This is a genomic window from Actinomadura sp. GTD37 (genome assembly GCF_041951365.1).
GTDB lineage: Bacteria > Actinomycetota > Actinomycetes > Streptosporangiales > Streptosporangiaceae > Spirillospora.
The window spans coordinates 399,583-454,930 of the sequence record NZ_JBGNUS010000005.1 but is presented as its reverse complement, the minus strand read 5'-3'; the positions used below and the strand labels follow the sequence as shown (position 1 = coordinate 454,930).

Sequence of the window (55,348 nt, the reverse complement as noted above, 5' to 3'; positions counted from 1 at the left end):
GCCGCCGACCCGGAACGGCCGCTGGAGTTCGCCGTCACGCCGGTGCGGGCGGGGCGCTTGTTCGCCAGTGCCACGGTCGCCGTACGGCAGGGCGGGCGGACCCGCGCCGCCGCGAGCGTGCTGCTGGACCACCCGCAGCCCGACGTCATCCGGCACGACCGGTGGACGGGCCCGCCCGCGGCCGGGCCGGGCGCCGCGCACCCCGTCCGCATGCCGCTGCGGGGCAGGGAGGTGCGCCTCGAAGACGTCCGCGATCACAACAGCCCCGACGAGGTCGGGCCGCCGACCCTGGACGCCTGGCTCCGCTACGAGACCGTGCCGGAGCGCGACGACCTGCGCCGCGCGCTGCTGGCGCACTTCACCGGCCACCTGTCCGTCTCCGCGGCGATGCGCCCGCATCCCGGGGTCGGCACGTCCCAGGCGCACCGCACGCTCTCCACGGCGCCGCTCGCCATCGCGGTGAGCTTCCACGACCCGGTGGAGTGGGGCGGCTGGATCCGCTACCACCACGAGAGCGCCTACGCGGGTGCGGGCATGGCCCACGTCCGCGGCCAGGTGCTGACCGAGGACGGGCGGCTGCTCGCCTCGTTCACGCAGGACGCCATGATCCGCGCGTTCGGGGACGCCGGGGCGCGGGCGGCGGCGCTGCCCGCCGAGGCCCGCCTGTGAGCGGACGGGCCCCGGCCGGCGGCGACCGTCAGCCCCGCACCGGGGGCTCCAGGCCGTAGAGCCGGGTCGCGGTGTGCTGGAGCACGTTGCCGACGATCTCGTCCGGGATGCCGGCGAGCGACTCCTCGATGACGTCGCGCGGGCTCGGCGACTCCGAGGCGGGGCCGGGGGACAGGCTCGTGGCGTGCGGGAAGTCGGTCTCGAACATGAGGTTGCCGGCGAGTTCGTCGATCACGGCCCGCACCGACTTGCGCTCGAACCAGTACATCCCGAAGATCTGCCGGCGCATGTACTCGCTCGGGAGCATCCGGTCGGTGTAGTCCTTGTGCGCGCCGACGTTCAGCCATTGCCAGTCCATCGTCTCGCCGAGGAAGGGCAGCCAGCCGGCGCCGTTCTCGACCGAGACGAACTTCAGGTCCGGGTAGCGGTGGCAGACGCCGCTCAGCACGACCTCGGCGATGTTCTGGGCGTTGCCCAGCAGCACCAGCGAGCTCTCCCGGGTGAAGTCGAGCTTCTTGGACTGGTCGACCGCGCCCTTGAGGTCCTCCGGGGCCGCGAGGAACCCGACGTGGAAGTTCATGCTGAGGCCCATCTCCTGGGCCTGGCCGAGGAGGGGCTCCCAGTGGTCGTCCATCAGCCGGGGGAGGCCGACCTTGTCGTAGCGCGCGGCGAACAGGACGCCCTTGTGGCCCATCTCGTGGGCGCGCCTCATCTCGGCGACCGACTCGCCGATGTCCCAGAACGGCAGCATCATCATCGGGATCAGCCGCCGGGGGTCGGCCGAGCAGAACTCCACGAGCCAGTCGTTGTAGGCCCGGACGCACTCGGTCGCCAGTTCGCGCGGCATCCGGTTGAGGAACATGTGGCTGTGGAACCCGAGGATGTTCGGATACAGCAGCTGGTAGTAGACGCCCACCTCGTCCAGGTAGGCGAGGCGCTCCTTCGGGTCGAGCGCCGCCGGGAGCGCGTCCGAGAGCCGCTTCGGGTGCGAGGGCGGGAACTCGGGCCAGCCGGCCTGGGCGAAGGCCCCGGCGCCGTACAGCTTCTGGTCGCCGATGTACCAGTAGTCCTCCTGCCGCCGCTCGTGGAACCGCACGTGCGGGACGAGGTCGCCCCATTTCGGCGAGACGCGCGACGTCCAGAGGTCGGGCGGTTCGATGATGTGGGAGTCGACGTCGGCGACCGCGTACCGCTCGCAGAGGGCGACTCCCGCCGCGTCCTGGTCGGCCATTCGCGTGGCTCCTTCCGCCCGGCTGTTAGGAAGCGTTCACTCACTTACTCTAGGGTCGCCGCCTGCGCCGCGCAATGGGCGCGCCCGGTCACGCGTCCGGGCACGCGTCCGGTCACGCATCCGGGCACGCGTCACGCGTCCGGTTCGGGGACGGCGCGCAGGTGCGGCGCCATCATCAGCGGCGTCACGCCGAGCACCCCGGACTCGACCGGCAGGACGGTGCCCGTGATCCACCGCGCCTCGTCGCTCGCCAGGAACGCCGCCGCCCAGCCGACGTCCCAGCCGTCGCCCGGCGTCCCGAGCAGGCCCGCCTCCGCGCGCATCGCGTTCATGAACTCCGCGCGCGGCCCCGGCGCGGACACCGACAGCACCATCGGCGTGGTGATGTGGCCGGGCGCGATCGCGTTGACCCGGACGCCCTGCCGGCCGTGCGAGTACGCCATGTCGATCGTCATGGCGATCAGGCCGCCCTTGGCCGCCGAGTACGCCACGGTCCCGTCGCCCCGCAGGGCCGAGATCGACGCGATGTTGACGACCGAGCCCGAGCCCTGCGCCGCCATCACGGGCACCGCGTACTTGGACGCGAGGAAGGCCGTCCGCAGGTTGACGGCGAACGCCCGGTCCCAGTCCGCCTCGCTCGTGTCGACGACCGTCCCGAGCGAGGCGAGGCCGATGTTGTTCACCAGGACGTCGACCGTCCCGAACGCGTCGACGGCCGCGCGGACCATCGCCTCGCAGTCGGCGGCGCGGGTGACGTCGGCGGCGAACACCTCGGCCCGGCCGCCCTCGTCCTCGATCATCCGGCGCGTCTCCTCGGCGCGCTCGGGACGCAGGTCCACCAGCAGGACGCCCGCCCCCTCGCGGGCCAGCGCGACCGCGGTCGCCTTCCCCGTGCCGATCCCCGGGCCGGGCGTCGACCCGGCTCCCGTGACGATCGCGGCCTTGCCCTCGACCCGTCCCGCCCGCTCCGCCATCTCGCGCTCCCTCTCGTCCGCTACCAGCCGGTCAGCAGTGCCGCGCCCGCCTCGATGCCGCCGACGCTGGTCACCGCCGCGACCCGCGCGCCGGCGACCTGCCGGCCGCCGGCCTCGCCGCGCAGCTGCCGCACCGCCTCGGCCGTGTGGCCGAAGGCGGCGTGCAGGCGGCCGCCGGACAGCTGGCCGCCCCACGTGTTGAGCGGCAGCTCGCCGTCCAGGGCGATGCGCTCGCCGCCGTCGACGAACGCGCCCGCCTCGCCCGTCGCGCAGAAGCCCATGGCCTCCAGCCACCACACGGCCTCGATGGTGAAGCCGTCGTAGAGTTGCGCCACGTCCACGTCGCCGGGGCGGAGGTCGGTGCGCGCCCACATGGCGCGGGCGGCGCCGTGCCCCACGCGGCCCATGTCCTCCCACTGCTCCCACGCCGGCCGGCCCTCGACGACCCCGGCCATCGCCTCGACGCGGACCGGCGCCCGCAGGTCCGGCGCGGTCTCGGCCGCCGAGACCACGATGGCGGTGGCGCCGTCCACCGGGACGTCGCAGTCGTAGAGGCACATCGGCGTCGAGATCATCCGCGCGCCGAGGTAGTCGTCGAGCGTGAGCGGCGAGCGGTACACGGCGTCCGGGTTGAGCGCCGCGTGCGCCCGCTGGGTCAGCGGGATCCAGGCCAGCTGCTCGCGGGTGACGCCGTACTCGTGCATGTAGCGGGTCGCGTACGGGGCCAGCTGGACGACCGGCGACAGCATCCCGACGGGCAGCAGCCAGGCCAGCGGCCCCTCGGCGGCGGGCTTGGTCGAGCCGTAGGCCGGCCGCCCTCCGGCGGCGCGCGCCGCGCTGCCCTCCTTCACGGTGCGCCAGACGACGGCGTGCCGGGCCTGGCCGGTCGCGACGGCCTGGGCGGCGCCGTAGAACGGCAGCGCCATGCCCTCGACCAGCCCCTGCCGCCAGGTCGTCGTGATCCGCAGCGCGTCCTGGACCTCGTAGAGGTCGCCGGCCGCGTAGCCGGGCAGGTTGGCCGCGCCGCCGCCCGGGAACATGGCGAGGCCGTCGATGTCGTCGACGGTCAGCCCGGCGTCCCCGATGGCCGCGAGGACGGCGTCGAGCGTGAGCTGGAGGCCCGACCGGTCGAGCCGGCGGCCGATGGCGGACTGGCCGACCCCGGAGATCACGGCCCGCCGTTCGAGCAGGTCGGCGGCCCTCACGGCCCGGCGCCTTCGGCGACGGCCAGGAAGCTGGGGATGGCGCAGCCGCCGGGGCCCGGCTCGAAGCCGATGGCGACCGGCATGCCGATGGCCGTCTCCTCCGGCGCGCAGCCGCGGATCCGGCCCGCCACCCGCACGCCGGGACGCCCGGGGAACTCCACCAGGACGACCGCGTACGGCACCTCCAGGCCCGGCAGCCAGCGCTGGTGGTTGACGGTGAAGCTGTACACCCGGCCGCGTCCGGTGATCTCGGCGGGCTCCGTCGTCCGGGCCCGGCAGGCGCGGCAGACGCCGCGCGGCGGGAAGGACTCGGCGCCGCAGGACGAGCAGCGCTCGACGACCAGGCGCCCCTCGCCGGCCGCCGCCCAGAAGGGCCCGGTCTCCTCGGTGACGGCCGGAGGTATCCCCGTCGTCGCGTCCATGCGTGGCCTCCGGTGGGCGCTGGGCTCGGCCATGAAGAGAGTGTTCGCTCACTATACGGTGCTTACGTAAGAAAGTGAGCCTTTGCTATCTTCGGGCGGTCGGCGCCGTCCGGCGCCGGCCCGAGCACCACTCGCGAAGGAGCCCGGGTTGTCGGACGATCGCATCATCCTCGGCGCGGCGGCGATCCCGGAGCCGGACCGGCGCTGGCTGGCCGCCGCCGAACGCCTTCCGCTCGCGTCGGTCTGGCAGGGCGGCCACGTCCTGCCGCCGAGCGCGACCGGCGAGGCGATCACCCGCCTCGCCCTGCTGGCCGCCTGGACGGAGCGGGTGCGCGTCGGCGCCGCCGTCCTCGTCCTGCCGCTCTACCATCCGGTGGTCGCGGCCAAGCAGCTGGCCGACCTCGACTCCCGCTCCGGCGGCCGGGTCACGGTCGGCGTGGGCGTCGGGGGCGAGTTCCGCGCCGAGTTCGACGCCGTCGGCGTGCCGGTCGCCGAGCGCGGTCCCCGGGCCGACGAGGCCATGGAGGTCCTCCGGGCGCTCTGGGCGGGCGGCCCGGTCAGCCACCGCGGGACGTTCTTCTCCTTCGACGACGCGGAGCTGCGGCCGGTGCGCCCGCCGGGCGCCGCCGCGCCGGCGATGCGGGCGGGCGGCCCGCCGCTGCTCGTGTCCGGCCGCGGGGAGCCGGCGATGCGCCGGGCCGCCCGGCTCGGCGACGGCTGGATGCCCTACCTCGTGTCACCGGACGCCTACCGCCGCTCGGCGCGCACCATCCGGGACGAGGCGGCGGCCGCCGGCCGCGACCTGACCGGTTTCGAATGGGCCGCGTACGTGTACTGCTCCGTCCGCCGCGACGGCGACCGCGCCCGCGACGAGGCCGCCTCGTTCCTCGGCCGCGCCTACGGCGGCAAGCCGCGCGCCATGCTCGACCGCATCGCCCCGGCCGGGACCCCGGAGGAGGTCGCGGCCCGCCTCCAGGAGTTCGTCGACGCCGGAGCCCGGCACATCGTCGTCTCCCCGGCCGCGCAGGAGGACACCCTCGGCATCGTCGCGCTCGCCGCCGCAGAGGTGCTCCCGCGCCTCGTCCTCCCGGAGGCGGCGCCGTGAACGCCTCCGCCGGACGGCCGTGCGCCGGGCTCACGGTCGTCGAACTCGCCGCCGGCGCCAGCGACCTCGGCCTCGGACCCGCCGGCGGGGTCCCGGGCATGCTGCTCGCCGACCTCGGCGCCGCCGTCGTCCGGGTGGTCGGCACGGAGCCGGTCCCCATCGACCGCGGCCTGACGTGGAGCCGGGCCTGGCACCGCGACAAGGAGATCGTCGCCACCGACGACCGGGACGAGGTGCTCGCGCTGCTCCGGGACGCGGACGTCGTCCTGGCCTACGGGCCCGAGGCGCTCGTGGAGGGGCGCGGGTTCGGCCACCGCGACCTCCGGGCGGCGAACCCGTCGCTCGTGCACGCCCGGTGCGGGCCGAGCCGGACCGCCAAGGGCGCCGCCGAGGACTTCGGCCTGCTGGTGGAGGCGAGCGCCGGATTCTGCACCCAGCTCGCCGGCCACCGGGCCGGTCCGATCTTCGTCGACGTCCGGGCGTCCGGCATGGGGACGGCGTCGCTGCTCCTCGGCTCGGTGCTCGCCCTGCTGCGCCACCGCGCGCGGACGGGCGCCGGCGGCTGGGCCGAGACGTCCCTCTACGACGGGATGCTCGCCACGCTCGGCTGCATGATCGGCCGGTCCGAGCGCGCCGCGCCCGAGATCGAGGGCTACTGGGAGAAGGGCTCGACGTTCCCGAACTTCCTCTACCGCTGCGCCGACGGCGAGCTGATCCAGGTGTGGTTCGGCGGCAAGGGGATGTACGCCACGCTGATCGGCGTCCTCGGCGACGAGCCGAGCGCCGAGGGCTACTACACCGACCAGATGACCGGGCGGCTCGGCGAGCGGGCCGCGCGCTGGACGTCGTTCTTCGCGACCCGGCCGCGGGACGAGTGGATCGCCCGCCTCCGGGCGGCGGGCGTCGCGTGCGAGCCCGTCCTCGGCCCCGGCGAAGCGCTGGCCGACCCCCATCTGGCCGGGATCGGGCTGGCCGTCGAGCGGCGGGACGGCGGCCACCGCGACGTCCTCGTCGGCTCGCCGATCTCGGTGCGCCCGCTCGGCGCGGCGGCCCCCGCCGGCGGCCGTCCGGACCGGCGCGGCGGCCCGGCGGCGGGCCTGCTCGGCGGCCTGCGCGTCGCGGACTTCTCCGCCTTCGTGGCCGGTCCGCTCGCCGCCGAGGTCCTCGCCGACCTCGGCGCGGACGTCGTCAAGGTCGAGCCGCCCGGCGGCGAGGCCATGCGCGCCGCGGCCTACGCCGTCGCGGCGTGCCAGCGGGGCAAGCGCAGCCTCGCGCTCGACATCGGCGCGCCCGAGGCGCGTCCCGCTGTCGAGCGCCTGCTGACGTGGGCCGACGTCGTCCTGCACAACTTCCGCGTCGGGGTCTCCGAGCGGCTCGGCATCGACGAGGAGACCGTCGCGCGGCTGAACCCGGACGCGGTCTACTGCCACGCCAGCGCCTTCGGCACGTCCGGATCCCGGGCCGCCCTCCCGGGCAACGACGCGCTCATGCAGGCGGTGACCGGTTTCGAGCGGGCCGTGGGCGGCGCGGGGAACGCCCCGCTGGCGGCGACCTGGATCCCGATCGACATGGCGGGCGGGTGGGTCGCCGCCGCCGGCGTGCTGGCCGGCCTGTACGCCCGCGCGGTGGACGGCGGGGGGCGCCGCGTGGCGACGAGCCTGCTCGGCGCCGGGATGCTGCTGCAGAGCGGCGTGTTCCTGCGGGACGGGGAACTGGTGCGCGGCCCCGGACTCGACGCGCGGCAGACGGGCTACGGACCCGGCTACCGCATCTACGAGGGAGGCGACGGCCGCTGGTTCGCGCTCGTCGTCCCGGGCCCCGGGGGATGGCGGCGGCTGTCGGCCCTTCCGGAGGCCGGGGCGCTGCCCGAGACGTACGCGCCGCTGCGCGGCGGTCCCGCCGACGCCGCCGCGCGGGAGGCGGAGGCGGTGCTCGAGGCGGCGTTCGCGACGGCGCCCGCCGCCGTGTGGGCGGACCGGCTGCGCGGCCTGGGGCTGCCCGCCGAGCCGATCGAGCCGCTGGACCGGGACGGCTTCCGGCGCGCCGTCCTCGACGACCCGGTGAACCGGGGGCTCGGCCGGGTGGCGGCCTACGAGACGCCGGACTGGGGGCGTTTCGAGCAGATCGGCCCGCTGCTGCGGTGCGGTCCCGTGACCGGCGGCCCGCGGCTGATGCTCCCCGGGGTCGGCGACCACACGGTGGAGGTGCTCACCGAGCTGGGGCTGGGCCGCGCGGAGATCGACGGGCTGCTCGCGGCGAAGATCGCCCGGCGGCCGGAGGGCGAGCCGGCATGAGCGCCGTCGAACTGGTCGGGGAGATGGCGCGGCGGTTCCGGGCCGGCGACGCCGACGGGGCGTTCGCGCTGCTCCATCCGCGGTTCAGCATCGAGCAGCCGGCGTCGCTGCCGCACGGCGGCCGGCACCACGGCCGCGCCGGCATGGCCGCGATGGGCGCGGAGTTCGCGCGCCACTGGGAGCGCGCCATCGTGCGTCCGCGGATCCTCGAGTGCGGCGACGGGGCCGTGCAGATCACGACGCAGACCTGGACGGCCAGGAGGACGGGCCGCGCCGCCACCGTCGACGTCGTCGAGCTGTTCTCCGTCGCGGACGGGCTCGTCGCGGAGATCAGGGTCTTCCAGCAGGACACGCACCTGCTGCTCGCGACCCTGGACCCGGCCCCCGGCGGGCCCGTTCTTGACACCCCGAAGCCCGCGGTGGAACAGTAGTAACTGGGTACTCACTTACTAACGGACCTCGACGCCGGTCGACGGCCGTCCGGAGGTGCACCGTGCCGGAGTATCGGCTGATCGACGCGGATGGGCACTACTACGAGCCCGACGACTGCTTCTCCCGCCACATCGAGGCGCGGTTCAAGGACGACACCGTCCGCGTCGTGCGGGGCGCCGACGGCCTCGGGCGCGTCTTCCTGCGCGGCGGCCGGACGTTCATGAGCGTCATGCCCGGCGACCACGCCTCGGCGCCCGGCGCGCTCCAGGGGCTGTTCGCCGGCGGGGTCGCGGACGGCTTCACGCACCGCGAGGTGATCAGCGCCAGGGACCACCCCGAGTTCACCGAGCGGCCGGCCCGCCTCGCGCGGATGGACGACCAGGGCCTCGAAGCGACGATCATGCTGCCCACCCTCGGCGTCGCGGTCGAGTACGACATGAGGGACGACGTCGAGCTGACCTACGCGAGCCTGCGCGCGTTCAACCGCTGGCTGGAGGAGGACTGGGGCTACGGGGCCGACGGCCGCATCTTCGGCGTGCCGATGCTGTCGCTGCTCGACATCGACCGGGCGATGGCCGAGCTGCGCCGCGTCATGGACGCCGGGGCGCGCCTCGTCCACCTCTGCCCGGGCCCCCAGGGCGGCCGCTCGCCCGCCGACCCGGTCTTCGACCCGTTCTGGGCGACCGTGGCCGAGGCCGGCGTCCCCGTCGTGTTCCACGTGGCCAACAGCGGCTACCAGCACTTCTACGGCACGCACTGGTCCGAGAACCCGGCCAACCCCTCGCACCTGCAGTCCCCGCTGCAATGGGCGCTGTGCAACACCGAGCGGCCGGTCGTCGACACCCTCATCGCGCTCGCGCTGCACAACCTCTTCGGCCGGCATCCCGACGTGCGGATCGTCTCGATCGAGAACGGCTCCGGCTGGCTCAGGCCGCTCCTCAAGACGGTCGACAAGGCGGCGGCGCTGGGCCGCCGCGGCCCCATGATCGGCGGCGAGCTGCCGCCGCGCCCCGGCGAGGCCCTCTCGGCGCACCTGTGGGTCTGCCCGTTCCCCGAGGACGACGTGGACGACCTCATCGGCGCCGTCGGCGCGGGCCACGTCCTCTTCGGCTCGGACTACCCGCATCCCGAAGGGCTCCGCGAGCCCCGCGACTACGTCCCCCGGCTCGCCGGCTGCGACGCCGACACCACCCGCAAGGTGCTGCGCGGGAACACCGCCGGACTGCTCGGCCTGCCCGACCCCGCCGTCGGCCGGTGAAGGTCGCCGTCGCCCACGAGGCCGGCCGGCCCGTCGTGGTGGAGGACCTTCCCGTCCCGGACGTCGGGCCCCGGGACGTCCTCGTGCGCGTGACCGCCAGCGGCATCTGCCACACCGACCTCAACGTGATCGGGGGACGGTCCGCGCTCCCGCTGCCGATCGTCCCCGGCCACGAGGGCTGCGGCATCGTCGAGGAGACCGGCCCGGAGGTGCGCAGGGTCCGCGCCGGAGACCGGGTGCTCGCGTCGGTCTCGCCCGCCTGCGGGCACTGCGGGCGGTGCGTCGGCGGGATGTCCAACCACTGCGAGCTGAACCCCGTGGTGAAGGCCGCGCCCCGGTTCGAGCTGGACGGCGGCCGGTGGGCCGCCGCGCTCTGCGGCTGCGGGACGTTCGCCGAGGCCATGGTCGTGCATGAGGCGTCCGTCGTCCCCGTGGAGACCGACCTCGCGGACGAGGAGCTCGCCCTCCTCGGCTGCGGCGTCACGACCGGGGTGGGCGCCGTCCTCAACACCGCCGGCGTCGTCCCCGGCTCCAGCGTCGCGGTGATCGGCTGCGGGGGCGTCGGCCAGTCGGTGGTCCAAGGGGCGCGCATCGCGGGCGCCGCCCTCATCATCGCCGTCGACCCGGTGCCCGGCCGCCGCGAGTCGAGCGTCCGCGCCGGCGCCACGCACACCGTCGACCCGGCGGCGGGCGACCCGGTCGGGCAGGTCCGGGAGCTGACCGGCGGGCAGGGGGCCGACTACACGTTCGAGGTCGTCGGGAGGCCCGAGCTGATGGTCCAGGCGTTCGACATGGCGCGGGTCCAGGGCGCGGTGACGCTCGTCGGCATGCCGGAGGCGGGCGCCAACCTGACGCTTCCGGCGGTCCAGGCGGTCTTCTCCGGCAAGCGCCTCGCCGGTTCCGTCGTCGGCGGGGCCCAGATCCTGCGCGACTTCCCGCGCTTCATCCGGCTCGCCGAGGCCGGCCGGCTCGACCTGGGCTCGATGGTCTCCCGGCGGATCGGGCTCGACCAGGTCAACGACGGGCTCGACCTGACGGCCCGCGCCGAGGGCGTGCGGACCGTGATCGTCTAGCCCGACCGTCCGGCGCCGGAGGAGAGGACCGGATGGTGCCCGAGGCGTCGCGACCCCCTGGTGTGCGGGCGGGGCGCTGTCTACTATGTAGTGAGCGTTCGCTTTCATACGGCGGGGCAGTTGGGAGCTCTCCATGTCGTTCAACTGGTTCATCTCGGTCGATGACCACCTCATCGAGCCGTCCGGGCTGTGGCGGGACCGGTTGCCGCGGCGGTGGCGGGACACCGGGCCGCGGATCGTCCGGGAGGGCGACTCGGAGTTCTGGGCCTACGAGGACCGCCAGATCGCCACCATCGGCCTGAACGCCGTGGCCGGCAAGAAGCGGGAGGAGTTCTCGCCCGAGCCGATCACCTACGACGAGATGCGCGCGGGCTGCTACGACCCCGCCGCCCGCATCGCCGACATGAACCAGGGCTTCGTCCTGTCGTCGATGCTGTTCCCGTCGTTCCCCCGCTACTGCGGGCAGGTCTTCCACGAGGCGAAGGACAAGGAGCTCGGGCTCCTCTGCGTGCGGGCGTGGAACGACTTCATCCTGGAGGAGTTCGCCGCGGCCCACCCGGGCCGCTTCATCCCGATGATGATCATCCCGCTGTGGGACCCGGCGGCCGCCGCCGCCGAGATCGAGCGGACCGCCGCGCGCGGCGCCAAGTCGATCGCCTTCTCGGAGAACCCGACGAAGCTCGGGCTGCCGTCGATCCACACCGACCACTGGGACCCGGTGTTCCGCGCCTGCGACGAGACCGGCTTCGTCATCTCGATGCACGTCGGGTCGTCGTCGAACCTCATCCGCACGTCCGAGGACATGCCGACGCTCGCGTTCATGGCCTACTCCGCGGCGGCCAACCAGGCGGGCACGCTGCTGGACTGGCTGTTCAGCGGCAACTTCACCCGGTTCCCGAACCTGAAGATCGCGCTGTCGGAGGGCTCGATCGGCTGGATGCCGTACTTCCTGGAGCGCGCCGAGCAGGTCATCGACAAGCAGCGGTTCTGGGCGTCCCGCTTCGACATCGGCATGAACGCCGCGCACGACCGCGGCGAGCGGAAGGGCGAGTCCCGGTTCGACCTGGACACCGACATCCGCCGGCTGTTCAAGGACCACGTCTTCGGGACGTTCATCGAGGACAACGCCGGCCTGCGGCTGCTCGACGTCATCGGCGAGGACAACGTGATGCTGGAGTGCGACTACCCGCACTCGGACTCGACGTGGCCCGACACGGTGCAGATGGCCAACAAGTGGCTCGGCGACCTGCCCGAGGACGTCCAGTACAAGATCACCATGGGCAACGCCGCCCGGGTCTACGACTTCACCCCGGCCGACCCCGCCACCATCAAGGTCTGAGACCCCGCCCCGCCCAGCCGCCGCGGCCGCTCCGCTCAGGGGGCGGTCGCGGCGCGCTCAGCTCACGGTGATGGCGCGTTCGGGGCAGTTGCGCGCCGCGTCGCGGGCCTTGTCCTGGAGTTCGGGCGGCACCTCGCCGACCGGCGCCGCCCCGTGCCCCTGCTCGTCCAGTTCGAAGACCTCGGGGCAGATCTCCCAGCAGCGGGCGTGTCCCTGGCACCGGTCCGGATCCACACTGACCTGCATCTGGCGATCTCCTTCTTGAGTAGGCGGCGGACTTCAGTAGGTAGAGGACAGGGCCCACGGCCCGTCGGGGAACGGGCGGCCGAGGTACTCCATGCTGTAGGCGATCCGGCCGGTCACGGCGCCGGGCGGCGCACCGCACAGCGCGAGCGCGGCCTCGGCCATCACGCCGTCCTCCTCGACGGGGACGTCGTCGGGCGTGTGCGGCGAGACCACGGCCACGCCGGGCGTCATCACGAGGCCGGACGTCCCGAGGGAGTTGACGCTCACCCCCGAGCCGTGCACCTCCGCGGCGAGGCCGGTCGTGAGCCGGTCGAGGGCCGCCTTGCACATCCCGTAGGGGACGCAGCCGTCGCTCGCCCAGTCGGGGTACGGCGGCCCGAGCGGATGGCGGCCCTGCTTGGAGGTGATGTTGAGGATCCAGCCGCGGCGCCGCTCCATCATTCCCGGGACGGCCAGCTGGCACAGCCGGAACGGGGCGTGCACCATCATCTGGAACATCAGCGCGTAGCGGCGCGCCGGGACGTCGAGGGCCGGGCCGTAGAAGTTCACGCCCGCGTTGTTCACCAGGGTGTCGACCGGGCCGAGCGCCCCCTCGGCCCGCGCCACGATCGACTCGACGTCGCCGGGCGCGGTGAGGTCGGCGCGCACGGCTGCCGCCCGGCCGCCCTTCGCCCGGATCCGCTCCATGACCTCGTCGAGCGACCCGGGCAGCACCGAGGCGCCCGCCGCCGCCGTCCGCGCCACCAGGGCGACGGCGGCGCCCTCGGCCGCGAACCGCTCGGCGATGTGCTGCCCGATGCCGCGGCTCGCGCCGGTGACGATCACTACGCGCCCGTCCATCGATCCCACGTGCACTCCCGAATCGAGCCGATCGGGCCGGGCGGCGCCCGTGCCCGCCGCCACTCTAGCAAAGTGAACACATACTCTGTTAGCGTCGCCGTGACCCGTGGTGCAGACCAGCGGTGGCAGAACCGTGCTGCCCGGCCGGAGGGACGCAGCCATGCACGACATCGTGATCCGCAACGGCGACGTGGTGGACGGCACGGGCGCCGCGCCCAGGCGGGCCGACGTCGCCGTCGACGGCGACCGCGTCACCGAGGTCGGCGGGGCCGTCGGCCGGGGCCGCCGCGAGATCGACGCGGCCGGCCGGTACGTGACCCCCGGGTTCATCGACGTCCACACCCACCTCGACGCCCAGCTCTTCTGGGACCCGGCGGCCACGCCCTCGTGCCACCACGGCGTCACCACCGTCGTGATGGGCAACTGCGGCGTGACCTTCGCGCCCGTCCGCCCCGGGCGGGAGGGCTACCTGGCCGCGATGATGGAGTCGGTCGAGGACATCCCGGCCGACTCGATCATGGACGGGCTCGACTGGGGGTGGGAGTCCTACGGCGACTACCTCCGGGCGCTCGGGCGGCGCGCGCTCGGCGTGAACGCGGGCGGCCTGGTCGGCCACTGCGCCCTGCGGACCTACGTCATGGGGGAGCGCGCCCTCGGCGAGGCGCCCGCCACCGGCGACGACATCGCCGCGATGGCGGCCCTCGTCGGCGAGGCCGTCGACGCCGGCGCCCTCGGCTTCTCGACGTCGCGCACCTTCATGCACACCGTGCCGGACGGCCGTCCGGTGCCGGGCACCCACGCGCTGCCCGCCGAGCTGGCCGCCATCGCCGGCGCCATGGCCGAACGCGGCCGCGGCGCCTTCCAGGTCGTGCCCCGCATCGGCGAGCGGGACGGCGCGGAGCGGCGCAACTCCGCCGCCGAGATGGCGTGGATGGAGGAGGTGAGCCGCGCGTCCGGCCGTCCGCTGGCGTTCTCCATCATGCAGAGCGACCGCCGGCCGGGCCTCTGGTCCTGGGTGCTGGACCGGGTGGCCGAGGCCCGGGGCCGCGGCGCCGACCTGCGCCCGATGACCGCGGTGCGGGGGAGCGCCATCGTCTACTGCCTGGCCGGCCGGATGCCCTACGACACGCTGCCGGGCTGGGCCGGCTTCACGGCCATGGCGTTCGGCGAGCGGCTCGCGGCGCTGTCGGACGCGTCCGTCCGGCGCCGCCTGGCCGAGGAGGCCGAGCGGCCGGTCGAGGGGTCGGGCCCGCTGGCGCCCAAGGACCCGGCCAAGCTCTACCTCATGCCCCCGGGGCCGGCCGACTACGACGTGAGCCCCGGCCGCAGCCTGGCCGCCGAGGCCGCCCGGCGCGGCACCGGCCCCGCCGCCGCGCTCCTCGACTACCTGGCCGAGACCCGCGGCCTCGGGCTGCTCTACTACCCGGTGCTCAACCAGGACCTCGGCGCGGTGGCCCAGATGATCGCCAACCCCGACGTCGTGGTGGGGGTGGCCGACGCCGGCGCGCACGTCGCCCTGACGATGGACGCGGGCAACACCACCTACCTCCTGAAGCACTGGGTGCGCGACGAGGGGCTGCTCGACATCGGCCGGGCGGTCAGGAAGCTGACCCTGGAGGGCGCCGACCTGTTCGGGATCGCCGATCGGGGCGTCCTCAGGCCGGGCGCCTTCGCCGACCTGAACGTCCTCGACCTGGACGGCCTCTACCTGCACACGCCCGAGATGGCGGCCGACTTCCCGCTCGGCGCGAACCGCTTCGTGCAGCGGGCCCGCGGCTACGACTGCACGATCGTCAACGGCAGGGTCCTGGTCGACCACGACGAGCTGACCGGGGAGCTGCCCGGACGGGTGGTGACGTCCGCCTGAGCGGGCGGGTCAGCCGCCGCGCGCCTCGACGAGCGCGCCGCGGTTGACCTTCGTGGCCGCGCTGCGCGGGACCGCGTCCACGATCTCGGTCGTCTTCGGGACCTTGTAGGGCGCCAGCCGGGCCTTGGCGTAGGCGACGACCTCGTGGTGCGCGGGTGGCGCGGCGGGGTCGGCGGGCTCGATGACGGCGTGCACCCGGCGGCCCCACTCCGCGTCGCGCAGCCCGATGACGACGACGTCGGCGATCGCGGGATGGTCGATGAGCGCCGCCTCGACCTCGGCCGGGAAGACGTTCGCGCCGCCCGTGACGATCATGTCGACCCGGCGGTCGATGAGGTAGAGGTAGCCCTCGCCGTCGAGGTACCCCATGTCCCCGGCGGTCTGGAAGCCGTCCTCGGTCCCCTTCAGGCGGGGCGCGCCGCCGACGTAGCGGTAGCCGCGGTAGGCCGGGGACCGCAGGTAGACCTCGCCGATCTCGCCGGCCGGGACGGGTTCGCCGGACGTGCCGAGGACGCGCAGCTCGGTGTCGCGCAGGCCCCGCCCGACGCTGCCCCGGTGCGTCATCCACTCGTCGCCGCGCAGGGCGGTGATGCCCAGGCCCTCGGTCATTCCGTACGCCATCACGAGGCGCTCCGCGCCGATCAGGCCGGCCCACCGGTGGACGAGGGACGGCGGCATCGGGGCCGCGCCCTGGAGGACGAACCGCAGGCTCGACAGGTCGCGGCCGTCGATGCCGGGAAGGTCGGCGATGCGCTGCAGCATCGTCGGCGTGGCGGTGAACGTCGAGATCCGGTGCCGCTCGACCGCGTCGGCGGCGCGCGCGGCGTCGAAGCCCCCCAGTACGACCAGCTCGTCCCCGGCCAGCAGGCTGAACAGCGCCGAGAACCCGTTGGCGTGGTACATCGGGGCGAGGACCAGGACGCGCTGCGGCCGGGGGACCGGCGCCCACAGGGCCATGATCGGCGCGCCGAGCGCCGGGTCGAACAGGCCGGGCCGCTCGCTGAGGATGACCTTCGGGAGGCCCGTCGAACCGCTGCTGCAGATGCCGTTGAGGTGCGGCGAGACCACGTCCGGCAGTTCGGGCGGGTCGAGGTCCGCGGCCGCGTCGATCCAGCCCAGGTCGTCCGCGCCGAGATGGACCTTCGGCTCGATGACCTCGCGCAGCCGGCCCAGCTCCCAGCCGGGCACGTCCCAGCGGACGGGCACCGGCACCGCCCCGAGCCGCCACGCGGCGAGCGCGCTCAGCGTGAACTCGGGCGAGTTGCGCAGCGCGAGCCCGAGCCGGTCGCCGGCGCCGAGTCCCCGCGCGGCCAGCGCACCGGCGAGGCGGCCCGAGCGCCGCTCCAGGTCCGGCCAGGTGAACGCCGTCTCGGCGCCGTCCGGTCCGAGATGGCGGAGCACGACCCGGCCGGGCCGGTCCCCGGCGAGGTCCAGGATCCGGCGCGCGATGCTGATGCCGGCCATGTGCCGTCCCTTCAGGCCGTCGGAAGGACGTCGGCCGCCCACTCGTGCAGGACCGGCGCGAGCAGCGGCCAGCGGACGAACAGGCCGGGAGCCGTGCCCGCCGTGCGCGCCGCCTGCCTCTCGTGCCACTCCCCGTCGCCCCAGGGCGGTTCCACGAGCCGGGCGTCCGGCAGCAGTTCGGCGACGTGCTCGGAGGTCTCGCGCCGGTGGTGGACGTCGCTCGCGCCGCTGCGGAACACCAGCGCCGGGACGTCGAGGGCACGCGCGTCCTCGTCGGGCAGGCCGGGGACGAGTTCGCCGTCGCGGGGGCAGTACGCGGCCATCCAGCGCTCGAGCACCGCGATGAAGCCGCCCGGGTCCGCCTCCAGCAGGCGGCGCCGGTTGGCCGGGTTCCGGTCGAGGACCTCGGCCCACTCGGGAAGCGCGGCGACGGCCGCCATGCCGCCCTCCCACGCGGCCCGGATCGAACCGCCGCAGTAGTGGTTCGCGATGCTCAGCAGCCCGAAGACGCCGCCGCTGATCCACCACACGGCGAGCCCGGACGCGACCTCGCGGTGCCGCGCCGCGGTCAGCAGCGAGACCCGCGAGCCCCCGGACCCGCCGGCGATCACCGCGGGCGCCATGTCCAGCCGCGCCAGCAGCCCGGCCAGGACGCCGGCCTGCATCGCCGACTCCGAGGACCCGGTGAAGCACACGTCCGACTCGCCGGTGTTCGGGCGGTCCCAGAGGAGCACCCGGTGGCCGCGCTCGGCGAGCGCGGACGCCAGTTCGCGCAGGCCCGGCGTGTCCCTGCCGTCCCGGCCGCCGGGCGTGAGCGCCCACGTCCTGCCCTGCCCGCCCCCCTGCCCGCCGATCACCTCGTAGCCGACCGTGAGGCCGTTCACCGTTGCCGTCGCCATGGGCCGAAGTTACTATGCGGAGCAATAAAAGAGAATACTCACTCACTTGCGGATGGAGCCCGCCATGTGCGCGGGCGGCGGGATGGCCACCGCGTTCGTGCTGGACGTCGCGGCGCCCGCGTAGCGGGCGGGCGCGCGGGTCAGCCCTGGCGGCCCGCGGGCTCCATGGCCGGGAAGAAGCCCTTCACGGTGCCCTCGCTGATCAGCGCGACCGCGCGGTCCCGGTCGAACTTGCCGCGGTGCCGGCTCTCCAGGGCGAGGATGAGCGCGATGCCCATCACCGCGCGGGCCGAGATGTCCGGGGACTCGAACGGGAAGCCGTACCTGTCCTCGACCTCGCGCCATGCCTCGGCCAGGCGGTCCATGGCGACCGCGAAGTTCTCCCGGTAGAACCGCCGGGCCACCTCGGGGTCGCCGAACAGGACCAGGCCGAGCAGCGGGAGGATCTCCGCCAGCGTCGAGATGAGCTGCTTGTAGAGGCCCGCCATCGTGGTGACCTGGCGCTCGGGCGTCAGCGGCTCGTCCCGGTCGATGTCGGCGGTGGCGGCGACGAGCTGGTCCACCGCCTCCTTGAGCGGCTCGACGACGGCCTCGAAGAACAGCTGGTCCTTGCTCTCGAAGTGGCGGTAGATCACGCCCTCGCTGATGCCGCTGTGCTCGGCGATCACCTTGATCGTGGTGCCGTTCATGTCGCCGGTCTCGGTGAACGCGCGGCGCGCGGCGGCCAGGATCGAGCTCTTGCGGGCCTGGGCGGTGAGACGCCGTCGCGGGCGCGGCGCGTCATCGGCGGGCTTGGCCGCCCGGGTGGCCGACTCGCTCACGGGGCCTCCTCGCCTTCGTGGAACGTCATGCGCTAGGTGAGTGTGCACATACTTTCATACTAGTTCGCCCGGCGCGGTGTACCCGCCGGGCCCCGCGATGCGAGAATGTGACTCTCATATTTGAGAGGCTGACCATCGTGGATCTGGACTTCACCGCCGAGCAGGAAGCGCTGCGCGCCGCCCTGCGCGAGTTCTTCCAGAAGGAGTCGCCCCCCGCCGTCGTGCGGGACGCCGAACCGCTCGGCTTCGACGCCGCGCTCTGGCGCAAGGCGACGGAGATGGGCCTCGGCTCGATGGCCGTCCCCGAGGACGCGGGCGGAGGCGGCGCCGGCCTCGTGGAGCTGGCCATCGCCGCCGAGGCCCTCGGGCGGACGCTCGCCCCCGTGCCGCTGGTCGAGGCCGCGGTCGCCAACACCCTGCTGGCGTCCGCCGCGGGAGACACCGTCCCGGACGCGCCGGTCTCGGCCGCCGTCGCCGGCGAACTGCTGGCGACCCTCGCGCTGCGCCCCGTCGAGGGGGACGTCGCCCGGCTCGTCCCGGCGGGCGCGGTGGCGGACCTGGTCGTCGCGCTGCGGGGCGACGACCTCGTCGTGGCCCGGACGGACGGGCGGCCGGCCGCCGCCGTCCCCAACCTCGGCGCCATGCCCGTCGCCGACCGCCGCGTCGACCCGGCCGAGGCGGTCGTGCTGGCGACCGGGCCGCGGGCCCGCGCCCTGCACGGCCGGGCCGTGCACCACTGGCAGCTGCTGACCGGCGCGGCGCTGACCGGGCTCGCCTCCGCGGCCCTCGGCCTCGGCCGCGACTACGCCCTGGAGCGCCGGGCGTTCGGCGTCCCCGTCGCGGGCTTCCAGACCGTCCAGCACCGCCTGGCCGACAACGCGACCGCCATCGAGGGCGCCCGGCTGCTCGGCTACGAGGCGGCGTGGGCGCACGACGCCGGCCTGGCGAAGGCCGGTCCGCTGGCCACGATGTCGTTCCTGTTCGCCGCCGAGACCGCGTTCAAGACGGCGTCCGACAGCCTGCACGTCCACGGCGGCTACGGCTACACCCTCGAATACGACGTCCAGCTCTACTTCCGGCGCGCCAAGGCGTGGCCCCTCGTGGCCGGCGACCTGCGGGCCGCGTACGCCGAGCTGCCGCACCGCCTGTACGACGCGAAAGGGGCATGACGATGGATTTCTGGGAGTCCGACGGGCTGGCCGCGCACCGGGACGCGGCCCGCGTCTGGGCCGACGCCAACGTCCGGCCGGAATGGGCCGATGAGCAGCGCGACGGCGGCTGCCACCAGACGACGGCGCTGCACGAGCTGCTCGCGCGCGACGGGATCCTCGCCGCGGGCTGGCCGGCGGAGTACGGCGGGAGCGACGTCGACCCGGGCTTCGCCCGCGCCGTGTTCGAGGAGATCGCCCGGCGGGACCTGCACGTCGACGGGTGGTCGACGACGTACATGGTGATGCACACGATCATGCACGTCGGGACCGAGGCGCAGAAGCGCCGGTACGTCCCGGCCGCGCTGCGCGGCGAGCTGCTGGTGGCGCTCGGGTACAGCGAGCCCGACTCCGGCTCGGACGTGGCGGCGGCCAAGACGACCGCCGTCCGGGACGGGGACGCGTGGGTCGTCGACGGCCAGAAGATGTTCACCAGCACGGCGCAGGTGTGCACCCACGTCTTCGTCCTGGCCCGGACGAACCCGGACGCGCCCAAGCACCGGGGGCTGTCGATGTTCCTCGTCCCGACCGACGCCGCCGGATACGAGCGGCGGCCGATCCGCACGCTCGGCGGCCAGGTCACCAACGCGACCTTCTACACCGGCGTGCGCGTCCCCGGCACCGCCCTCGTCGGCGAGGCCGACGCCGGCTGGAGCGTCATGAAGGTGGCGCTGACCTACGAGCGGGGCGTCGGCGGCCCCGGGACGATCGAGAGGCCGACGATGGCCGCCGACCTCGCCGCGTGGGCGCGCGGCGCCCGGCGCCCGGACGGCACCGCCGTCCTGGACGATCCGCTCGTCGCCGAGCGGATCGGCAGGATCGCGGTGGACAAAGAGGTGACCCGGCTCCTCGGCCACTGGGTGGAGTGGCACGCCGCCAAGGGCGGGGTGCCGGGGATCCAGGGCACCATGCGGAAGCTCTTCTTCACCGAGGCGGCCCAGCGGCACTACAGCGACGCCCTCGACATCCTGGGCGCCGAGGGGGTGCTGGCGCCGGGCGCGCCCGGCGCTCCGGCCGGAGGCCGGTTCGAGTACGACTTCCGGGCGGCCGTGGTCACCACGATCTACGGCGGGGCGAGCGAGGTCCTCCGGGACGTCATCGCCGAGCACCATCTGGGCCTGCCCCGCAACCGGCCCCGGGGCTGAGCGGCGCCCGGCCGCGGGCCGGCGGGCCCCCGATGCCCGCCGGCCCGCGCGCTGCCCGCGCGGCCGGGACGCCGCGTGCGCACCCCGTCATGTGCCCCTTACGTCACTTGAGCATGGAGCCGGCGTCGACGGGGAGCGTCACGCCGGTGATGTAGCGGCCCTCGTCCGACACGAGGAAGAGCACCGCGTTCGCGATGTCCTCCGCCTCGACCCACGGCACCGGCAGCATGTTCATCATCTTGGAGATGTCGGCGATGTCGTCCTGCGTCGGGTTCTCCAGGTCGGGGCGGAACATGCGGTAGGTCAGGTCGTTCATCATCATCGGGGTGTTCACCTGGGTGGGGTGGACGGAGTTGACCCGGATGCTGTGCTCCGCCAGCTCCACGGCGAGGCTGCGCATGAGCCCGACCATGCCGTGCTTCCCCGCGACGTAGTTGCCGACGAACGGGTGGGCCTTCAGCCCGCCCACCGAGCTGGTCAGCACGATCGCGCCGCCGCGCCCGCCCTCGATGATGTGCGGGACGGACGCCTTGGTGGTCAGCCACGACCCGGTCAGGTTGACGTCGATCGAGTCGCGCCACAGCTTCTCGTCCATCTCCTGGATGGGCGCGCCGTCGGCCGCGAGACCGGCGTTGGCCACGACGATGTCCAGCCGGCCCAGCTCGGTCACGCCGTCGTCGACGACGGCCTTCATGGCGTCGTAGTCGCGCACGTCGGCCTGGGCGGCGACGATCCGCCGGCCCAGGGCCTTCACCTGCGCCACCGTCTCGTCGAGGTCCTCCGGGGTGGACATGGCGATGGGCACGGTGTCGATCTGCTTGCAGATGTCGAGCGCGATGATGTCCGCGCCCTCCTGGGCCATGCGGACGCAGTGGCTGCGGCCTTGACCGCGCGCCGCGCCGGTGATGAACGCGACCTTGCCTTCGAGCCTTCCAGCCATCGTTACCTCGATTCGGGTGGGTGGAGCGGGGTGTTCCGAACTCTCAGCCGGCCCCGTCCAGGGCGGCGGCCACGTCGTCGGCCGCCGCCCGGACGGCCTTGAGGATTCCCTGGTAACCGGTGCAGCGGCACAGGTTCCCGGACAGGCCCTCGCGGATCTGCTCGTCGGTCGGGTCGGGGTTGTCGCGCAGCAGCGCGGTGACCGAGACGACGAAACCGGGGGTGCAGAAGCCGCACTGCAGCCCGTGGTGGTCGCGGAACGCGGACTGGACCGGCGACAGCTCCCCGTCCGGTGCGGCGATCCCCTCCACGGTGGTGATCTCCGTGCCGTCGGCCTGGACGGCGAAGACCAGGCAGGCGCGGACGGCCTCGCCGTCCATGAGGACCGAGCACGCTCCGCAGACGCCGTGCTCGCAGCCGAGGTGGGTGCCCGTGAGCCCGCACCGCTCGCGCAGGAAGTCGGCGAGGGTCAGCCGGGGCGGCACGCTCGCGCGCCGTGTCGTGCCGTTGACCTGCATCTGGACGTCCACGTCAGGCATCGCTCGCCTCCTTGAGGGCCAGTCGCCAGGCACGCGCCACGATGACGGCCCCGACCTGTCTGCGGTAGTCGGCGGATGCGTGCAGGTCGGCGGGGACGGACTCCAGCGCCGACACGGCGGTGCGGCCGACCTCCTCGGCGTCGACGCCGTCCGCCGCGGCGCCGGTGAGCGCGTCCTCCGCCGCGGTGGCGCGCAGCGCGGTCGGGCCGAGGCCGAACAGGCCGATGCCGCACCGGCCGATCCGCCCGTCGCCGTCCAGTTCGACGGCGACCGCGGCGCCCGCGATGGCGAAGTCGCCGGCCCGGCGGGCGAACTCCTCGATCGCGAACCCGCACCGGCCGCGCCGCACGGGGAGGACGACCCCGGTCAGCAGCTCGTCGGCGGCGAGGTCGGTGGTCCACAGGTCGGTGAAGAACAGGTCGGCGGGGATGGTCCGGGCCCCGCGCGGTGACCGCGCCTCGATCCGCGCGCCGAGGGCCAGCGCCACCGCCGGATACTCGGCGGCGGCGTCGGCGTGCGCCAGCGACCCGCCGATGGTGCCGCGGTTGCGGATCTGGAAGTGCCCGATCAGCGGGGTGGCGCGGGCCAGCAGGGGGACGTCCGCGGCCACGTCGGCGGACCGCCCGATCGCCGCCTGCGTGGTGCCCGCGCCGATCCAGAGGTCGTCGCCGCGCCGCTCGATGCCGCGCAACCCGGCCACCCGGCCCAGGTCGACGAGATGGTCGAAGGCCGCGAGCCGGAGCGCCAGCATCGGCACGAGGCTCTGCCCGCCGGCGATGGCCTTGGCCTCCTCGCCGAGGTCCGCGAGCAGGGCGACGGCGCCGGCGACGTCGGCCGGAGCGTGGTAGGCGAACGGCGCCGGCTTCATGCGCTCTCCCCCCGGACCAGCGAGACGACCCGCTCCGGTGTGAGCGGCAGGCGGGTGATCCGCGCGCCGAACGGCGCGAGGGCGTCGGCGACGGCGTTGACGACCGCGGGCGGCGCCCCGATCGCGCCGCCCTCGCCGACGCCCTTGTAGCCGCCGGGCCCCGGCGAGGGCGTCTCGATGTGGCCGTACTCGATGTCCGGCACCTCGGTGGAGGTGGGGAGCAGGTAGTCCATGAAGGTGGTGGTGACGGGGTTGCCGTCCTCGTCGTGGGCGAGGTGCTCGAAGAGGGCGCCGCCGATGCCCTGGACGGCGCCGCCCGCGATCTGCCCCTCCACCACACTGGGATTGATCATCGGGCCGCAGTCCTCGCTGACGATGTACCGCAGCAGCGTCACCTTGCCCGTGGCGATTTCCACCTCGCAGGTGCATACGTGGGTCGCGTTGACCCAGATGATCGGGGTGTCCGGCCGGTACCGCCCGCTGGCCTCCAGGCCCGCCGGCACTCCGGGCGGCAGCTCCCCGGGCCGGAAGTAGGCGAGGTCCGCGATCTCGGCCAGGGGCAGGCCGGACTCGGGAACGCCGCGGACCGCGGCCCGCCCGCCGGCCAGCTCGATGTCCTCGGCGGCGGCCTCCAGCCGGTGCGCGGCGATCGCGGTGATCCGCTCGCGGAGCACCGCCGCGGTCTCGGCGACGGCTCCGGCGATCATGGAGCCCGAGCGGCTGCCGCCCGTGCCGCCGCCGAACGGGGTGATCGCCGTGTCGCCCTGGACGGTGCCGACGTCGGCGATGTCCACGCCGAGCGCGTCGGCGGTGAGCTGGACGGCGGTGGTCTCCAGGCTGTTGCCCGCGGACCCGCCCGAGATGTACACGTTGACCTTGCCGGACGGCTCGATCCTGATCGTGGCGCCCTCGGTGCTGTGCAGCGTCACCATGGCGGTCGTGGGCTCGACGTACGTGCAGGTGCCGACGCCCAGGTGGCGTCCGTCCGCGCGGGCCCGCTCCTGCTCCTTGCGGAACGCCTCGTAGCCGAGCATCCCCAGCGCCTGCTCGAACGTCTCCAGCGGCGTGATGTCGCTGTAGGGCATGCCGTTGGGGTTGAAGTACGGCATCTCGTCCCGGCGGAGCAGGTTGCGGCGGCGCAGGTCGGCCGGGTCCATGCCCAGCCGGCGTGCCGCGTCGTCCAGCAGGACTTCGCGCGCCAGCGACTCGTACTGCCACGGCCCCCGGTAGGCGTTGCGCCCGGAGGTGTTGGAGAACACGCAGGCCGTGGACCAGGTCGCCCGCGGCACCCGGTAGGGGCCGGGGAAGAACATCCCGACGGCCGCCGCGTTCCCGACCGGCCACGGCACCGGATAGGCGCCCACGTCCTCGGTGTAGTCGATCGCGGCGGCGAGGATCGTGCCCTCGGCGTCGAGGGCGATCCGGGCGTCGGCGTGCGCGTGCCGCGCCTGCCCCGCCGACATCAGGTTCTCCCGGCGGTCCTCGATCCACTTCAGCGCGCCGGGCACCTTCCGCGCGGCGAGCATGACGCACATGTCCTCGCGCTGCGGGACGACCTTCTGCCCGAAGCCGCCGCCGGTGTCGCGCATGACGACCCGCACCCGGTGCTCGGGCAGGCCGAGCAGCCGGGAGCAGAAGAGCCGCACCTCGTGCGGCGACTGGGTCCCCGTCCAGATCGACATGTCGCCGGTGGGCGCCGACCATTCCGCCACGATGCCCCGCGTCTCCATGGGCGCCGGCACGTAGGCCTGCTGGTAGATGGTCTCCCGCACCACCAGCGCCGCCTCGTCGAACACGGGGGCGAGGTCGTCGAAGGGCGGGCCGGCCAGCTCGCCCGCGAGATTGCCCGGATAGCCGGCGTGCACCAGTTCGCCGTCGCCGCGCGCGGTGACGTAGTCGGCGACGGGCGGCAGCGGGTCGTAGTCGACGAAGACCAGTTCGGCGGCGTCCTCGGCGAGGTAGCGGTCGGCGGCGACCACCAGCGCCACCGGGTCCCCGACGAAGCGGACCTCGTCCTCGGCCAGCGGCGGCCGGGGGGTGTCGGGGACGTCGGGGCCGACCAGCGTGTACCACTGCTCGTGCACGCCCGGATTGAGGTCCTCGGCCAGGAACACCGCGTGGACGCCGTCGAGGGCCAGCGCCTCGGACGCGTCCACGCCGGTGATCCGGGCGCGGGCCATCGGGCTGCGCACGAAGCACGCGTGCAGCATGCCGGGACGCACGACGTCGTCCACGAACGTGCCGTGGCCGGTCAGCAGGCGGGCGTCCTCGACTCGGGGCACGCGCGTGCCGGCGTAGCGGGCGGCGGCGGTGGGCGGAGCGCTCATGGGCCTCCTCGCGAGGGTTTCGCGGCGGTGTGACGAGCGTGAACATGTCATAAATCAAATTCGAGAATGATATTACCGCAAATCAGAACGTGACTCTACTGCGGGTTCAGTCGAGCGTCGCGAGGATCTGCGGGAGGTCGGCGGTGGTGCGGATGCCCGGGGGCGCCGCGCAGACGTACGGCACCGCGTTGACGGCCCGGTTGGCGGTGTAGGCGGGCGACGTCTCGGCCATCCGCTCCAGCGGCACGGGGAACCGGAGGTCGACGTCGAGCGGGGCGTCGCCGTCGACCGCGACATGCCAGCCGGTGGCGCGGACGTCCCAGGCCGGGTCGAGGTCGGCGGTGCAGTACCAGGAGGCGCGGAAGCGCAGCACCGGCCGGCCGCCGCGCATCCCGGACACCGTCAGCCGCTGCGCGGCCACGGTGCCCGCCTCCAGGACCCCGGCGGCGATCTCGGTCCGGCGGCGGGCGGTCGCCACCTCCCCGCCGGCCTCGACGGAGTCGAGCGGCATCCCCAGCGCGTCGGCCACGAGCCGCAGGGACGGGCCGAAGCTCGTGCGGCCGCGTTCGAGCCGCTGCTCGTCGAACTCCGCCGGCGGCCTCCCGAAGCCCATCACCTCGAAGAGCAGGCCCGGCGAGTCCCGCCGGGAGAGGTCGGCGAACTCGTCGATCGTCAGCCCGTCGAGCCGCCGCTGGATCGAGGTCAGCACCAGCGGGAGCGCCTCGGAGACGAACCCCGGGCTGCTGCCGGTGCTGTGGACCGAGGCGCCGCCGCGCTCGCACGCCCGCTCGACGCGCTCGCGGAGCGCGGGGTCGAGGCTGCCGGGATGGTGGAACTCGCCGCGGGTCGTGACGATGTTCGCGCCCGACTCCAGCAGCCGGCAGACCTCGCCGACGTCGCAGGCGCGCGGCATGTAGAGCACGCAGTCGGCGCCGAGCGCCTCGATCTCGCCGATGTCGCGCGTCGCGGCGACCCCGGCCGGGCCGAGCCCGCACAGCTCGCCCGCGTCCAGCCCGGCCTTGGCGTCCGTGTGGACGTAGACGCCGGCCAGGTCCAGCCGGGGATGCTCGATCACGGCGCGCAGCGCGCGGGCGCCGATGTTCCCGGTCGCCCACTGGACGACCCGGTGCCGGGCCCGCGCGGCGTCGGTCATGTTGAGCCTCGCTCTCTGAGATTGAGAATGCTAATTTCATATATGGAGACGGTCAATACCGCAGGAGGTGCGCGATGCGGCTCGGGTTCGTCGGCGCCGGGCGTATGGGACGTCCGATGGTCCGCCGCCTCGTCGGCGCGGGCCACGAGGTCCGGGTGCTCGGCCGGACGCCCGGGGCCCGCGGCGCGCTCGCCGGCGACGGCGCCCGGCCCGTCGCCGGCCTGGCGGACGCGGGCGCCTCGGCCGACGCCGTCCTGGTGTGCGTCTTCACCGACGATCAGGTCCGCGACGTCTGCCTGGGGGACGCGCTCCTCGCCGGGATGCCGCGCGGGTCGGTCCTCGTCGTCCACACCACCGCGAGCCCCCGGACGATCGAGGCCGTCGCCGCCCGCGCCTCCCGGCACGGCGTCCACGTGGTCGACGCCCCCGTCAGCGGAGGCCCGCACGATGTCGAGGCCGGCCGGGTCACCCTCTTCGTGGGAGGCCCGGACGACGCCGTGGCAGGCGTCCGGCCCGCCCTGGGCGCGTACGGCGATCCGGTGCTGCACGTCGGCCCGGCCGGCGCGGGCCTGCGCGTGAAACTCGTCAACAACGCCGTGTTCGCGGCCCAGATCGGGCTGCTCGCCGACGCGGTCCGGCTCGGCGGCCGGCTGGGCGTGGACGAGTCCGTCCTCCTCGGCGCCCTCACGTCCGGGAGCGCCGCGAGCCGCGCGCTGACCGGCGTCGCAGCGCGCGGCTCGGTCGCGGCCTTCGCCGCGGCCGCGGGCGCCTTCCTGGCCAAGGACGTGGAGGTCGTCAGGCAGTCCGCCAAGGAGTCCGGCGCCGACCTGGGCGCCCTGGACGCCGCCCTCACCGCCCTGGCCTCAGCCACCCCCGAACCCCGTTGACCTGCGGCGTGTTGTTGTTATGAGCCGGCGGATAACAACAACACGCCGCAGGTCAACGGGATGGGGGGCGGGGGGAGCGGGTCGCGGCCTGCCAGTGGGCGTCGGCGACCCAGAGGTCGGCGAACGCCAGGGCGGCCTCGCCGGGGCCCAGGGCGCCCGACACGACCCGCTTGATCTCGCGTGCGGACGGCGTCGCCAGCTCCGCGGCCAGCGCGCGCCACCGCTCCTCGAACGAGTCGCGCGGCACGACCACGTCCACGAGCCCGGCCCGCTCGGCCTCGGCCGCGTCCAGCACCGCGCCGGTTCCGGCGAGCAGCAGCGCCCTGCTCCGGCCGACCAGGGCGGCGAGCCGCTCCGCGCCGCCCCAGGCGGGCATGATCGCGAGCTTGGACTGGGTGAAACCGATCTTGATGTCGGCGGCCGCGACGCGGATGTCGGCGGCCACCGCGACCTCCGCGCCGCCGCCCAGCGCGTGGCCGTTCAGCGCGGCGACGACCGGGGCGGGAAAGGACGCGATCCGGTCGCAGATCCGCCGCATCCGCATGGCCATGGCGGACGCCTCCTCGCGGGTGCGGAGCGCCGCCAGCTGCTTCAGGTCGCCGCCGGAGACGAACGCCCGGTCGCCCGCGCCCCGCACGACCAGCGCCCGCGCGCCCGCCGCCGCGTCGAGGGCCTTCCCGAGCTGCCCCATCGTGGCGAGCGCGATCGCGTTGCGGGACTCCGGCCGGTCGATCGTGATGACCGCCACGCCCCCGTCCACTTCGAGGTCCACCATGCGGCACTCTCCCGTTCCCGGCGTTCCCGCCGCTCAGTCCTCGTAGACGACGGTCACGCGGGGGCTCGCCGGCTCGCCCTGGCAGGTGAGCACCCAGCCTTCGGCGACCTCGTCCTCCTCCAGCGCGTTGTTGACGCGCATCTCGGCCCTGCCCTCGGTCACCTGCGCGATGCAGGTGGCGCAGTTGCCCGCCTCGCAGGAGTAGGGAGGGCTGAGCCCCGCGCGGCGCGCGCTCATCAGGAACGTCTCGCCGGAGTGCTGCGGGACCGTGTGCTTCTTGCCGGCGAAGACGATGGTGACCGTGCCCTCCAGCTCGCTCTCGGCGGGCGCCTCGGGCGCCGCGGGCGGTTCCTCCGCCGGGGTGAAGCGCTCGACGAGGATCCGCTCGGGGGCGGCCCCGTGGGCGAGAAGCGCGCGTTCCACCAGCTCCATGTAGGGCTCGGGCCCGCAGATGTAGAAGTCGGCGTCCGTGTCGTCCCCGGCGAACTCGCGCACCGCGCCGGGCGTGACGAATCCGTCGTCGGCGTCCAGGTGGTGGCGGATCTCGAAGCGGGACGGGTGCCGCCGCGCCAGTTCGGCCAGCGCGTCCGCGAAGATGACCGATCCGGCGTCGCGGTCTGCCGCCAGGATCCGGACCCTGCGGTCGGTGGTGGCCAGCGCGCTCTTGGCGAGCGACATGACCGGCGTGATGCCGCTGCCGCCGCAGAACGCCACCAGCGGCGCCGTGGTCTCGCGCAGGCAGAAGACCCCCGCCGGCCGGGTGACCTCGATGAGGTCGCCCGGGGCCAGGTGGTCGTGCAGCCAGTTGGAGACCAGCCCGCCGGGGACCCGCTTCACCGTCGTCATCAGCTCGCCGTCGGTGTCGGGCGAGCTCGACATGGAGTAGCTGCGCAGCGTCCCGCAGGCGCGCAGCGTCAGGAACTGGCCCGCGCGGTACCCGAACGGGGCGTCCAGGACGTACGTCCGCGCGTCGGTGGTCTCCCGGACGATCCGAGTGACCCGGACCGGATGGAAGCCGTGATCTCGCACCATGGGATGGAATTTACCCTCTCAGTTTGAGAGATTACAATTCTCATTCTCAGAAGTGGAGGCTCTCGTGATGCGAACGATCCCCCCTGAGCTGGTCGAGCGGTACGCGGACGAGGGCTGGTGGACCGGGGAGACGCTCGGGGATCTGCTGGTGCGGGGCCTGGCCGCCGCCCCCGGCGCCGCCTTCCGGGTGCACTCGGACGTCCGGCCCTGGAGCGGCACCTTCGCCGACGTGGAACTGGTCGCCCGCCGGCTGGCGGCCGGGCTGCACGCGCGCGGGGTGGGGCCCGGCGACGTGGTCGCCTTCCAGCTGCCGAACTGGATGGAGGCCGCCGCCGTGTTCTGGGCGTCGGCGCTCCTCGGCGCGGCGGTCGTGCCGATCGTCCACTTCTACGGGCGCAAGGAGGTCGGCTACATCCTGGAGTCGGTCGGGCCGCGCGTCTTCGTCGCCGCCGAGCGGTTCGGGCGCGCCGAGTTCCAGGCCGACCTGTGCGCGGACGTCCCGGTCGTCGGCGTGGTCGGGCGCGACTTCGACGGCCTGCTCGCCGCCGACCCGCTGCCCGACCCCGTGCCGGGCCTGTCCGGCCGCGGCACGGACCCGGCCGCGCCGGCGCTCATCGCGTTCACCTCGGGGACCACGCGCGACCCGAAGGGCGTCGTGCACGGCCACCAGACCCTCGGGTACGAGACGCGCCAGCTCGCCGGGCTCTACCCGCCCGACCGCGGCCGCCAGCTCACGTCCGCGCCGGTCGGCCACTTCATCGGGATGGTGAACGCCTTCCTCATCCCCGTCCTGGACGGCACGCCGGTGAACCTCGCCGACGTCTGGGACCCGGCGCTGGCGCTGGCGCTGATGAAGCGGGACGGGCTCACGGTCGGCGGCGGCGCGGCCTACTACATGACGAGCCTGCTCGACCATCCCGATCTCACCCCCGGCCACCTCGAGCACATCAGGTACGCGGGGCTGGGCGGGGCGGCCGTTCCGGCGGCCGTCACCACGCGGCTCGCGGGGCTCGGCATCACCGTGTTCCGCTCCTACGGCAGCACCGAGCACCCGTCGATCACCGGCTCGCACTACGCCGCGCCGGAGGACAAGCGCCTGTTCACCGACGGCGACGCGCTGCCCGGCGTGGAGATCCGGCTGGCCGCCGACGGGGAGATCCTCAGCCGGGGGCCGGACCTGTGCCTCGGCTACACCGACCCGGCGCTGACCGGGGCCGCCTTCGACGCGGACGGCTGGTACCGCACGGGCGACATCGGGGTGATCGACGAGGACGGCTATCTCACGATCACCGACCGCAAGGCCGACATCATCATCCGCGGCGGCGAGAACATCGGCGCCCTGGAGGTGGAGGAGGTGCTCCTCGGCATGCCGGGGATCGCCGAGGCGGCGGTGGTCGCGGCCCCGGACGAGCGGCTCGGCGAGCACGCGGCGGCCGTGCTGCGGCTGCGGCCGGGCAGCCCCGCCCCGACCCTCGGGGAGATGCGGGCCCACCTCGGACGCGCCGGGCTGGCCAGGCAGAAGTGGCCGGAGGAGCTGCACGTCGTGGCCGACTTCCCGCGCACCGCCAGCGGCAAGGTCCGCAAGGTGGCGCTGCGCCGGGATATTGCCATAGGTGATATGCGAGAATAAGCTTCTCGCAACCAGCAAGGGAGGATCTCATGCCATCGCGCGCGCTGCCCTATCCGCTGTTCGACGCGGACAACCACCTGTACGAGACCGAGGAGGCGCTGACCAGGCACCTTCCGAAGGAGTACGCGAGCGCGATCCAGTACGTGCAGGTCCGCGGCCGTACGAAGATCGCGATCCACGGAGTGATCAGCGACTACATCCCCAACCCGACGTTCGAGGTCGTCGCCCGGCCGGGCGCGATGGAGGACTACTTCCGGCTCGGCAACCCCGAGGGCAAGAGCCGCCGGGAGATCTTCGGCGAGCCGATGCGCTCGATCCCCGCGTTCCGCGAGCCGGGCCCCCGCCTGGAGCTGATGGACGAGCTGGGCATCCAGCGCACGCTCATGTTCCCGACGCTGGCCAGCCTCATCGAGGAGCGCATGCGGGACGACCCCGACCTCATCCACGTCGTCGTCCACTCCCTCAACCAGTGGCTGCACGAGGAATGGTCGTTCAACTACAAGGACCGCATCTTCACCACGCCCGTCATCAGCCTGCCCGTCGTCGAGAAGGCGATCGCCGAGCTCGACTGGTGCCTGGAGCGCGGCGCGAAGACCGTCCTGCTGCGGCCCGCGCCGGTTCCCGGGCACCGCGGCCCGCGCTCGTTCGCGCTGCCCGAGTTCGACCCGTTCTGGAAGCGGGTCGTGGACGAGGGCGTCGTGATCGGGATGCACTCGTCCGACAGCGGCTACAGCCGGTACAGCAGCGACTGGGAGGGCAGCGGCTCGGAGATGCGGCCGTTCGAGACCAACGCCTTCCGGATGCTGAGCCAGTGGCGGCCGGTCACGGACGCGGTGGGGTCGATGGCCGCGCACGGCCTGCTCACCCGGTTCCCCGACCTGAAGATCGCGGTCATCGAGAACGGCTCGTCCTGGGTGGAGCCGCTGCTCACCGACCTGGCCGACGTCTACAAGAAGGCCCCGGAGGCGTTCGGCGAGAACCCCGTCGAGGCGGTCAAGCGCAACGTCCACGTCAGCCCCTTCTGGGAGGAGGACATGGCCGACCTCGCCGGCCTCATCGGCGTCGAGCGGGTCCTGTTCGGCTCGGACTACCCGCATCCCGAGGGCCTGGCCGACCCGGTGTCCTACGTCGACGCGCTCGCCCGGCTGGACGAGGCGGACCAGGCCAAGATCATGGGCGGCAACCTCGCCCGGCTGATGTCGGTATGACCTGGGAGAGCATCCCGCGGATGGTGCTGAGCGCGGCCGGCCGCTTCGGCGCCGCCGAAGCCGTCGTGGACGGCCCGCTCCGGCTCACCTTCGCCGAGCTGGCGGACCGGGTGCGCGTCGCGGCGGGCGCGTTCGCCGCCGCCGGCGTCGGCCGGGGCGACCGGGCGGCGATCTGGGCGCCCAACTCCGCGGAGTGGATCATCGCGGCGTTCGGCCTGCTGACGGCCGGGGGAGTGCTCGTCCCGATCAACACCCGCTACAAGGAGGACGAGGCGGGCGACATCCTCCGCCGGACGGACGCGAAGGTCGTGCTCGTCCAGAAGGGGTTCCTCGGCCGGGAGTACACCGCGCCCGCCGGAGTGCCCGCCATCGACATCAACTCGGGCTTCCTCGGGGACGGCTCCCCGCTGGAGCGCGAGGTGGACGGCGGTGCCGTCGCCGACATCATGTTCACCTCGGGGACGAGCGGGCGGCCGAAGGGCGTGCTCATGACGCACGCCCAGAACCTGCGGCTCTGGACGGACTGGTGCGACGTCGCCGGCCTGCGGGAGGGCGACCGCTACCTCGTGGCCAACCCGTTCTTCCACATGTTCGGCTACAAGGCCGGCTGCCTCGCCTCGATGATCCGCGGCGCGGCCGTCCTCCCCGTCCCGGTCTTCGACGCCGGCGCGGTGCTCGACCTGGTGGAACGCGAGCGGGTCACGGTGCTCCCCGGGCCGCCCACGCTCTACCGGGACCTGCTCGCCGCGGCGAAGGGCCGGGACCTGGCGACGCTCCGGCTGGCCGTCACCGGGTCCGCCGACATCCCGGTCGAGCTGATCCGCCGGGTCGCCGCCGAGCTGCCCTTCACGAGGATCATGACGGGCTACGGCCTGACCGAGGCGGGCACCGTCACCGCGTGCCGGGAGGGCGAGTCCTTGGAGCACGTCGCGACGACGGCCGGCACACCGTGCGCGGGCACGGAGGTCCGCGTCGCCGCCGACGGCGAGGTGCTCGTCCGCGGCTTCGGCGTCATGAAGGGCTACCTCGACGACCCCGCCGGCACGGCCGAGGCCGTCGACGGGGACGGCTGGCTGCACACCGGCGACCTCGGCTCCCTCGACGCCGGCGGGCGGCTGCGGATCGCCGGCCGCAAGAGGGACATGTTCATCGTCGGCGGCTTCAACGCCTACCCGGCCGAGATCGAGGACCGCCTGCTGGAGCATCCGGCGGTCGCGCGCGTCGCGGTGATCGGCGTCCCGGACGAGCGGCTCGGGCAGGTCGGCAAGGCGTTCGTGGTGGCGGACGGCCCCGTCACGGCGGCGGAGCTGATCGCGTGGAGCCGGGAGCGGATGGCCGGCTTCAAGGCGCCGCGGCACGTCGAGTTCCGCGACGAGCTTCCGGTGAACGAGACGGGCAAGACGATGAAGGACCGGTTGCGATGACGGACCCCGACCAGAACTCCGCCCGGACCGCGTCCGGCATCCCCCTCAAACCGGTCTACGGGCCGGCGGACCGGCGCGCCGATCCGCCCGATCCCGGCCGCTTCCCCTTCACCCGCGGCAACTACCCGTCCGGGTACCGGGGGCGGCTCTGGACGTTCCGCCAGTACTCCGGGTTCGGCACCCCGGAGGAGTCCAACCGCCGGTACCGCTACCTGCTGGAGCAGGGCGGCACCGGCCTGTCGGTGGCGCTCGACCTGCCCACCCAGTGCGGCTACGACTCCGACGACCCGGAGGTGACCGACGAGGTCGGACGGGTCGGCGTCGCGGTCGACACCCTCGCCGACGCCGAGATCCTGTTCGACGGCATCCCGCTCGACGAGATCAGCACCAGCTTCACCATCAACGGGACGGCCGCGATGCTGCTCGCGTTCTACGTGGCCGCCGCCGAGCGCAAGGGCGTGCCGAGGGCGAAGCTCACCGGGACGATCCAGAACGACATCCTCAAGGAGTACGCGTCGCGCGGCACGTGGATCTGGCCGCCCGAGCCGTCGCTGCGCCTCATCGCCGACACCATCGAGTTCTGCGCGGACGAGGTGCCGAAGTTCAACGCCATCTCGGTGGCCGGCGCGCACTTCCGCGACGCGGGCGCCAACGCCGTCCAGGAGATGGCCTTCACCCTGGCCGACGGGGTGGCCTACTGCGACACCGTGCTGGAACGCGGGCGCATGACCATCGACCGGTTCGCCCCCCAGATCTCCTTCTTCTTCTACACGCACGGCGACTTCTTCGAGGAGATCGCCAAGTACCGGGCGGGCCGCCGGCGCTGGGCCACGATCGTCCGGGAGCGGTACGGGGCGACCGCGGACAAGGCGTCGATGTTCCGGTTCGGCTGCGTCGCGGGCGGGGCGTCGCTGTACGCGCCGCAGGCCCGCAACAACATCGTCCGCGTCGCGTACGAGGCGATGGCGTCCGCGCTGGGCGGCGTCCAGTCGATGTTCACCGCCGCGTGGGACGAGCCGTTCGCGCTGCCCAGCGAGGAGTCGGCGACGCTCGCGCTGCGCACGCAGCAGATCCTCGCGCACGAGACCGGCGTCGCCCGCGTCGCCGACCCGCTCGGCGGCTCCTACTTCGTCGAGGCCCTCACCGACGAGACGGAGGCCCGCATCGCCGAGATCATGGACGACCTCGACCGGCACGGCGGCATGGTCCGCGCGATCGAGGACGGCTATCTCCAGGGCCTCATCGCCGACGAGGCGTACCGGCTCCACCGGGACGTGGAGGCGGGCGCCCGCCCGGTCGTCGGCCTCAACCGCTTCACCTCCGACGAGCCGCCGCCCGGACTCGAGACCTACGAGCTGGACGGCGCGGGCCGCGACCGGCAGCTGAAACGGCTCGCCAAGGTCAAGGCCGAGCGCGACGCCGGGGCGGTGCAGGCGCGCCTCGCCGACCTGTCCCGCGCCGCGGAGGGCTCCGCCAACCTCATGCCCCTCCTCATCGACTGCGCCGCCGCCTACTGCACGGTCGGCGAGATGGTCGCCGCGCTGAAGGCGGTCTGGGGCGAGTTCCGGCAACCGGTGGTGTTCTGATGCCCGCTCGCGTCCTGATCGCCAAACCCGGCCTGGACGGCCACGACCGCGGCGCGAAGATCGTCGCCCGGACGCTGCGCGACGCGGGCTTCGAGGTCGTCTTCACCGGCATCCGCCAGCGCGTCGACGACATCGTGGCGATCGCCCTGCAGGAGGACGTCGCCGTCGTCGGCCTCAGCATCCTGTCCGGCGCGCATCTCGCGCTCACCGCCCGCACCGTCGAGGCGCTGCGGGCCGCCGACGCCGCCGACATCACCGTGGTGGTCGGCGGGACCATCCCGGCGGCCGACGTCCCCCGGCTCAAGGCGGCGGGCGCCGCGGCCGTCTTCCCGACGGGCACGCCCCTGGACGCCCTCGTCGCCGAGGTGCGCGCCCTGACCGCGGCAGAGGAGCAGGAGGAATCGTGCGGATCGGCGTGATGATCGGACCGGAGCGCGGCGACCCCGCGCGGAAGGCCGCCCGGATGGTCGAGGACGTCGGGTGGGCGGAGGGCGCGGGCCTCGACACCGCGTGGATCCCGCAGATCCCGAACGACTTCGACGCGCTGACGGCCGCGGCGCTCATGGGCGCGCGGACCACCCGGATCGAGCTCGGCACCGCCGTCGTGCCGCTCCAGGCGCAGCACCCGATCGCGCTCGCCCGCCAGGCGCTGTCCGTCCAGGCCGCCGCGCGGGGACGGCTCGCGCTCGGCGTCGGGCCGTCCCACCACTGGATCGTCCGCGACATGCTCGGGCTGCCCTACGAGCGGCCGGCCGCCTTCACCCGCGACTGCCTGGACGTCCTGGACGCCGCGCTGCGCGGCCCCGGCCCGGTCGACGTCGAGAACGAGACGTTCACCGTGCACAACCCGCTCGACCTCGGCCCCACCGGACGCCTGCCGGTCCTGCTCGCGGCGCTCGGCCCGGTGATGCTGGCCCTCGCGGGCGAGCGGGCCGACGGCACCGTGCTCTGGATGGCGGACGAGCGGGCGGTCGCCGAGCACGTCGTCCCGCGCATCACCAAGGCCGCCGAGCGGGCGGGACGCGCCGCGCCGCGCGTCGTCGCGGGCGTCCCCGTCTGCCTGTGCCGGCCCGCCGAGGCCGACGCCGCGCGCGAGCGGGCCAACCGCATCCTCGGCGAGGCGGAGATCTCCCCGAACTACCGGCGGCTGCTCGACCGCGGCGACGCCCGGGACGTCGGCGACCTGTGCGCGGCGGGCGACGAGGCGGCCATCGCCGCCCGGTTCCGGCGGTTCGCCGACGCGGGCGTCACGGACCTGTCCGTCCGGCTGCTCCCGATCGGCGCGGACCGGGACGAGCTGATCGCCTCCAAGCACCGGACCCGCGACATGATCGCCGCGCTCGCCGCGGAGCTGCGATGACCGGCGGGCCGCTCGCGGGGATCCGCGTCCTGGAGGTCGGCCACATCCTCGCCGGCCCGTACGCCACGATGATGCTCGCCGACCTCGGCGCCGAGGTCACCAAGATCGAACCGCCGGGCGGCGACCTCTCCCGGCAGGTGGGCGACGCGTACTTCGCCAGCCTCAACCGCGGCAAGCGCAGCGTCCGGCTGGACCTGTCCGGCGCGGAGGGGCAGCGCCGCCTGCACGAGATGGTCGCCGGCGCGGACGCCCTGCTGGTCAACCTGAAGCCGTCCGCGATCCGCCGGTTCGGGCTCACCTACGACGTCCTGCGCCGGTGGAACGAGCGGATCGTCTGCGTCGCGCTCACCGGCTTCGGCCTCGCCGCCCCCGACGCCCCGGCCTTCGACTACATCGTCCAGGCGGCCACCGGCGTCGCCGCCCTCACCGGCGACCCGGCGGGCCCGCCCACCCTGCCCGGCTACTCCTCGGCCGACAACTCCGCCGGCCTGACCGCCGCGCTCGGCCTCGTCGCCCACCTCGTCTCCGGCCGCGGCGGCCAGGTCGAGGTGTCGCTGCGGGACGTCATGCTCTCCCAGCTCAACTACCGGGCGTCCGCCTACCTGAACGAGGGGACCGAGCCGCGGCGGCTGCCGTTCGGCGCGCACTCCCACTACGTCCCCGCGCAGCTCTTCCCGACGGCCGACGGGTACCTCGCGCTGTTCGTCACCCACGACGGCTTCTGGCGGGCGTTCGCCGCCGAGGCCGGCGTCGCGGGCTTCGCGACGATGGCCGAACGCGTCTCCCGGCGCGAGGAGGTGCTGGCCGCCGTGGCGGAGGTGCTGGCCGCCGACACCGCCGCCGGCTGGGAGGCGCGACTGCGCCCGCTCGGCGTCCCCGCCGCCGCGGTGCGGACGCTCCCGGAGGCCCTCGACGCCGCCCCGGAGACGGTCGTGCAGGCCGGCGGCTTCCGCCTGGTCGGCGGCCCGATCCGCGTCTCCGGGTACGATCCGGCCTACGGTCCGCCGCCCGACCTCGGCGAACACGACGAACTGACGGCGAGGGCCGAAAAATGAGCGAGCGGATCGCCCTGGCGTTCGAGGAGCGGGAGTTCACCCGCTCCGAGCTGGAGGCGCTCGCCGACGGGCTCGCCGCGACCCTGGCGCGGCGCGGCGTGCGGGCGGGCGACCGGGTCGCGCTCATGTCGTCCAACAGGCCGGAGTTCGTGGTCGCGGTGCTCGCGATATGGCGGCTCGGCGCGGCGGTCGTCCTGTTCAGCCCCGCCTGGAAGAGCGGCGAGACCGAGCACGCCCTCGCCGTCGCCCGGCCCGCCCACGCCGTGGGCGACCATCCGGTGCTGGCCGGGCTGATGCCGATGCTGCACCTGGACGAGCCGGCCGAGCCCGGCGGAGGGCCGTTTCCCGCGCCCGGCCCCGACGCGGACGCCGTGCTGGTCTTCAGCTCCGGCACCACCGGGATGCCGAAGGCCGTCCGGCACACGCACGCGTCGCTGGGCGCGGCCGTCCGGCACTGGCGGGACGCGCTGGAGCTCACCGGCCGCGACCGGATCCAGATCGCCACGCCGCCCTCGCACATCCTCGGCCTGCTCAACATCGTCACGGCGCTGGAGGCGGGCGCCTGGCTGCGCCTGCACCGCCGCTTCTCGCTGGACACCGTCCTCCACCACATCGAGGCCGACCGGATCACCGTGGAGATGGCGGTCGCGCCGATCGCGCTGGCGCTCGCGTCCCATCCGGGGCTGGAGTCGTACGACCTGTCGTCGCTGCGCTTCATCATGTGGGGCGCGACACCGGTGACGCCGAGCGTCGCCGAGGCCGTGACCCGGCGGACCGGGGTCGGCTGGGTGCCGGCCTACGGCGCCAGCGAGCTGCCCGTCATCACCTGCAACCCGGTGGGGGACGCGCGGCTCGACAGCGCGGGTCGCGCCGTGCCCGGCGTGACGCTGCGGGTGGTGTCGCTGGAGACCGGGAAGCCGGTCGGGCCGGGGGAGTCCGGCGAGATCCAGGCGCGGTCGGACTCGCTGATGGCCGGCTACCTGCCCGCCGCGGCGACCGCGGCGGTGCTCGACGACGGCTGGTACCGGACGGGCGACGTCGGCCACCTCGACGCCGGCGGCCGGCTCCACCTCACCGACCGGACCAAGGAGATGATCAAGGTGCGCGGCTTCCAGGTCGCGCCCGCCGAGATCGAGACCGTCCTGCACGGCCACCCGTCCGTCGCCGACTGCGCCGTCTTCGGGATCCCCGACGCGGCCGACGGGGAGGCGATCGTCGCCGCCGTCGAGCCGCGCGGGACGGCCGACCCGGACGAGCTGGCCGCGCTGGTCGGCGAGCGCCTCGCCTCCTACAAGCGGCCGCGCCGGGTCGTGCTCGTGCCCGAGATCCCCCGGCTGCCGTCCGGCAAGGTGCTGCGGCGCGTCCTCAGGGAGCGCCACGGACGCGGCTGAGCACCGTCCGGCTCACTTCGGGGGGAACCGCAGTGCGCCGTCGAGCCGGATCACCTCGCCGTTCAGGTAGTCGTTCTCGCAGATGTGCTCGACGAGCGCCGCGTACTCGGGGGAGCGGCCCATCCGCTTCGGGTGCGGCACCTGCGGCCCCCAGTACGCCTCCAGCCGGTCGCCCGCCTTGCCGTAGGCGGGGGTGAGGAACGTCCCGGGGGCGATGGTGACGACGCGGACGCCGACCGGCGACAGGTCGCGCGCCGCGACGAGCGTCATGCTCACGACTCCGCCCTTGGCGGCGGCGTAGGGCAGCTGGCCGATCTGGCCCTCGTAGGCGGCGATCGACGCGGTGTTGACGACGACGCCCCGGGCGCCCTCGACCGGTTCCTGGCGGGCGATGGCGGCGGCGGACAGGCGCATCACGTTGAAGACGGCGGTCAGGTAGAACTCGATGGTCCGCCGGAACCCGTCGAGGTCGAGGGGGGAGCCGTCCTTGCCGACGAGCCGGCCGCCGCTCGCGGGGCCGCCGTGCGCGTCCACCGAGATCCGCAGCGGCCCGGCGGCCTCCGCCTCGGCCAGCGCGGCGAGGACGCCGTCCTCGTCGGTGGCGTCGGTCCGCACGTAGCGGACGCCCAGCTCGTCCTCCAGCGCCTTGCCCTTCTCGTCGGCGAGGTCGGCGACGACGACCTTCGCGCCCGCCGCGTGGAGCCGCCGGACGGTGGCCTCCCCGAGGCCGCCGGCCCCGCCGACCACGATCGCTGAGCACCCGCTGATGCGCATCGACATTTCCCTTCCTTGCGAGTGAAGCTTTGATATACGAGAATAGCATTCTCGCAATCGGGAGGGCACCCATGCCTGAAGCAGTCATCGTCTCCGCCCTGCGCACCCCCATCGGGACCGCGTTCAAGGGCACCCTGCGCGACACGACCGCCTTCGACCTCGCCCACCACGTCGTCACCGCCGCCGCGCGCGGGCTCGACCCGGAGCGGGTGGACGACGTCATCCTCGGCGAGGGGCTCTACGGCGGCGGCGTCGTGGCCCGGCACGCCGCCGTCACCGCCGGGCTGACGTCCGCCGCCGGGCTCGCGCACAACCGGCACTGCGCGGCGGGGCTCGCGGCCGTCCAGGGCGCCGCCGCGAGCATCCGCGCCGGCATGGACGAACTCGTCATCGCCGGCGGCGTGAACTCGGCGTCCACCGCGCCGAAGTCGCGCTTCCGGGACGGCGACGAATGGATCGACCCGTGGCACTCGCCCACGCATCCCGACCGGCCCGACGCCCCCAACCTCGACATGTCGATCACCGTGGGCTGGAACGCGGCCGTCCTGGCGGGCGTGTCCCGCGAGGAGATGGACGCGTGGGCGCTGCGCTCGCACCGCAACGCCGTCCGCGCGATCGACGAGGGCCGCTTCGACGCGGAGATCGTCCCCATCGAGACCGGCCACGGGCTCTTCGCGGTGGACGAGCACCCGCGCCGCACCACGTCCCTGGAGAAGCTGGCCTCGCTGAAGCCGCTGCATCCCGAGATCGAGGGGTTCAGCATCACCGCCGGGAACGCCGGCGGCGCGAACGACGGCGCGGCCGCCCTCGTCGTGGCCTCCGACCGGCTCGGGCTGCCCGCGCTGGCGACCGTCCGCGCGTGGGCGTCGGTCGGCGTCGACCCCGCCGAGACCGGGCTGGCGCCGGTGAAGGCGATCCCCAAGGCGCTCGCGCGCGCCGGGCTGGCCGTCGGCGACGTCGACCTCTTCGAGATCAACGAGGCGTTCGCCGCGATGTGCGTCGCCACCGTCGGGAAGCTCGGCATCGACCCCGACCGCGTCAACGTGAACGGCAGCGGCTGCTCGCTCGGCCACCCGGTCGCCGCGACCGGCGCCCGGATGGTGGTCACCCTGGTCCACGAGCTGCGCCGCCGCGGCGGCGGCACCGGCGTCGCCGCGATGTGCGCCGGCGGCGGCATGGGGTCGGCCGCCGTCATCGAGGTCCCCGCTCCGTGACGAGCGTCGACGCGCTGCTCGGCGCGGCCCGGGGCGGATCGCTCCGGGCCGCCGGACGGCTGCTCAGCCTCGCGGAAGGGGACCGGCGCGCGGAGGTGACGGCCGCGCTGCCGCCCGCCTCGATCCGCGTCGTCGGCGTGACGGGCCCGCCCGGCGCGGGCAAGTCGACGACGGTCGCGGCGCTCATCGGCGCCTACCTGGAGCGCGGCCTGCGGGTCGCGGTCCTCGCGGTCGACCCGTCCTCGCCGTACAGCGGCGGGGCGCTGCTCGGCGACCGGATCCGGATGGCGGCGTACGCGGCGCACCCCGGCGTGCTGATCCGGTCGCTCGCCGCCCGCGGCCATCTGGGCGGCCTCGCCGCGGCCGTCCCGGCGGCCGTCCGGGTGCTCGCCGCCCTCTCCTACGACCTCGTCCTGCTGGAGACGGTCGGGGTCGGGCAGTCCGAGATCGAGGTGGCCGCCGTCGCCGACCCGGCCGTCGTCGTGCTCGCGCCGGGCGCCGGCGACGCCGTCCAGGCGGCGAAGGCGGGCCTGCTGGAGGTCGCCGACCTGCTCGTCGTCAACAAGGCCGACCGGGACGGCGCCGAGCGGACCGCCCGCGAGCTCCGCGCGGAGACCGGCGGACCGGTCCTCCTGCTCGCCGCCTCATCGGGCCGGGGCATCGCCGACCTGGTCGAGGCCATCGAGGCGCACCGGCGCTCCGACACCCCTGAGCGGCGGGCGGCCCGCGCCCGCGCGCAGATCCTCGCGGCGGCCCAGACGGCGCTGCGCGCGCATCCGGAACTCGACTGCCTCGCCGCCGGCGTCGCGGCCGGCCGCGCGGACGCGTGCACCGCGGCCGGCGTCCTGCTCGGACGTCAGCCCTGAGCGGCGAACCCCGAGGCGCAGAAGTCCCAGACCTCGCCGGCGGTGATCGGGCGCCCGCCCTCGTCGTCGTCCGCGACGCCGCTGGACTGGGCGACGAACATCACGGTCTGCATGGTGAGCGCCGCCGCGCGGCGCGGCGTCGTCGCGGCGCGCAGCCGGCCGGCCTCCTCGGCCTCCGCCATCAGCTCGGTCAGCAGCGCGAGCAGCGGGGCGTGGGCGACCCGCACCTCGGCCGGGTGCGAGGCCAGGAGCCCCGGCGCGAAGTCGGTGAACAGCGGGCGCTGCGCCGCCGGGTCGGGGCGGCAGAGCTCGAACAGCAGCTGGACGGCGACCTGGAGCCGGTCCAGCGGATCGGACCGGCCGGACGCGGCGGCGCGGATCTGCTCGGTGGCCCGGCGGAGCGCGTCCTCGAACAGGGCGAGCAGCAGCTCGTGCTTGCCGTCGAAGTGCTGGTAGAAGCTGCGCAGCGACTGGCGGGACCGGTCGACGACCTCCTGCACGGTGAAGTCGGTGGTGCCCTTCTCGGTGATGATCGCCTGCGCGGCGTCCAGGAACCGCTCGACCCGCTGCTCGGCGCGCAGCTTCGCGGCCTTCGTGGAACGCTCGACCGCGCGCTGCTTCCAGGCCGGCTCCTCGCTCGTCGAGCTCACGGCTTGATCAGTCCTCTGCCCCATGGGTAGAACTTTACTGCACGCGACCGCGAGGCCGCCTCCCGGACGATCGTCACTGGCCGGTCACAGATGAGATCCGCGCTCTCCCGTCATCGGACGTGGACCCTCCCGCCCTTCATCACGAACCGCACGTCCTGCGTGACGGCGATGTCCCGCAGCGGGTCGCCCGGGACGGCGACGACGTCGGCGAGCAGCCCCTCGGCGAGCCGCCCCCGGTCGGCGACGCCGAGCAGCTCGGCGGCCGTGACCGTCGCGGCGCGCAGCACCGACAGCGGGCTCATCCCGCGGCTCACCAGCGCGACCAGCTCGCAGGCGTTCTTCCCGTGCGGGATCGCCGGGGCGTCGGTGCCGACCGCGATGCGCACCCCCGCCTCGTACGCGGCGCGCACCGAGGCGCGGGCGCGCGGGAACATCTCCGCGGCCTTGGCCCGCAGCTCGGGCGCGGCCTTGGACACGTCCATGCCGTCGGCCAGGTAGGTCGTCGGGACGAGGAACGTCCCGCGCTCCACCATGAGCGCGATCGTCTCGTCGTCGATGAGGAAGCCGTGCTCGATGCAGTCGATGCCCGCCTCCACCGCCGCGCGCACCGCCTCCGCGCCGTGCGTGTGCGCCGCGACCCGCAGGCCGCGCCGGTGCGCCTCGTCGACGATCGCGCGCAGCTCCTCGTCGGAGTAGTGCTGCGCGCCGGGCGCGCCGGTGTGCGACATGACCCCGCCCGAGCAGCAGACCTTGATCAGCTGCGCGCCGTGCTTGATCTGGTACCGGACGGACCGGCGCACCTCGTCGACGCCGTCGGCGATGCCCTCCTCCACCGACAGCGGCAGCACGCCCGGCGCGAACGCGGCGAACATCGTCGGGTCGAGGTGCCCGCCCGTCGGGGTGATCGCGTGCCCGGCCGGCACGATCCGCGGCCCGTCGATCCAGCCCGCGTCGATCGCCTTGGCGAGCGCCACGTCCAGCAGGTAGCCGCCCGTCTTCACGAACAGCCCGAGGTTCCGGACGGTGGTGAAGCCCGCGCGGAGGGTGCGGCGCGCGTTGCCCACGGCGCGCAGCATCCGCAGCGGCGGATCGTCCTGGACGGGGGAGCGCGTGACCGTCTCGCCGCGCCCGCCCATCAGGAGGTTGACCTCCATGTCCATGAGGCCGGGCAGCAGGACCGCGTCCCCGAGGTCGATGGTCTCGCCGCGGGCCGGGCCGCCGACCCCGGCGATCCGTTCGCCGTCGACGCGCAGGACCCCCGGGCGGACGATCTCGCCCGCGTCCACGTCGAGCATCCCGGCCGCCTTGAGGGTCAGCACCGGGGCTCGACGATCAGGTTCAGGTACGCGGCGCCGCTGTCGGGCACGCGGGCCTGCTTCCACACCTCCACGGGGAACGACACCATGACCAGCGACTGCATCAGGTGCAGCAGGGACCGGGCGTCGTCCGGGAGGTCGTCCCAGGGCAGCGCGTCGCAGTGCGCGATGGCGTCCTCCAGCCGGGGGAAGGCCGCGTCGTAGAACGCCTGCATCTCCTCCATCGAGCTGGCCAGCCGCTTGGCGTACCGCTCGGGTTCGGCCGGCAGCGCCCAGGCCGCGTACGGCTCCAGGTCGGCGAACTCAGCGGGCAGCGTCATCGCGGTACTCCTTCACGTGGTCGCCGACGACCTTGTGGAGGTGCCGCAGCAGGATCTCCTGGTCGTTGAGCGGGAACTCGGTGACGGCCCGGCTCTTCAGCATGGTCTGCGTCGCCTCCAGGGTGTTGGCGTCCTGGAGGGCGTACTCCTTGAACGTCACCGCCGCCAGCTCCTGCGCGAGCCGCTCGCGGGCGCTCTTCGGCGGGACGAAGTACAGGCTCGTCTCGAAGACGTGCCGGTCGACCGCCGTCGGCCAGTAGTGGTAGGTGAGGTACCAGCCGGGCGCCCAGAACAGCAGGGTGAAGTTCGGGAAGAACTCGAACGAGTCGGTGCCCCACGACTTGTGCCGGGACGGGTTGATGCCGGGCGGCAGCGGGTCGAGGCCCTCGATGTCCGGCCGGTCCCACGGCCCGAACAGGCCGCTGCGCAGCACCCGCTCGATCGGCTTGACCATGCCCGGGTCCTTGGGCGGGGCCATCCCGCCCCACGACGAGATCATCGAGTGCGGGCTGAACATCTGGTAGTGCAGCGCCTCGAACCCGAAGCCGAGCAGCTTGTCGGCCTCGTCCTGCACCGCCTGCTTCTGGTGCAGGACGGGCGCGTGGTAGAACTCGGCGAACGCGTCGATGAACAGCTTCCAGTTGGCGCCGATCTCCGCCTTGTAGGTGTAGACCTCGGTCATCTCGTGGAAGGGGTAGCCCTCCAGGCCCTCGGCCATCTCGCCGAGGTACTCGGTCAGCGGCCGGGCGTCCGGGTCCAGATTGACGAAGACGAACCCCTCCCAGACCTCGCACCGCACCTGCTTGAGGCCGTACTCCGCCTTGTCGAGGCCGAAGAACTCCTCCTCCTGCTGGACGAACGTCAGCTCGCCGTTCAGGTTGTAGCGCCAGCCGTGGTACTTGCAGGTGAACTGGCGGCAGGTCCCCTTGACCTCCTCGCCGGGGAAGTCGTTCCAGGCGAGCTTGTTGCCGCGGTGCCGGCACAGGTTGTGGAACGCGCGGATCTCCTTGTCCCGGCCCCTGACGACGATCAGCGACGTGTCGGCGACCGCGAGCTCCTTGGTGAAGTAGGAGCCGGTCCGCGGCACGAGCTCGACCCGTCCGACGTTCAGCCAGGTCCGCTTGAAGATCGCCTCCCGCTCGGCCTCGTAGTAGGCCGGGTCGACGGAGTCGGTGTAGTCGACGGGGCCGGTGCCGAGGTCGGGGTACTGCTCGGTCCAGCTGCCCGCCGCCGGTTTCGCGAAGTGGGGCACGTCTCTACCTCTCGTTCTCGGGCTCGACGCCGAAGGTGTTGAACGCCATGGCCATCAGGCAGTAGGCGCCGACCGTGAAGACCAGGTCCATCCGCTGGCGCTCGTCCAGGTGCCCGCCGAGCGCGGCCCAGGTGCCCTCCGACACCGCGGAGTCGCCGTCGAGTTCGTCGACGGCGGCGAGCACCGCCTTCTCCAGCGCGCCGGCGGCCTCCCCGCGGCCCGCGTCCTCGATCTCGTCCGGCGCGAGGCCCGCCTTCGCGGCGAGCCGCACGTGGTGGCTCCACTCGTACGCGCAGCCGCGCCGCCGCGCGACCCGCAGGATCGCCAGCTCGCGCAGCCGGGGCGGCAGCGTCGAGTCCAGCATCACGTGCCGGCTGAAGGTGAGGAACGCCCTGGTCAGGGCGGGGTAACGGGCGAGCGTCGCCAGCGCGTCGCCGGCTCCCCGGGGGTTCAGCCGGCGCTCGGGCAGCAGGACGGCCAGCGCGGCGCGCGTCTCGTCGTCCCACTCGTCCTCGGGCAGCGGGGGCAGGCGCATCACGGGTTCCCTCCCGGCCGTTCCTGAGAATTAGATTCTCACTTTCGTGATGTCAGGTTTCCATGCTTGCCGCCGCGCCGTCAACCTCCGGGAGTGGCCAGGGGCATTTACGCAGAGTGAATTCTTGATTCTCGAACAACGAGAAGCTAGTTTCCATCTACCTGCAAGCCGTCGGGGACGCCATCGAGGAGGACTCCGTGAAACCGCAAGCCACCATCGCCGCCCTGGTCGCGGTCGCTCTGATCGCCGCCGGGTGCGGCCGCAGCGGCTCCGGCGGCGAGGAGACGACACCCGGGCCCAAGGCGGCCGTGTCGGGCGACTTCGGCGACCTCAAGGGCGTGTGCGGACCGGGCGGGGCGAGCGGCTCGCCCGCCCAGGGCGTCACCGCGGACGCGATCAAGGTCGGCGTCTTCAGCGACGTCGGCTACACCAAGAACCCCGAGTACTCCGACCTCGCCAAGGTCTTCACGTCCTGGTGCAACGACGCGGGCGGGATCAACGGCCGCAAGATCGTCCCCACCGTCCGGGACGCCAAGTTCATGGAGGTCCGGCAGCGGATGCTGGAGGCCTGCCGGGAGGACTTCGCGCTCGCCGGCGGCTCCGCCGGCCTGGACGGCATGGGCGTCAAGGAGCGGCTGTCGTGCCTGCTGCCCGACTTCCCCGCCCAGACGAGCCAGGTCCAGGCGAACGGCGCGGACCTGCAGGTCGCCCAGACGGGCGGCTCGGCCCACAACCGCTACGCCGGCTACTACCACTGGCTGCTGAAGGAGGGCTACCCCTCCTCGGCCGGCGCCGTCGGCCTCATGGGCGGCGAATCCCCGGTCACCAAGGTGCTCGGCGGCCAGGCCAAGGAGGGCCTGCAGGCCGCCGGAGGCAAGATCGTCTACGACGGGCTGTTCCCGCCGCAGGGGACGACCGACTGGACGCCGTACGCGCAGGCCATCAAGAGCAAGGGCGTCAAGGGCCTCGTGTTCTACGGCAGCTTCGCCGACCTGGCCAAGCTGGAGCAGGTCCTGACCGGGATGAGCTACAAGCTCGACTGGATCGACGCCAACAACAACTCCTACGGCCCCGCGTTCCTGAAGCTCGCCGCCGACTCGCTCGGCGCGCAGAACAACCTGGCCGACCTCAGCGGCGTGCACCCGCTGGAGAACGCCGCGTCCAACCCGGCCACCGAGCAGCTCATGGACCTGTACGCCAAGTACGCGCCGAAGGCGCAGGTGACGCTGCCGGCCGTGCGCGGCTTCGGGGCCTGGCTGCTCTTCAGCAAGGCCGCCGCGTCCTGCGGCGACGCCCTGACCCGCAAGTGCGTCTACGAGGCCGCCCGCAAGGAGGGCGCGTGGACGGCCGGGGGCCTGCTCGCGCCCGTCGACCTGACCTCCGCGGACAAGCCGCTGCAGTGCTTCAACGTCGAGAAGGCGACCCCGCAGGGCTGGAAGCCGGCCGACTTCAAGCCCGACAAGGGCGCCTACCGCTGCAACGTGCCCCCGTACCGGTTCAAGGGCCAGTACGGCAGGCCGCTGAAGCTCGCCGACGTCGGCAAGAGCATGAGCGACGTCAAGTAGATGGAGCAGTTCCTCACCTTCGGCATCGTCGGCCTGAGCACCGCCGCGGTCTACGCGGTCGTCGGCAGCGGGCTCGTGCTCACCTACGTCACGACCGGCGTGTTCAACTTCGCGCACGGCGCGGCGGGCATGCTGGCGGCGTTCGCCTACTGGCAGCTCACCGAGGGCTGGGGGTGGCCCGTCCCGGTGGCGCTGGCCGTGGTACTGCTCGTGCTCGCCCCCGCGTTCGGCGCCGCCGTGGAGCGGTTCCTGCTCCGCCCCGTCCAGGACCTGGGCGAGGCGGAGCGGCTGGTGATGACGGTCGCGCTGCTCAGCGGCCTCATCGCCGCCGCCCGCTGGGTCTGGGACCCGAACGTCGCCCGCCCGCTGCCGACGTTCTTCGCCGACCGGAGACCGTTCCACGTCGGGCCCGCCACGGTCACCTGGCACCAGGCGCTGACCATGCTCGTCGCGGTGGCCGCGGCGGCGGTGCTGTGGTTCCTGCTGAACCGGACGCGGACGGGCGCGGAGATGCGGGCGACCGTCGACGACCGGGCCCTGGTCCGGCTCAACGGGGGTGACCCGGCCCGCGCGGGCCGCGCCGCGTGGGTCCTCGGCACGCAGCTCGCGGCGATCGGCGGCATCCTCATCGCGCCGACCGTCGCGCTGGACGCCGCCCAGCTCTCCCTGCTGATCGTCAGCGCCTACACCGCCGCCGTCTTCGGGCGGCTGCGGAGCCTGCCGCTGACCTTCGCGGGCGCCGTGGTCGTGGGCTGCCTGGAGAGCTACCTGACCGGGTACCTGCCGCAGAACGCGTTCCTGCCGGGGCTGCGGCTGGCGGCGCCCGCGCTGCTGCTGTTCGCGGCGCTGCTGGTGTTCCCGCACCGGCGGCTGCGCGGCCGGGACCGGCGGCTCGCCCGGGTCCCGCTGCCGACGATGCGGGGGACGGCCGTGTTCGCCGCCGCCACCGTCCTGCTCGGGGTCGTGCTGGCCTCCGTGCTGGACGTGCCCGACCTCGTCGCGGTCGCGCCGGTCTTCTCGCTGGGCGTGGTCGCGCTGTCGTACGTCCCGCTCGCCGGGTACGCGGGGCAGATCTCCCTGTGCCAGCTCAGCGTGGCGGGGATCGGCGCCGTGGTCTGGGCGCACCTCGGCGCGGACGGCTCGCCGTGGGCACTCGCGGCGGCGGTCGCGGTGTCGGCGGTGGCGGGAGCGCTGATCGCGGTCCCCGCGCTGCGGCTGTCCGGGGTGTACCTGGCGCTCGGGACGGCCGCGTTCGCGGTCGTCCTCGACCGGTGGATCTTCACGCTGCCGACGTTCGAGGTGCTCGGCGTCCGGATCGCGCTGTTCGAGCAGGGCTCGGTGGAGGTGGCGGGCCCGTCGCTGCTCGGCCGCGCGCTGGACGGCGAGGCGGAGCTGACGGTGTTCGCCGCGGCGTGCCTCGCGCTCGCCTCGCTCGGGGTGGCGGCGCTGCGCCGCGGCCGGTTCGGGCGGCGGCTCATCGCGCTCCGCGACAGCGAGGCCGCCTACGCGACGCTCGGCGGGAACCTCCTGTTCGCCAGGGTGGCGGTGTTCGCGCTCGCGGCGGGCATCGCCGGGCTCGGCGGCGCGCTGTACGGGATGCAGCAGCGGTCGATCACACCGGAGCAGTTCAACCTCGTCGCGGGCCTGCCGCTGTTCCTGGTCGCCGTGGTCGGCGGTCTCGGCGCCGTGGGCAACGGCCTGTTCGCGGGGACGGCGCTCGTGGCGCCGAACGCGCTGCTCGGCCTCGCGCCGTGGGTCCAGAACCTCGTCGCGCTCCTGCCGGGCCTGGCCGGGATGGGCCTCGGCCACAACCCGGACGGGATCGTCCCGAGGTTCCGCACCAGGTGGGAGACGCTGACGGCGGACAGGACCGTCCTCCCCGCACTGCTCTGCACGCTCGCCGTGGCGTGGGTGCTGCGCCTCGCCGGCGTCATCAACGGCTGGACGCTGTTCGGCGGCGCCCTCATCGTGGCCCTGCTGTTCCGCGCCCTCGCGTCGGCGCGGGCCGCCCGGGAGGCGGACGTCCCGGTGGAGTGGTGGGGCGTGCGCCGCGCGTGGCGTCCGGAGGACGGGGAGGTGCTGGCCCGTGGAGTCGCTCGTGGTTGACGGCGTGACGGTCGCGTTCGGCGCGGACCTGGCGCTGGACGGGGTCGGCCTGACCGCCGGGCCCGGCCGCGTCACCGGCCTGATCGGCCCCAACGGGGCGGGCAAGAGCACCCTGTTCGACGTCGTGTCGGGGCTGCGCCGCCCGTCGTCCGGGCGGGTGGTGCTCGGCGGCCGCGACGTCACCCGGATGGGCCCGGCCCGCCGCGCCCGGCGGGGCCTGGCGCGGACGTTCCAGCGGCTGGAGCCGTTCGGGCGGCTGAGCGTCCGCGACAACCTGCTCGTCGCCGCCGAGCTCGGCCCGGAGCGGCGGCGGGCGGCGGGCACGGTCGCGGCCATCCTGGACCGCCTCGGCCTGACGGAGATCGCCGACACCACCGCCGACGCGCTCCCGACGGGCGCCGCCCGGCTGGTCGAGGTCGGCCGCGCCCTCGCGACCCGCCCCCGGCTGCTCCTCCTCGACGAGCCGGCGGCCGGGCAGGACGCCGAGGAGACCGCCCGGTTCGCGGCCGTGCTGCGCTCGCTCGCGGACGAGGGGACGGCCGTCGTCCTCGTCGAGCACGACATGGGCCTGGTCATGGGCGTGTGCGACGAGGTCCACGTGCTGGACCTCGGGAGGGTCATCGCGTCCGGCCCGCCCGGCGTGATCCGCCGCGACGAGGCCGTCCTGGCCGCCTACCTGGGGGACGCATGAGCCGGGTGCTGCTCGAACTGCGCGGGGTGCGGGCCGCCCACGGGGGGATCACCGTCCTGCACGGCGTGGACCTGACCGTCCGCGCGGGGGAGGTCACGGCCCTGCTCGGCCCGAACGGCGCCGGCAAGACCACGACCCTCCAGGTCGCCGCGGGCCTGCATCCGGCCGCGTCCGGGCGCCTCCTCCTCGGCGGGCGGGACGTGACCGGCGCCGATCCCGGCGACGTGGCCCGTGCCGGGGTCTGCCTGATCCCGGAGGGCCGGGGAGTCTTCCCCAACCTGTCCGTGCGCGACAACCTGCTGATGATGACGTTCACGGGCCGCACCCGCGCGGAGGTCGAGGAGGTGGCGTTCACCCGCTTCCCCGTCCTCGCGCGCCGCGCGGCGCAGCGGGCGGGGACCCTGTCGGGCGGTGAGCAGCAGATGCTCGCCCTCGCCCGGGGCCTCGCCACCGACCCGGCCGTCCTGCTGCTGGACGAGCTGTCCATGGGCCTGGCCCCGCTGGTCGTCGGGGGCCTGTACGAGCAGGTCGCCGACATCGCCCGGCAGGGGGTGGCCGTGCTGGTCGTCGAGCAGTTCGCGGCGGCCGTCCTGGATTTCGCCGACCACGCGGCCGTCCTCGTGCGCGGCCGGGTCGAGCGGCGCGGCGACCCCGACGACGCGCTGCGCACGGAACTGTCCGCCCTCTATCTCGGGAGCGCCCCATGACACCGACCGAGCCGCGCGCGGACCGCTTCGTCCGCGAACTGGCCGAACTGAAGATCCCCGACCCGGCGACCGCGCGCACGACCCTCTGGCTCCGCGCCGGCGCGACCCTGATGGTCCTGGGCCCGGCCCTGGCCGCCGCGGCCTATTTCGTCTCGCACGGCACGCGGGACCCTCTCGTCCAGCGGGACGCCTTGACCCTCGGCCTCGCGGGCGTCGCCGCGTCCGTCGTGGGGTCGGCGCTCTTCCTGCGCTATTCGCTGACGGGGTTCCTGCGCTTCTGGATGGCCCGCCAGTCCTTCGACCTCGCCCAGCTCACCGACCGCCTCTCCGGAAAGGACTCCGGCCATGACCCTGCGTCCCGGTGACCAGCTCGCCAGCACCGCCTGCAGCACCCGGGTGATCGTCGTCCGCGCCGCGGCCGGCGACCCCCCGGAAATAGCCTGCGGCGGCGCCCCGATGGTCCCAGCCGAGGGCCCTCCGCCCCCGCCTCCCGAGGGCGACCCCACCACCCAGATAGGCAAGCGCTACGTGAACGCCGCAGGAACCCTGGAGCTCCTCTGCACCGCCTCCGGCACAGGCGAACTGACCTGCGACGGCACCCCCATGACCCAGAAGGCCGCCAAGCCCCTACCGGCCTCCGACTAACCCCGCGAGCCCGCAGGCGAGCACCGACCGAGACCGAAAGAGGCGCGGGCGCGAAGCCCAACCCCAGAGAGCTCGCAGCCAAGCACCGACCGAAACCGGAAGCGGCGCGGGGGCCGAGCCCCTACCCCGCGACGGCCCGCAGTTGAACGCCGACCGAAACCGGAAGGGGGCGTGGGGGCGGAGCCCCCACATCGGGGGTCCGGGGGTCGCCCCCCGGGCAAAACGACGAAGGAGTGGCGGGGAAGGAGCCTCAAGCTCCGACCACACCACTCCCAACTCCGAAGTGGGCGATACTGGGATTGAACCAGTGGCCTCTACCGTGTCAAGGTAGCGCTCTCCCACTGAGCTAATCGCCCGTTTCCGCGGCCTCCCGGGGGAGGTGCGGCGTTGAGGTGGAGACGGGATTTGAACCCGTGTACACGGCTTTGCAGGCCGTTGCCTCGCCTCTCGGCCACTCCACCAGGATCGAGACCTCTGGTCATAGCCTGAAAGGCCCCTCAGAGCGGAAGACGGGATTTGAACCCGCGACCCTCACCTTGGCAAGGTGATGCTCTACCCCTGAGCCACTTCCGCGTGCGCCTTGCGGCGACGGGTAAGACCTTAGCGCGTCGGGGGCCGTTCCCCAAACCGGGTTTCGGGGCGGGCGCGGCCGGATGGTTCGTCGGGTGTCGAAGGGTGGGGCGCTTAGGGTCGTCGTATGGGTTCGGAACTTGTCGTTGGCGCGGATTTCGCGCCGGTGGCGGCGCTGCTGGCCGATCGGGCGCGGGCGGCGATGCTGACGGCGCTGCTGGACGGGCGGCCGCTCGCGGCGGGGGAGTTGGCGCGGACGGCGGGGGTGAGCGCGCAGACGGCGAGCGCGCATCTGGGGCGGCTGCTGGACGGCGGGTTCGTCACGGTGGTGAAGCAGGGCCGGCACCGGTACTACCGGCTGCGGGGGAGCGAGGTCGCGCAGGTCATCGAGGCGCTGTCGCGGATGGGCGCGCCGGTGGAGGCGCGGAGCCTGCGGCAGTCGCGGGACGCGCGGCGGCTGCACGGGGCGCGGACGTGCTACGACCATCTGGCGGGGGCGGCGGGGGTGGCGCTGTTCGCGGCGCTGGTGGACGGCGGCTTGATCGAGCCCGACGGCGGCGGGGACGCGTTCGAGGTGACGGAGAAGGGCGAGGAGCGGCTGGCGGGGCTGGGGCTGGACGTCGCGGCGCTGCGGCGGTCGCGGCGGAGGTTCGCCTGGCAGTGCCTGGACTGGACGGAGCGGCGCCCGCATCTGAACGGGGCGCTGGGTGCGGCGCTGACGGGCCGGATGATCGAGCTGGGCTGGTTCGAGCGGGGGACGACCCGGCGGGCGCTGGTCGTGACGGAGCCGGGTCTGGCGGGTCTGGCGGACACGTTCGGGTACGTTCTGGCGTGAGCTTCGCATATCGCGGGCGCGCTGGCGGGAAGGACTCGAACCCGTCCGGCGCGGGCCGTACTGTGGGGCCATCGGCCGGCGCCGGCATCGGGTGGGACCGGCCAAGGGCGCGAGGCGCGTGACCGGGCCGAGGGCGGCCCGGCTTAGGGGAGGTGGCTTCCGGTGACGGCGCAGGCCAGGATCTGGCTGAACGGCGAACTGATCGATCCCGAGCGGGCGGTGGTGTCGGTCTTCGACCACGGCATGCTGGTCGGGGACGGGATCTTCGAGACGGTGAAGGCGTCGAACGGGGAGCCGTTCGCGCTGACCCGGCATCTGCGCCGGCTGGCCCGTTCGGCGGCGGGTCTGGGCCTGCCCGAGCCCGACCACGACGCCCTCGCCCAGGGCGCCCTGGAGGTGCTGGCGGCGGCGCCGAAGTGGCCGCTGGCCCGCATCCGCATCACCTACACGAGCGGTCCCGGCCCGCTCGGCTCGGCGCGCGGCGACGCGGGGCCGACGGTGTCGATCATCGTCGGGCCGCAGGACCCGTTCCCGGCGACGGCGGACGTGACGGTCGTGCCGTGGCCGCGCAACGAGCGGGGCGCGCTGTCCGGCCTCAAGACCACGTCGTACGCCGAGAACGCGCTGGCGCTCGCCTACGCGAAGGAGCGCGGCGGCGGCGAGGCGATCTTCGGCAACACCGCCGGGAACCTGTGCGAGGGGACGGGCAGCAACATCTTCGTCGTCCTCGGCGGCCGGCTGGTGACGCCGCCGCTGTCGTCGGGCTGCCTGGCGGGGGTGACGCGCGCGCTGACGCTGGAGTGGTGCGGCGGCGAGGAGGAGGACCTCGCGCTGGACGACCTGTACCGCGCCGACGAGGCGTTCCTGACGTCCACGACCCGGGACGTTCAGCCGATCCGCGCCGTGGACGGCACGGTCCTCCCGGCGGCGCCCGGCCCGATCACGGCCAAGGCCGTGGAGGCGTTCGCGGCCCGCTCCGCCGAGCTCATGGACCCTTGATCAAAGAAGTGATCTCCGAAGTCTTTACGTGATCGATTTCATCGTTCACGTTGTTGGTGACGCTTGTAGGAGGTCACCGTGGACTTCTCCAGAAGGCGGATCGGCGCGGCGGCCGCGCTCGTCATGGCGGGCGCGGTGCTCGCCGGGTGCGGCGGCGGCGGATCCCCGACGGATCCCGACCGGGGCAAGGACGCCAAGAACTTCTCCCTGACGATCACCCGCAACGCCATCGAGGGCGGCAAGAACACCGAAGAGGCCGAGTGGATCACCAGGACGGTGATCCCGCGGTTCGTCGCGGCGCAGAAGGCGAAGGGCGTCACCGCGAAGGTGTCGTTCCGGGGCCAGGGCGTGGACGACGAGGCGTACAAGACGAAGCTCGCGCTCGACCTGAAGTCCCGGTCGGGCGCCGACATCATGGACGTCGACGGCATCTGGGTGGGCGAGTTCGCCCAGGCCGGCTACATCAGGCCGCTGCGGGACGTGGTGGGCGCGCCGGCGGACGCGTGGGACGGCTGGGCGAAGATCCCGGGGTCGGTCCAGAAGCTGGCCATGTTCGAGGACAGGCGCTACGGAGTCCCGCCCGCGACGGACGGCCGCCTCCTGTTCTTCAACAAGAAGCTGTTCGCGCAGGCGGGTCTCCCGGCCGCGTGGCAGCCCAGGTCGTGGCAGGACGTCCTCACGGCGGCGCGCGCGCTGAAGAAGCTCCCCGGCGTGACGCCGATCCAGCTGAACGCGGGCACCGCGATGGGCGAGGCGACCTCGATGCAGGGCTTCCTGCCGATGCTGGCCGGTGCCGGCGCCGAGATCTACGCGGACGGCAAGTGGACGGGCGGCGGCCCCGCCGTCCAGCAGGTCCTCGGCCTGTACGCGCAGATCTACGGCGGCGAGGGCCTGGGCGACCCGAAGCTCCAGCAGGAGGCGAAGGGACGCGACAAGTCGTTCGAGGAGTTCGCCGCCGGAAAGATCGGCATCCTGGCCGAGGGCGACTACTTCTGGCGGGACGTCATCAATCCGAAGACGGGCGTCGCGAAGATGAGGACCCGCGACCAGGACGTCGGGTACGCGCTGATCCCGGCCGTGTCGCCGGGCAGGGGCGTCCGCGGGCAGGACTTCGTGAGCATGTCGGGCGGCTCGGTGACCGTCCTCAACCCGAACACCGAGTACCCGCAGCAGGCGTTCGAGCTGCTGGCCTTCATGAACTCCCCGGAAATGATCAAGGCCCGGACGGCGGGCACGCCCGAGATCACGTCCCGGACCGACGTGAACGAGGAGATCCTCGCGGGCGACCCGTTCCTGGCGTTCGTGTCGGAGAAGGTCCTGCCCGTCACGTCGTACCGTCCCGGCCTCGCGGTGTATCCGCAGGTGTCGACGGCCTTGCAGGAGGCCACCGCCGCCGTGGTGTCGGGCAGGACGCCGCAGCGGGCCGCCGCTGAATACACCAAGGCGCTCGAAGGGGCCGTCGGTGGCGCCGCCAACGTCACCCCGCGCTGACGCCGCGGCCGCGTCCTTCGGGGAGGACGCGGCCGGGCTCGGGCGGGGCCGCGCGGCCGCGTTCGTCGCGCCGGCGCTGGTGCTGGTCGCGGTGTTCCTCGTGTTCCCCGCGCTCTGGACGCTCTACCTGGGCACGACCGACTACC

The 55,348-nt window shown here is 74.0% G+C and carries 53 protein-coding genes and 3 tRNA genes (2 of these 56 running past the window's edge); 31 read left to right on the top strand and 25 right to left on the bottom strand.

The genetic code is table 11. The features are described from left to right. Nucleotides 1-669 carry the 3' portion of an acyl-CoA thioesterase gene (locus tag ACA511_RS26620; protein WP_375027333.1) on the top strand. The gene continues 231 nt to the left of window position 1, outside the view, so 669 of the gene's 900 nt are visible here — the last part of the coding sequence; its start codon lies beyond the left edge, outside the window; it ends in the stop codon at nt 667-669. A 28-nt stretch (nt 670-697) separates the two neighbouring features. On the opposite strand, the gene ACA511_RS26615 is transcribed toward ACA511_RS26620, so the two are convergent. From ACA511_RS26615 to ACA511_RS26600, 4 genes are all read right to left on the bottom strand, one after another. Beyond that, nucleotides 698-1,900 carry an amidohydrolase family protein gene (locus tag ACA511_RS26615; protein WP_375027332.1) on the bottom strand — a complete coding sequence of 401 codons (1,203 nt, stop codon included), beginning with the start codon at nt 1,898-1,900 and terminating at the stop codon, nt 698-700. A gap of 131 nt (nt 1,901-2,031) precedes the next feature. Next, a complete protein-coding gene (locus ACA511_RS26610) occupies nt 2,032-2,874 on the bottom strand; it encodes an SDR family NAD(P)-dependent oxidoreductase (RefSeq protein WP_375027331.1) in 843 nt (280 codons plus the stop codon). A 20-nt stretch (nt 2,875-2,894) separates the two neighbouring features. Further along, the gene (locus ACA511_RS26605; protein ID WP_375027330.1) at nt 2,895-4,079 is read right to left on the bottom strand and encodes a thiolase family protein; all 1,185 of its coding nucleotides are present in this window, start codon (nt 4,077-4,079) and stop codon (nt 2,895-2,897) included. Then, nucleotides 4,076-4,501, bottom strand: a complete 426-nt coding sequence (locus ACA511_RS26600; RefSeq protein WP_375027329.1) for a Zn-ribbon domain-containing OB-fold protein — start codon at nt 4,499-4,501, stop codon at nt 4,076-4,078. The genes ACA511_RS26605 and ACA511_RS26600 overlap by 4 nt, the downstream gene beginning before the upstream one ends. A gap of 148 nt (nt 4,502-4,649) precedes the next feature. Here ACA511_RS26600 and ACA511_RS26595 point away from each other — a divergent pair, with 148 nt between their 5' ends. The 6 genes from ACA511_RS26595 (at nt 4,650) to ACA511_RS26570 (ending at nt 12,002) form a co-directional block, all read left to right on the top strand. Beyond that, complete coding sequence (locus ACA511_RS26595) at nt 4,650-5,606, top strand: LLM class flavin-dependent oxidoreductase (protein WP_375027328.1); 957 nt, start codon at nt 4,650-4,652, stop codon at nt 5,604-5,606. After that, nucleotides 5,603-7,900, top strand: a complete 2,298-nt coding sequence (locus ACA511_RS26590) for a CoA transferase (RefSeq protein WP_375027327.1) — start codon at nt 5,603-5,605, stop codon at nt 7,898-7,900. The genes ACA511_RS26595 and ACA511_RS26590 overlap by 4 nt, the downstream gene beginning before the upstream one ends. Further along, nucleotides 7,897-8,331: a nuclear transport factor 2 family protein gene (locus ACA511_RS26585; RefSeq protein ID WP_375027326.1), complete on the top strand. Its 435-nt coding sequence runs from the start codon at nt 7,897-7,899 to the stop codon at nt 8,329-8,331. Before ACA511_RS26590 ends, ACA511_RS26585 begins: the two co-directional genes overlap by 4 nt. Before the next feature lie 62 nt (nt 8,332-8,393). Further along, entirely contained in the window at nt 8,394-9,590 is a 1,197-nt protein-coding gene (locus ACA511_RS26580) for an amidohydrolase family protein (protein WP_375027325.1), read from the top strand. Further along, nucleotides 9,587-10,663, top strand: coding sequence for a Zn-dependent alcohol dehydrogenase (locus ACA511_RS26575; protein WP_375027324.1), 1,077 nt, complete (start codon nt 9,587-9,589; stop codon nt 10,661-10,663). The genes ACA511_RS26580 and ACA511_RS26575 overlap by 4 nt, the downstream gene beginning before the upstream one ends. A gap of 133 nt (nt 10,664-10,796) precedes the next feature. After that, on the top strand, nt 10,797-12,002 hold the full coding sequence (locus ACA511_RS26570; protein ID WP_375027323.1) for an amidohydrolase family protein: 1,206 nt from the start codon (nt 10,797-10,799) through the stop codon (nt 12,000-12,002). A gap of 57 nt (nt 12,003-12,059) precedes the next feature. Here ACA511_RS26570 and ACA511_RS26565 read toward each other — a convergent pair whose 3' ends face one another. Beyond that, a complete protein-coding gene (locus ACA511_RS26565; RefSeq protein ID WP_375027322.1) occupies nt 12,060-12,248 on the bottom strand; it encodes a ferredoxin in 189 nt (62 codons plus the stop codon). A gap of 33 nt (nt 12,249-12,281) precedes the next feature. Next, nucleotides 12,282-13,088: an SDR family NAD(P)-dependent oxidoreductase gene (locus ACA511_RS26560; RefSeq protein WP_375027497.1), complete on the bottom strand. Its 807-nt coding sequence runs from the start codon at nt 13,086-13,088 to the stop codon at nt 12,282-12,284. Between the two features lie 160 nt (nt 13,089-13,248). Here ACA511_RS26560 and ACA511_RS26555 point away from each other — a divergent pair, with 160 nt between their 5' ends. Further along, a complete protein-coding gene (locus ACA511_RS26555; RefSeq protein ID WP_375027321.1) occupies nt 13,249-14,955 on the top strand; it encodes an amidohydrolase family protein in 1,707 nt (568 codons plus the stop codon). A 9-nt stretch (nt 14,956-14,964) separates the two neighbouring features. Here ACA511_RS26555 and ACA511_RS26550 read toward each other — a convergent pair whose 3' ends face one another. From ACA511_RS26550 to ACA511_RS26540, 3 genes are all read right to left on the bottom strand, one after another. Then, entirely contained in the window at nt 14,965-16,419 is a 1,455-nt protein-coding gene (locus ACA511_RS26550; RefSeq protein WP_375027320.1) for a class I adenylate-forming enzyme family protein, read from the bottom strand. A gap of 11 nt (nt 16,420-16,430) precedes the next feature. Beyond that, entirely contained in the window at nt 16,431-17,318 is an 888-nt protein-coding gene (locus ACA511_RS26545; RefSeq protein WP_375027504.1) for an alpha/beta fold hydrolase, read from the bottom strand. Nucleotides 17,319-17,458: 140 nt separating this feature from the next. After that, on the bottom strand, nt 17,459-18,139 hold the full coding sequence (locus ACA511_RS26540; RefSeq protein WP_375027319.1) for a TetR/AcrR family transcriptional regulator: 681 nt from the start codon (nt 18,137-18,139) through the stop codon (nt 17,459-17,461). A gap of 137 nt (nt 18,140-18,276) precedes the next feature. Between ACA511_RS26540 and ACA511_RS26535 the strand changes: the two genes are divergently transcribed. After that, nucleotides 18,277-19,308 (top strand): acyl-CoA dehydrogenase family protein, encoded by a 1,032-nt coding sequence (locus ACA511_RS26535; RefSeq protein ID WP_375027318.1) that lies wholly within the window; start codon nt 18,277-18,279, stop codon nt 19,306-19,308. Nucleotides 19,309-19,310: 2 nt separating this feature from the next. Then, nucleotides 19,311-20,492, top strand: a complete 1,182-nt coding sequence (locus tag ACA511_RS26530; RefSeq protein WP_375027317.1) for an acyl-CoA dehydrogenase family protein — start codon at nt 19,311-19,313, stop codon at nt 20,490-20,492. Between the two features lie 103 nt (nt 20,493-20,595). Here the strand turns inward: ACA511_RS26530 and ACA511_RS26525 are convergent, their stop codons facing one another. The 5 genes from ACA511_RS26525 to ACA511_RS26505 form a co-directional block, all read right to left on the bottom strand. After that, nucleotides 20,596-21,432: a mycofactocin-coupled SDR family oxidoreductase gene (locus ACA511_RS26525; RefSeq protein WP_375027316.1), complete on the bottom strand. Its 837-nt coding sequence runs from the start codon at nt 21,430-21,432 to the stop codon at nt 20,596-20,598. 43 nt (nt 21,433-21,475) lie between these two features. Next, nucleotides 21,476-21,970: a (2Fe-2S)-binding protein gene (locus tag ACA511_RS26520; RefSeq protein ID WP_375027315.1), complete on the bottom strand. Its 495-nt coding sequence runs from the start codon at nt 21,968-21,970 to the stop codon at nt 21,476-21,478. Continuing rightward, nucleotides 21,963-22,838: an FAD binding domain-containing protein gene (locus ACA511_RS26515; RefSeq protein ID WP_375027314.1), complete on the bottom strand. Its 876-nt coding sequence runs from the start codon at nt 22,836-22,838 to the stop codon at nt 21,963-21,965. Before ACA511_RS26515 ends, ACA511_RS26520 begins: the two co-directional genes overlap by 8 nt. Continuing rightward, nucleotides 22,835-25,165 carry a xanthine dehydrogenase family protein molybdopterin-binding subunit gene (locus tag ACA511_RS26510; protein ID WP_375027313.1) on the bottom strand — a complete coding sequence of 777 codons (2,331 nt, stop codon included), beginning with the start codon at nt 25,163-25,165 and terminating at the stop codon, nt 22,835-22,837. The genes ACA511_RS26515 and ACA511_RS26510 overlap by 4 nt, the downstream gene beginning before the upstream one ends. Nucleotides 25,166-25,271: 106 nt before the next feature. Next, nucleotides 25,272-26,318, bottom strand: a complete 1,047-nt coding sequence (locus tag ACA511_RS26505) for a hypothetical protein (RefSeq protein WP_375027312.1) — start codon at nt 26,316-26,318, stop codon at nt 25,272-25,274. Nucleotides 26,319-26,392: 74 nt separating this feature from the next. On the opposite strand from ACA511_RS26505, the gene ACA511_RS26500 reads away from it, so the two are divergent. Then, a complete protein-coding gene (locus tag ACA511_RS26500) occupies nt 26,393-27,205 on the top strand; it encodes an NAD(P)-dependent oxidoreductase (RefSeq protein ID WP_375027311.1) in 813 nt (270 codons plus the stop codon). Between the two features lie 52 nt (nt 27,206-27,257). Here ACA511_RS26500 and ACA511_RS26495 read toward each other — a convergent pair whose 3' ends face one another. Beyond that, on the bottom strand, nt 27,258-27,980 hold the full coding sequence (locus ACA511_RS26495) for an enoyl-CoA hydratase/isomerase family protein (protein WP_375027310.1): 723 nt from the start codon (nt 27,978-27,980) through the stop codon (nt 27,258-27,260). A 33-nt stretch (nt 27,981-28,013) separates the two neighbouring features. Continuing rightward, nucleotides 28,014-29,012 carry a 2Fe-2S iron-sulfur cluster-binding protein gene (locus tag ACA511_RS26490; RefSeq protein ID WP_375027309.1) on the bottom strand — a complete coding sequence of 333 codons (999 nt, stop codon included), beginning with the start codon at nt 29,010-29,012 and terminating at the stop codon, nt 28,014-28,016. 67 nt (nt 29,013-29,079) lie between these two features. Between ACA511_RS26490 and ACA511_RS26485 the strand changes: the two genes are divergently transcribed. Genes ACA511_RS26485 through ACA511_RS26450 form a run of 8 tightly spaced genes read left to right on the top strand, consistent with a single transcriptional unit; the run spans nt 29,080 to nt 38,666 of the window. Then, a complete protein-coding gene (locus ACA511_RS26485) occupies nt 29,080-30,642 on the top strand; it encodes an AMP-binding protein (RefSeq protein ID WP_375027308.1) in 1,563 nt (520 codons plus the stop codon). Nucleotides 30,643-30,671: 29 nt separating this feature from the next. Further along, nucleotides 30,672-31,850, top strand: coding sequence for an amidohydrolase family protein (locus ACA511_RS26480; protein ID WP_375027307.1), 1,179 nt, complete (start codon nt 30,672-30,674; stop codon nt 31,848-31,850). Further along, entirely contained in the window at nt 31,847-33,274 is a 1,428-nt protein-coding gene (locus ACA511_RS26475; protein ID WP_375027306.1) for a FadD3 family acyl-CoA ligase, read from the top strand. The genes ACA511_RS26480 and ACA511_RS26475 overlap by 4 nt, the downstream gene beginning before the upstream one ends. After that, complete coding sequence (locus ACA511_RS26470; RefSeq protein WP_375027305.1) at nt 33,271-34,860, top strand: methylmalonyl-CoA mutase family protein; 1,590 nt, start codon at nt 33,271-33,273, stop codon at nt 34,858-34,860. The genes ACA511_RS26475 and ACA511_RS26470 overlap by 4 nt, the downstream gene beginning before the upstream one ends. Then, nucleotides 34,860-35,279, top strand: coding sequence for a cobalamin B12-binding domain-containing protein (locus tag ACA511_RS26465; RefSeq protein ID WP_375027304.1), 420 nt, complete (start codon nt 34,860-34,862; stop codon nt 35,277-35,279). The genes ACA511_RS26470 and ACA511_RS26465 overlap by 1 nt, the downstream gene beginning before the upstream one ends. After that, nucleotides 35,264-36,220 (top strand): TIGR03564 family F420-dependent LLM class oxidoreductase, encoded by a 957-nt coding sequence (locus ACA511_RS26460; RefSeq protein ID WP_375027303.1) that lies wholly within the window; start codon nt 35,264-35,266, stop codon nt 36,218-36,220. The genes ACA511_RS26465 and ACA511_RS26460 overlap by 16 nt, the downstream gene beginning before the upstream one ends. Beyond that, nucleotides 36,217-37,275, top strand: coding sequence for a CaiB/BaiF CoA transferase family protein (locus ACA511_RS26455; protein WP_375027302.1), 1,059 nt, complete (start codon nt 36,217-36,219; stop codon nt 37,273-37,275). The genes ACA511_RS26460 and ACA511_RS26455 overlap by 4 nt, the downstream gene beginning before the upstream one ends. Next, nucleotides 37,272-38,666: a class I adenylate-forming enzyme family protein gene (locus ACA511_RS26450; protein ID WP_375027301.1), complete on the top strand. Its 1,395-nt coding sequence runs from the start codon at nt 37,272-37,274 to the stop codon at nt 38,664-38,666. The genes ACA511_RS26455 and ACA511_RS26450 overlap by 4 nt, the downstream gene beginning before the upstream one ends. Nucleotides 38,667-38,678: 12 nt before the next feature. Here the strand turns inward: ACA511_RS26450 and ACA511_RS26445 are convergent, their stop codons facing one another. Then, a complete protein-coding gene (locus ACA511_RS26445; protein ID WP_375027496.1) occupies nt 38,679-39,440 on the bottom strand; it encodes an SDR family NAD(P)-dependent oxidoreductase in 762 nt (253 codons plus the stop codon). A 71-nt stretch (nt 39,441-39,511) separates the two neighbouring features. On the opposite strand from ACA511_RS26445, the gene ACA511_RS26440 reads away from it, so the two are divergent. Both ACA511_RS26440 and ACA511_RS26435 read left to right on the top strand, forming a co-directional pair. Beyond that, a complete protein-coding gene (locus ACA511_RS26440) occupies nt 39,512-40,654 on the top strand; it encodes a thiolase family protein (protein ID WP_375027300.1) in 1,143 nt (380 codons plus the stop codon). Continuing rightward, nucleotides 40,651-41,520, top strand: coding sequence for an ArgK/MeaB family GTPase (locus ACA511_RS26435; RefSeq protein WP_375027299.1), 870 nt, complete (start codon nt 40,651-40,653; stop codon nt 41,518-41,520). Before ACA511_RS26440 ends, ACA511_RS26435 begins: the two co-directional genes overlap by 4 nt. Here the strand turns inward: ACA511_RS26435 and ACA511_RS26430 are convergent. The 5 genes from ACA511_RS26430 to ACA511_RS26410 form a co-directional block, all read right to left on the bottom strand. Beyond that, complete coding sequence (locus tag ACA511_RS26430; RefSeq protein WP_375027298.1) at nt 41,511-42,170, bottom strand: TetR/AcrR family transcriptional regulator; 660 nt, start codon at nt 42,168-42,170, stop codon at nt 41,511-41,513. The genes ACA511_RS26435 and ACA511_RS26430 overlap by 10 nt on opposite strands. Nucleotides 42,171-42,280: 110 nt before the next feature. Next, complete coding sequence (locus ACA511_RS26425; protein WP_375027297.1) at nt 42,281-43,489, bottom strand: amidohydrolase family protein; 1,209 nt, start codon at nt 43,487-43,489, stop codon at nt 42,281-42,283. Next, nucleotides 43,483-43,806 carry a hypothetical protein gene (locus ACA511_RS26420; RefSeq protein WP_375027296.1) on the bottom strand — a complete coding sequence of 108 codons (324 nt, stop codon included), beginning with the start codon at nt 43,804-43,806 and terminating at the stop codon, nt 43,483-43,485. The genes ACA511_RS26425 and ACA511_RS26420 overlap by 7 nt, the downstream gene beginning before the upstream one ends. Then, complete coding sequence (locus ACA511_RS26415; RefSeq protein WP_375027295.1) at nt 43,790-45,058, bottom strand: aromatic ring-hydroxylating dioxygenase subunit alpha; 1,269 nt, start codon at nt 45,056-45,058, stop codon at nt 43,790-43,792. The genes ACA511_RS26420 and ACA511_RS26415 overlap by 17 nt, the downstream gene beginning before the upstream one ends. A gap of 4 nt (nt 45,059-45,062) precedes the next feature. After that, entirely contained in the window at nt 45,063-45,593 is a 531-nt protein-coding gene (locus ACA511_RS26410) for a carboxymuconolactone decarboxylase family protein (RefSeq protein ID WP_375027294.1), read from the bottom strand. A 197-nt stretch (nt 45,594-45,790) separates the two neighbouring features. On the opposite strand from ACA511_RS26410, the gene ACA511_RS26405 reads away from it, so the two are divergent. Genes ACA511_RS26405 through ACA511_RS26380 form a run of 6 tightly spaced genes read left to right on the top strand, consistent with a single transcriptional unit; the run spans nt 45,791 to nt 51,307 of the window. Then, on the top strand, nt 45,791-47,158 hold the full coding sequence (locus ACA511_RS26405) for an ABC transporter substrate-binding protein (RefSeq protein WP_375027293.1): 1,368 nt from the start codon (nt 45,791-45,793) through the stop codon (nt 47,156-47,158). After that, nucleotides 47,159-49,264, top strand: coding sequence for an inner-membrane translocator (locus ACA511_RS26400; protein WP_375027292.1), 2,106 nt, complete (start codon nt 47,159-47,161; stop codon nt 49,262-49,264). Next, nucleotides 49,245-49,955: an ABC transporter ATP-binding protein gene (locus ACA511_RS26395; RefSeq protein WP_375027291.1), complete on the top strand. Its 711-nt coding sequence runs from the start codon at nt 49,245-49,247 to the stop codon at nt 49,953-49,955. Before ACA511_RS26400 ends, ACA511_RS26395 begins: the two co-directional genes overlap by 20 nt. Continuing rightward, entirely contained in the window at nt 49,952-50,662 is a 711-nt protein-coding gene (locus ACA511_RS26390; protein WP_375027290.1) for an ABC transporter ATP-binding protein, read from the top strand. The genes ACA511_RS26395 and ACA511_RS26390 overlap by 4 nt, the downstream gene beginning before the upstream one ends. Next, nucleotides 50,659-51,027 (top strand): hypothetical protein, encoded by a 369-nt coding sequence (locus ACA511_RS26385; protein ID WP_375027289.1) that lies wholly within the window; start codon nt 50,659-50,661, stop codon nt 51,025-51,027. The genes ACA511_RS26390 and ACA511_RS26385 overlap by 4 nt, the downstream gene beginning before the upstream one ends. Then, entirely contained in the window at nt 51,008-51,307 is a 300-nt protein-coding gene (locus ACA511_RS26380; protein WP_375027288.1) for a hypothetical protein, read from the top strand. The genes ACA511_RS26385 and ACA511_RS26380 overlap by 20 nt, the downstream gene beginning before the upstream one ends. A 284-nt stretch (nt 51,308-51,591) precedes the next feature. Here the strand turns inward: ACA511_RS26380 and ACA511_RS26375 are convergent. The 3 genes from ACA511_RS26375 to ACA511_RS26365 form a co-directional block, all read right to left on the bottom strand. Then, nucleotides 51,592-51,663 (bottom strand) — tRNA-Val (locus ACA511_RS26375). Between the two features lie 34 nt (nt 51,664-51,697). After that, nucleotides 51,698-51,768 (bottom strand) — tRNA-Cys (locus tag ACA511_RS26370). Nucleotides 51,769-51,808: 40 nt separating this feature from the next. After that, nucleotides 51,809-51,880 (bottom strand) — tRNA-Gly (locus ACA511_RS26365). 124 nt (nt 51,881-52,004) lie between these two features. On the opposite strand from ACA511_RS26365, the gene ACA511_RS26360 reads away from it, so the two are divergent. The 4 genes from ACA511_RS26360 to ACA511_RS26345 all read left to right on the top strand — a co-directional run. After that, entirely contained in the window at nt 52,005-52,712 is a 708-nt protein-coding gene (locus ACA511_RS26360; protein WP_375027287.1) for a winged helix-turn-helix domain-containing protein, read from the top strand. A gap of 162 nt (nt 52,713-52,874) precedes the next feature. Further along, a complete protein-coding gene (locus ACA511_RS26355; protein ID WP_375027286.1) occupies nt 52,875-53,711 on the top strand; it encodes an aminotransferase class IV in 837 nt (278 codons plus the stop codon). 78 nt (nt 53,712-53,789) lie between these two features. Beyond that, on the top strand, nt 53,790-55,202 hold the full coding sequence (locus ACA511_RS26350; protein WP_375027285.1) for an extracellular solute-binding protein: 1,413 nt from the start codon (nt 53,790-53,792) through the stop codon (nt 55,200-55,202). Further along, nucleotides 55,174-55,348 carry the 5' end (the start) of a carbohydrate ABC transporter permease gene (locus ACA511_RS26345; RefSeq protein WP_375027284.1) on the top strand. The gene runs 755 nt beyond the window's last position, so 175 of the gene's 930 nt are visible here — the first part of the coding sequence; the start codon lies at nt 55,174-55,176; its stop codon lies beyond the right edge, outside the window. The genes ACA511_RS26350 and ACA511_RS26345 overlap by 29 nt, the downstream gene beginning before the upstream one ends.

Bases quoted from the DNA above. Each gene is read 5' to 3' on its own strand.
- ACA511_RS26470 (WP_375027305.1), top strand. From the start codon at position 33,271: ATGACGGACCCCGACCAGAACTCCGCCCGGACCGCGTCCGGCATCCCC.
- ACA511_RS26615 (WP_375027332.1), bottom strand. From the start codon at position 1,900: ATGGCCGACCAGGACGCGGCGGGAGTCGCCCTCTGCGAGCGGTACGCG.
- ACA511_RS26525 (WP_375027316.1), bottom strand. From the start codon at position 21,432: ATGGCTGGAAGGCTCGAAGGCAAGGTCGCGTTCATCACCGGCGCGGCG.
- ACA511_RS26490 (WP_375027309.1), bottom strand. From the start codon at position 29,012: ATGGTGCGAGATCACGGCTTCCATCCGGTCCGGGTCACTCGGATCGTC.
- ACA511_RS26500 (WP_375027311.1), top strand. From the start codon at position 26,393: ATGCGGCTCGGGTTCGTCGGCGCCGGGCGTATGGGACGTCCGATGGTC.
- ACA511_RS26565 (WP_375027322.1), bottom strand. From the start codon at position 12,248: ATGCAGGTCAGTGTGGATCCGGACCGGTGCCAGGGACACGCCCGCTGC.
- ACA511_RS26610 (WP_375027331.1), bottom strand. From the start codon at position 2,874: ATGGCGGAGCGGGCGGGACGGGTCGAGGGCAAGGCCGCGATCGTCACG.
- ACA511_RS26410 (WP_375027294.1), bottom strand. From the start codon at position 45,593: ATGCGCCTGCCCCCGCTGCCCGAGGACGAGTGGGACGACGAGACGCGC.
- ACA511_RS26560 (WP_375027497.1), bottom strand. From the start codon at position 13,088: ATGGACGGGCGCGTAGTGATCGTCACCGGCGCGAGCCGCGGCATCGGG.
- ACA511_RS26360 (WP_375027287.1), top strand. From the start codon at position 52,005: ATGGGTTCGGAACTTGTCGTTGGCGCGGATTTCGCGCCGGTGGCGGCG.
- ACA511_RS26555 (WP_375027321.1), top strand. From the start codon at position 13,249: ATGCACGACATCGTGATCCGCAACGGCGACGTGGTGGACGGCACGGGC.
- ACA511_RS26545 (WP_375027504.1), bottom strand. From the start codon at position 17,318: ATGGCGACGGCAACGGTGAACGGCCTCACGGTCGGCTACGAGGTGATC.
- ACA511_RS26505 (WP_375027312.1), bottom strand. From the start codon at position 26,318: ATGACCGACGCCGCGCGGGCCCGGCACCGGGTCGTCCAGTGGGCGACC.
- ACA511_RS26550 (WP_375027320.1), bottom strand. From the start codon at position 16,419: ATGGCCGGCATCAGCATCGCGCGCCGGATCCTGGACCTCGCCGGGGAC.
- ACA511_RS26385 (WP_375027289.1), top strand. From the start codon at position 50,659: ATGACACCGACCGAGCCGCGCGCGGACCGCTTCGTCCGCGAACTGGCC.
- ACA511_RS26510 (WP_375027313.1), bottom strand. From the start codon at position 25,165: ATGAGCGCTCCGCCCACCGCCGCCGCCCGCTACGCCGGCACGCGCGTG.
- ACA511_RS26585 (WP_375027326.1), top strand. From the start codon at position 7,897: ATGAGCGCCGTCGAACTGGTCGGGGAGATGGCGCGGCGGTTCCGGGCC.
- ACA511_RS26455 (WP_375027302.1), top strand. From the start codon at position 36,217: ATGACCGGCGGGCCGCTCGCGGGGATCCGCGTCCTGGAGGTCGGCCAC.
- ACA511_RS26390 (WP_375027290.1), top strand. From the start codon at position 49,952: ATGAGCCGGGTGCTGCTCGAACTGCGCGGGGTGCGGGCCGCCCACGGG.
- ACA511_RS26440 (WP_375027300.1), top strand. From the start codon at position 39,512: ATGCCTGAAGCAGTCATCGTCTCCGCCCTGCGCACCCCCATCGGGACC.
- ACA511_RS26450 (WP_375027301.1), top strand. From the start codon at position 37,272: ATGAGCGAGCGGATCGCCCTGGCGTTCGAGGAGCGGGAGTTCACCCGC.
- ACA511_RS26475 (WP_375027306.1), top strand. From the start codon at position 31,847: ATGACCTGGGAGAGCATCCCGCGGATGGTGCTGAGCGCGGCCGGCCGC.
- ACA511_RS26380 (WP_375027288.1), top strand. From the start codon at position 51,008: ATGACCCTGCGTCCCGGTGACCAGCTCGCCAGCACCGCCTGCAGCACC.
- ACA511_RS26445 (WP_375027496.1), bottom strand. From the start codon at position 39,440: ATGCGCATCAGCGGGTGCTCAGCGATCGTGGTCGGCGGGGCCGGCGGC.
- ACA511_RS26400 (WP_375027292.1), top strand. From the start codon at position 47,159: ATGGAGCAGTTCCTCACCTTCGGCATCGTCGGCCTGAGCACCGCCGCG.
- ACA511_RS26420 (WP_375027296.1), bottom strand. From the start codon at position 43,806: ATGACGCTGCCCGCTGAGTTCGCCGACCTGGAGCCGTACGCGGCCTGG.
- ACA511_RS26530 (WP_375027317.1), top strand. From the start codon at position 19,311: ATGGATTTCTGGGAGTCCGACGGGCTGGCCGCGCACCGGGACGCGGCC.
- ACA511_RS26570 (WP_375027323.1), top strand. From the start codon at position 10,797: ATGTCGTTCAACTGGTTCATCTCGGTCGATGACCACCTCATCGAGCCG.
- ACA511_RS26495 (WP_375027310.1), bottom strand. From the start codon at position 27,980: ATGGTGGACCTCGAAGTGGACGGGGGCGTGGCGGTCATCACGATCGAC.
- ACA511_RS26515 (WP_375027314.1), bottom strand. From the start codon at position 22,838: ATGAAGCCGGCGCCGTTCGCCTACCACGCTCCGGCCGACGTCGCCGGC.
- ACA511_RS26465 (WP_375027304.1), top strand. From the start codon at position 34,860: ATGCCCGCTCGCGTCCTGATCGCCAAACCCGGCCTGGACGGCCACGAC.
- ACA511_RS26600 (WP_375027329.1), bottom strand. From the start codon at position 4,501: ATGGACGCGACGACGGGGATACCTCCGGCCGTCACCGAGGAGACCGGG.
- ACA511_RS26520 (WP_375027315.1), bottom strand. From the start codon at position 21,970: ATGCCTGACGTGGACGTCCAGATGCAGGTCAACGGCACGACACGGCGC.
- ACA511_RS26485 (WP_375027308.1), top strand. From the start codon at position 29,080: ATGCGAACGATCCCCCCTGAGCTGGTCGAGCGGTACGCGGACGAGGGC.
- ACA511_RS26480 (WP_375027307.1), top strand. From the start codon at position 30,672: ATGCCATCGCGCGCGCTGCCCTATCCGCTGTTCGACGCGGACAACCAC.